Below are 57,671 nucleotides of genomic sequence, written 5' to 3'. Positions count from 1 at the left end.
GTATTGATATTATCATGCACGTAACCCCTTATTCTATGTATAAATTGAGAAACCCCCTGGTGGCAATATTTAAAGATTTTTACTAAAAGGTTCTATCCACAAGAGAATAAACCGAGTCCAATTAAGGAATAAGTCAGATGAATTTCCATCCGACCAACAAAGGAACATGCTCAAAATGGAATATAATGGAATACATTATATCTGAGCTTATCATTTGTTGGGAGGTAGTGGCATGACTGAAAATGAATCAAGTTGCTCCTGTAAATGCCAAAAGGAATCCAATAATACGCCAATTTTAATTGGTGGCATTATTGTTTACGAATTAGCAATTGCTATTATTTTGTTGATCTTTATCTTATGGGAGTTAGAAAAACCCTGTGGTTGTGAACCTTGCGGCAATGAATCATGTGACTGTAAATCAAACAGTGATGTGATCGAGCTGTCACCTTTGGAAGACTAAAATAGTTTGCCTTAGGGCCTGGAGAGAAAATAAAGGATTAAATACCAATTGAGCCTGAGTAGCTCCTGTTAAATCAGGGGCTTCTTTAGCATGATTAATGTGTGTGAATATTTGAGATGATAAGTGGAGGTAGGGAGAAGGAATTGGGGTGCCGACGCTGAATTATTTAAAGGAGAACTATAAACAATCAAACAAATAAAAAAATGTAAAACCTATCAAATCTAGTTTGGAGGTTAGTATGGATAAACTAGACTATAAGAAGGACTTTAAGGAATTATATCTGCCAAAGAAAACTCCGGTTATTGTTACGGTGCCCGACATGGAATTTATCATGCTTGATGGCAGCGGTGATCCGAACGGAGAGGAATTTGCTCTTGCTACTGCCGCTCTATATAGTCTCAGTTATGCGGTAAAAATGTCCTACAAGCGTGATCATGTGCCGTCAGGTTATTATGATTACACTGTTTTTCCCCTTGAGGGCGTATGGGATCTTGTGGATAAAACCTTACCTCCTACGGAAAAAAGTAACTTTAGGTATAAAATAATGATCCGCCAGCCAGACTTCTTGACGGTTGAGTTATTTGAGCAATTCAGAGAAGAGACAAACAGGAAAAAACCCAATCCTTATTTGAATAGCGCAGAATTCGGTACAATAGCAGAAGGACTGTGTTGTCAGATGCTTCATATAGGAAGCTATGATCAGGAGTCAGAAAGTTTCGCTAGGATGGATCAATATTGTAAGGAGCAAGGTTATCAGAGACGTTCTCTTAAACATCGGGAATTATACCTTTCAGATCCCCGCAAAACTGAACCTCATAAGCTTAAAACAGTGTTGCGATATCAAGTGGAAAATACCTAAAATTGTATACATAGCCAATAGAGTTGCAAAATCTCCAATGAATAAATATAATTTGTAACAACATAACGCGAAATTGATGAAGGAGTTTGGATACATGGCACTTGTAAATGAAAACTATTTGAAATTACCAGGAAGCTATCTTTTTTCTGAAATAGCCCGTAGAGTGAATCAATTTAAGGCAACTAATCCGGAGGCGGATATTATTCGACTGGGGATCGGTGATGTAACACGTCCTCTGCCCCCGGCAGTTATTGAGGCGATGCATCAAGGTGTCGAAGAGATGGGGAAGGCGGAAACCTTTCGGGGATATGGTCCAGAACAAGGCTACAAGTTTTTAACAGAAAAGATTATCGAACATGATTTTACCCCGCGTGGAGTGGAGATCTCTGACGATGAAGTCTTTATCAGTGATGGTGCAAAAAGCGATACAGCAAATTTCCAGGAGCTCTTTGGAGTCGATAACATCATGGCAGTGACCGACCCCGTGTATCCGGTTTATGTTGACAGCAATGTCATGGCAGGGCGAACTGGGACCTTCGACCATGAAAAGGGGCAGTATGGGAAGATTGTATACCTTCCCTGCACAGAAGAGAACGGCATGAAGCCTTCTCTTCCAAAGACGCGCGTTGATATGATTTATCTCTGTTTTCCCAATAATCCCACTGGGATGACGCTTTCGAAAGAGGAACTGAAGCAATGGGTGGATTATGCTCAAGAGAACCGCTCGATCCTTTTATTCGATGCGGCTTATGAAGCCTACATTCAGGAAGAAGGCGTTCCCCACAGCATTTTCGAGATTGAAGGTGCTCGAGAGGTTGCCGTTGAGTTCCGTAGTTTCTCGAAGACGGCGGGTTTTACCGGAACTCGCTGTGCCTATACGATTGTGCCGAAAGAAGTCAAAGTCTATGACTCTAAAGGTGAGGCTTATAGTCTCAACCAGCTTTGGCTAAGAAGACAAACTACGAAATTCAATGGGGTTTCTTATCCGGTACAAGCGGCAGCAGTGGCAATATTCTCGGAAGAAGGCCAGCAACAGGTTAAGGAAACCATCAATTACTATATGGAAAATGCCCGCATCATTCGTGAAGGCTTACAAGAGGCTGGTTATACAGTTTTTGGCGGAGTCAATGCACCCTATATCTGGATGAAGACACCGAATACTATGGGCTCATGGGAGTTCTTCGATAAATTGATGACGAATGCCCATGTTGTAGGTACACCGGGAGCTGGCTTCGGTGCGAATGGTGAAGGATATTTCCGCCTAACTGCTTTTGGTACTCGGGAAAATACACTTCGGGCGATTGAACGAATTAAGACAAGAATGTAGTTGATAAGTATCCTCTAAACATTGTTTATTAGATGTTTTTTTACAAACAAATTTTATAAACAAATAGGTTATTAACAAAAAACAAGGGGTGAAAACAAACGATTCATCCTTTGTTTTTTCTGCATTTTTCTATATTATTGTTGATAATTCTTAATGGTTTATGTATAATTTGCATTGCTGCAAAAGTGATTAAGGGAGGTTGCTGATAATGGGAAAAGCTTTGATTATTGGGGCTGGTGGAGTTGCCAGTGTTGCTATTCATAAATGCTGCCAGAATCCAGATGTATTTGAAGAAATTTGTATCGCCAGCAGAACTTTAGAAAAGTGTGAAGCTATCAAAAATAAACTTTCAGGAAGTCGCACTAAAATTCATACTGCTCAGCTCGATGCTGATTATACCGAAGAGGTCATTGACTTGATCAAGAGCTTTAAGCCTGACATTGTTATGAACCTTGCGCTCCCTTATCAGGACCTGACAATCATGGATGCCTGCCTAGCCGCTGGGGTTGATTATCTGGATACTGCAAATTATGAACCACCCGATATTGCTAAATTCGAATACAAATGGCAGTGGGCCTATCAGGAAAAATTTGCTCAGGCAGGGTTAACCGCGTTGCTTGGAAGTGGTTTTGATCCTGGAGTTACAGGTGTCTTTTGCGCCTATGCTCAGAAACATTATTTCGATGAAATTCATTCCATCGATATTGTGGACGCGAATGCCGGCGATCATGGTTATCCTTTCGCGACGAATTTTAATCCTGAGATCAATATTCGTGAAATTACAGCGAATGGAAGGTATTTCGAAAACGGTTCCTGGGTGGAGACTGCGCCACTTTCCGTGAAAAAAGTCTATGATCTCCCGGAGATCGGTCCTAAAAACATTTACCTTATGTACCATGAAGAGCTTGAGTCCTTGGCAATTCATATAAAAGGCATCAAACGAATAAGATTTTGGATGACCTTCTCGGATAATTATCTCAACCATTTACATGTCTTGGAAAATGTTGGCATGACCTCGATTGAACCTATTGAATTTGAGGGGCGGCAGATCATTCCATTACAATTCTTAAAGGCCATCCTTCCTGACCCAGCCTCCCTAGGGCCGAGAACGAAAGGGAAAACGAATATCGGTTGTATTATACAGGGGATTAAGGACGGAAAACCCAGAACCTATTACGTCTACAATGTTTGTGATCACCAAGAATGTTACGCAGAAGTTGGCTCTCAGGCTATTTCCTATACAACGGGGGTTCCGGCCATGATTGGAGCTATGCTGATGCTCAAAGGTCTTTGGAAAAAACCTGGCGTATTTAATGTAGAAGAATTTGATCCGGATCCATTTATGGAAGCGTTAAATAAATGCGGTCTACCGTGGCAGGAAAGTTTCTTGCCAACTCTCCTTGATTGAGGTGTATAAATGGACATTGATGTCAGTGCCCTGCCTTCTCCTTGTTATATTGTGGATGAACGACTAATTCTAAGAAATCTTGAAATCCTGCATTCCGTACAACAGCGTACGGGATGCAGAATTCTTCTTGCTTTAAAGGGTTTTTCGATGTATTCCGTATTTCCTCTGGTAGGCAAATATCTTAAAGGTGTCACAGCAAGCTCCTTGTTTGAGGCTAAGCTGGGTTATGAAGAAATGGGAAAAGAAGTTCATATTTACGCACCTGCTTATGTTGAGGAGGACTTCGAGGATATCCTCACGTATTGTGATCATGTTACCTTCAATTCTTTTGCTCAGTGGAATAGATTTAAAGACAGAGTAAAACATCATCAGACGAAAAAGATAAGCTGCGGCATCCGCATCAATCCGGAATATTCCGAGATTGAGACACCTATTTATAATCCTTGCTATAAGCATTCCAGACTGGGTGTGACATTGTCTAATTTCCAACCTGAAGAGCTTGAGGGCATTGAGGGCCTTCATTTTCATACCATGTGTGAGCAGAATTCGGATACCCTTGAACGTACGATTAAAGTAGTTGATCAAAAGTTTGGTCAATTTATTAAAACTATGAAATGGCTCAATTTAGGTGGCGGGCATCATATTACCAGGCCTGATTATGATATTGAAACCTTGGTCCGTTCAATCCAGTTTCTGCAGGATAAATATGGGGTAACTATTTACCTGGAACCGGGTGAAGCTGTGGCTTTGAACACAGGCTTTTTAGTGGCTAGTGTTCTTGACATTGTAGACAACGGCATGAAAATTGCCATTCTAGATACTTCAGCAGCATGTCATATGCCGGATGTGCTCGAAATGCCTTACAGACCTAACATTATTGACGCAGGAAAACCGGGCGAATACCCTAATACCTATCGACTTGGCGGCCCTACTTGTCTTGCGGGGGATGTTATTGGTGACTATTCTTTCAAAAAACCATTAAAAATTGGCGAAAGACTTGTATTCTGTGACATGGCCCACTATACTATGGTCAAGAACAATATGTTTAATGGAGTCAATCTTCCATCTATCGCACTTTTTAACGAAGAACAAGGCATTAAAATCATCAGACAGTTCGGCTATGGAGATTTTAAAACCCGTCTATCCTGAGAATTTGGTTGATATGATATGCAACCAGCTGGCGAGGTATTTTATGTATGATTTAGCGGATTATAGAAAAATGAAAAAGAAGTATGTACAGGATTTTCCAGAAGGAATTTTAGACGTGATTGAGTCGGATTATCCTAGTAAATATTTCTTGATATTAGAGGATCAATCCCTGATGACAACCTTGTTTTCCAATGAGGAATGGATAGACATCTTGACGAAGTCGAGAAATTCTTACAGAGACCATATTCAACGTATGAATTTATCGAGAAAAAAATGGGCTCAAGGAATTTGAATTCAGCAGACCAGATTATAGATACCTTAAAGCATGTTCTACAAAGAAAGCTAGGGTCATTCCTGATGGAATCCCTAGCTTTTGATTTAACCGGTTATAAAATATCCTAAACCATTAATAGTTGACATAAGTTGAGAAACTATTAAACTAAATGAAAAGGAAGCATACCGTTACATACAATCCAAAAATGGACTAATGAGCTGATCTAAAATTATAACTTATAGAAAGGTTGAAGGCCATGATATCCAATAAAATGCAAGAGCAAGTTCAAAGCAGTTCGATTATTCGAGCAATGTTTGAGGAAGGAAAACGGTTGGCGGGAATTCACGGGGCGGAAAATGTTTTTGATTTTAGCTTAGGGAATCCAAATGTCGAACCACCAGAGGAGGTTAAACGGGCAATTCTGGAGATCCTTAACACTGAAAATTCCACCAGTATTCATGGATATATGAATAACTCGGGGTTTGAAGAGGTAAGAGCGGCCATAGCCCAATCGATCAATGATAAATTTGGTACCGACTTTTCGCAAAAGAACATACTTATGACAGTTGGCGCGGCAGGCGGGTTGAATGTCATCTTCAAAACATTACTTAATCCTGGAGATGAAGTGATTACCTTTGCTCCCTTTTTCGGTGAATATCGCAGCTATGTTAAAAATTATGAGGGCGAATTAGTTATAATCTCCCCCAATACTCTGGATTTTCAACCAAACCTGGGGGAATTTAAGCAAAAAATCACTCCAAGAACCAAAGCCGTGATCATCAATTCCCCGAATAACCCAACAGGTGTCATTTATTCGGAAGAAACAATTATTAAGCTTGCGGAAATATTAAGTGAGAAGCAAAAGGAATTTGGGACGGATATTTATCTTGTTTCCGATGAACCATACCGAGAACTTGCGTATGATCATGCTGAAGTACCCTATCTGTCAAAATACTATACGAATACAATTATCGGCTACTCCTTTAGTAAATCCCTTTCCTTGCCCGGCGAAAGGATCGGTTATCTGGTGATTCCGGATCAGGCAGCGGATTTCGAAAATATCATGGTCGCAGCGAATATCGCCAATCGTATCTTAGGTTATGTCAATGCCCCGTCCTTATTCCAACGCGTCGTTGCTAAGTGTTTAGATGCTAAAGTAGATATCGAGACCTATAACAGGAACCGCGAACTTCTGTATAATGGGCTTGTATCTTACGGCTACCAATGTATTAAACCTGAAGGGGCCTTTTACCTGTTTGTCAAAACTCCTATTGAGAGTGATGTGGAATTTTGCAATCTGGCTAAGGAAAAAAATATTCTTATTGTTCCCGGTACAGCGTTTGGATGCCCTGGTTATGTGAGAATTGCCTATTGTGTCGCCTATAAAACCATTGAGAAAGCGCTGCCGGGCTTTAAGGCTATCATTGAAGAGCTTAAATAGATATTAGGAATTTGGAGAATTTATGAGTTAGCGGTTTCAAGAAACAAACGAAAATCAAGATTAAAAGCATCTGCTTGTTGAGCAGGTGCTTTTGCGCTTTAATCGATTAATTTTACTGAGGCGGCACTTGGTACCCAAGAAATTGATAGATCGCATTCAACATGAGGGTTAGGAGTTTCACGGGGCTGAATATTGGCCAATTAAGTGCGTAAGAAATAGCGGTAAATAAGGACAACAGATAGATGACGCTGTAAACTTTAAAATCTCCCCACCATTTTTTTTGCAATAAAGGTGGCACTTGAATGAAGGCCATAAGCCCAAATCCAAAGAGAACCAAGATTACCGCCATGTTTAAAGAGACCACCTTTCAGGTCATTTAGAAGGTTCGATTATTTTAAGATTTAGAGCTGCGTTGTTTCAGGAGAGAAAAAAGGTAGAGGAGAAGGGGGATGCCCACTTCAAACGTCGGAACAGCGTACTGAGACCAAACGGACTTGCCATAGTAGCTCATTTCCCTAATGTTATCCATACCAGGGTAGGCGGAGATGCTAAGCAGGATAATTAGTGGTGCAACCAAGCTGCGACGACTATGAAGCTGAAAAATGTCCCCAAGGAGAATAATGCCTGCATAAATCCATACTGCGGCCTTTACACTAACGGCTGTTACCCAAACTGTCATGACAAGGGCATCGTACCCACGAATACTTCCGCTCACAGTAGCTATCCGCGCAAGTTCCAAAGTAGGAAATTCGTAGAAGGTTGGTAAGGTTGAGCCCATAGTAAGTAAAAGGATGATCACGAGATACTCTAACGCCACAATGTTGATAATCACGGTCCAAAGGAGGGTCCGTTTGCTAGTATGCCGAACCTCTGGAGCAAGGATCAAGGCTAAAATGATCTGGTCGAACCAACCAATGGGTGTTATCATGCCCGTTAAGATAGGGGTTATTCCATGCTCTAAAGGAGGAAGCAGCTGGTCAACGTTAAAATTCTTGGTATTAGTGATACCAAGAACGAGAAAGGTCAAGATCATCAGAGGAATGACAAAGGTATTAAAACGAGCTAATGGTTCCAAGCCTAGGTAGGCAGCATACCCTGCCAGGCAAGTCAAAAGAAAGACTAAAACAAACATTGGCGTTTCAGGCATGAAAGCACTCTTAATCATTTCTCCTCCCGGAACGATTATCGTAAGAACCGTAATATTAAAAAAAACAACGTAACCGAAAGCGATCAGATTTCCCAACGGTTTGCCTAATATTTGGGTAAAAATTGTTAACGCTCTTTCTTGCGGGTTTTTTTTACAAATGTTTCCGATTAGCCAAACTGCAGGAAGACTGAGAATTGTGCTGACAAGAAGCGTAAGATAAGCATCCCGCCCAGAGTTGGCCAGTAAGGCTGAAGGAATGTAAACGAGGCCAGTCGCTAATACCTCAACGACAATTAGGCCGATAAGTTGGCGCTCAGAGATTTTTCCCGATTCCAGCTCAATAACACCTCCATGGTATTAAGGATCTTATTCTTTTAAACCTGGATATTTGAGCATAACGCTTGAATTACGGAAATGGCTGTTAACGATAATCTCGATTGGCAGACCGGCATAGACATCCGGCCAACGATCTTTGACTTCCTGCCAAGTTTGAAGATGATAGGCATGAACTTTTTCTGCAATGTCAAAAACGTCTGCTTTATTTTCCTGAAGATGATTCAGAAGCTGATCAAAGCGTTGACTTAAAACGTCATCGAGCCTATCCTCCAAAGCTTTGATATCTGCCGGACTGCTAAGATGGCCTGTTGAAGTTTCAGTGACGTAAAAGTCGCAAGTTACTTCGAGCCGAGCACTGAGTTTCGGCGAAGTAATAACATGAAATTCTGCTGGGCTGCCGGAAAGCACTACGCTTAAAAGAGGGGCGCCGGCATCTGTTTTTTGAGTAAAGGTAAAACGAGAGTTTTGCAGGCCGTTTTTCAGCCAATCATAAGCTTGTCCGTCAAGGTCATCAAGATAGCCCGTAAGTTTATCTTTCTGAAAGACAGCACTTGATCTGAGGAGAAGCTGGTCAATCTGGTAGCCTGATGGAGCTGATGTATTCTTAAGATCAATGGCATTAACGAGAATTTGAGAGCCGCTTTCTCCGTGATAGTTAAGCAGAAATTTGAAGAATGTGGGAAACTGAGTTTGATGTTTACGCACCATTTCTTCCAATCCCATCGCCGGATATCGGGCTAAAAGGTTGGAAGTCGTCAATAATTTTTGTCCGGTTCCTCCCTTGGCTATGATAATCCAAGCAGATTCCTGCCCCCATTGGTTACGAGCGAAAAAATCCAGGTAGGGCATCAGGCCTTTTTTAGCGAGATCTTCTCCAATAAAGAAAACTGCATTGTGTCCAAAATAGAGAAAGCGCGGAGTAATTTGATCAATTTTTTGCATTGCTTCCTGAACTGAATCCCCATCGGCTGAAAGAAGAGAAAACGTGGATTGATTATTCCCAATCGATGGAGAGGTTGCCGACATCGACGAGATAAAGGATTCCGGGTGAATCCCCTGAAGTGTAAGTCGGATTTTCCCATCGACGCTATCCAAGCTGATGCCTAGGACAATTAAACGGTCGGTTAATTCATGACCACTCCAACAGCCGGGAATGAGCAAAAGCACGACCATGAAAATTATAATCCAGGTACGGCGATGTAACGTAAAAAACAAGGGCGATTTCTCCCTTCTGTAATGGTTACTTCTTGCTGGCTCCATCCTGATCTTGTGGTCGAATGGATTGTTGTTTTCCTCTAAGAATCAGCCAGGGTGACCGAATAAATACATCGGACCATTCCTTTAAGTGTAAAGAGGAGACTGGCGAAAAGTAGGGGACACCTAAACTTTCTAAGGATGAAGCATGGAGCAAGATGGTACATCCCCCCAATAAAAATCCATAGAGGCCAAGAATTGACGAGAGCAGAACGAGAAGATAGGAAAAAAGGCGTACGGTTGAACGCAGGTCCTCAGTAGGGACTGCAAAGGTGGAAATAGCCGTTAATGCAACCACTATGACCATGATAGGGGATATAATCCCGGCAGATACAGCGGCTTCACCTAAAACCAGAGCGCCAACGATACCGATGGCTGGTCCAATAGTGCGAGGAAGGCGCAAGGCGGCTTCGCGAAAAATATCTAATGCTGCGAGCATAATTATGATTTCCACTACCGTTGGTACAGGGACGTTTATTCGGGATGCAGATAAGGAAAAAAGAAATCGCAGAGGTACCATATCGGGTTGGAAAACTGTAAATGCCAAATACAGGGCTGGCAGCGTTGCCGCTAAAATGTAAGAGATATAGCGAATCCAGCGGATGATGCTGCCGACCATAAAGTGTTGAAAATAGTCATCAGGAGATTGAAAATAGTTCCAAAAAGTAGTTGGCATTAAAAGAGCAAAAGGGCTGCCCTCAGCGAAAACAGCGGCACGCCCTTCCATAATGGCGGCAACAACTTTGTCAGGTCGTTCTGTCGATTGAATTAAGGGGAAAGGAGTATAAGTTTTTTGGGCTAGAAATTCCGTCAAAAAGCCAGATTCTTGAACACTAGGAAGCTTAATATTGGTTAACCGATTCCTGACTTCATTGAGGAGGGAGGGTTGGATTTTTCCCTCAAGATATATGAGCGCAACGTCAGTCCTGGATTCTTCACCTAATTTATAGATTCTAATTTTCAAGTTCGGATTTTTCATACGAGCTCTAATAATGGCCAGATTAGGAAATAACGGCTCGGTAAATGCTTCCTGTGGTCCACGGATTACGGGTTCTGTTTCAGACCGTTCGATAGCCCGGTGTTGGATTTGTGCCGTCATGACAAGAAACGTTTCGGCAACTCCATCAATGAGAATGAGTGTATTGCCACTCATCAGTGGAACTAGGATCTCTGACCAAAGAGTAAAGGATTTTTCGGGTAAAAAGGGCAGCGACAGGCGAGTGGCCTTAGGGAATAAACCTCTTTGAGCCCCAACTTCCAGTTGATATAAAGAAGGTAAAATCGTTTGACTGATAAAATCCAAATCTGCGGCAAGTGAGGAATAGACGAGCATACCTGAGGACTCGGCTGCAGTGGTAAAGGGTCGAAACACAAAATCATCACAATCTTCCAAGACTTCGTGAAGGTAGGTAAGATTTTCCTTGAGAGAAGGAGAAACGGAGGCTCCCATCTGGATTGAGGATTGAGATCTTTGAGACATGTTGTACCCTCTTTCGGTTAAAAGGTGTTAATTTATATAAAGATTACTCTTAAATCGTTTTTTGGATCAGAGTTATTCTTCCTAGAAATGGAATATTTATGATAAGCTTCAGAATCAAAAAATAGCACCACCCCGATATGGACGGGGGGTGCTTTGACAGCCTTTTATAAAAAATAGACATTCAGGAAACAAATTTCATCATTTTGCTATAAACATCTTTAGCATCGTTGTAACCGTTATGAAGCAGTCCATAGAGTTTTCTTGGATCTTTTTCCAGTCGCCCAACGTCTAATTCTTTTGATGGCCTTATGATAATTGCTTTACCATCTTCTTCAAGCTGCTCAATAAGGTCTAAGGTTTTGTTGTAAACCTTGTAACGATTTAACATGGTTTCAACTAACGAAGGGTAATGCCGATAAGTTAGCTTTAAAAGTTTGTTGAATTTACCCGGTTTTTTTCGATAGCCTTTGTTTCTAGTTAAAACAATGATATTTTTTATGTTACCATCCTGAATAGATTTTCTTATGGGTATGGAGTCGGAAATTCCGCCATCTAACAATTTGTAGCCTTTATACGTCACAATAGGGGATAGCATGGGAAGAGAAGCAGAAGCCCTTAAGGCTTCAAATTTATCCCCCATCTCTTCCTTCGATAAATAGATGGGCTTCCCGGTCTGGCAATCTGTTGCACCTACGAGAAAATTACAAGGTGAGTTATGAAACGTCTCAAAATCAAAAAAGACATGCTTGTTAGGAATTTCATCGAAAATGAAATCCATCCCAAAATAGGATTTGTTCAGGAATAGACTCCTTAAACTCATGTAACGCCAATTCTTAACGTAATTGATGATGACCTCTTCATTTCTGCCTGGTTGCTTGGAAATGTAGGAAACAGCATTACATGCCCCGGCAGATACTCCAATAATATACTTGAAGTATAAGTCATTTTCCATAAACCATTCCAAAACTCCGCAGGTGTAGAGTCCCCTCATGCCCCCGCCTTCTAATACAAGTCCGATTTTCTCCATAATGAACACCTCATTTTAAAAAGACAAATATTTTTGCAAATAGGCCTTAGAAGAATTCCCTATATTGTAATATAATCATTCTATACTATTTAATAAAATAAAGCACATTTAGAAAGGGATTTAAATGGCACATAGAACGTTAAAATCCGGGTATCAGCAGTTGAACGAACGAATCAATCGATTTCCTCAAGGGGCGCCCCCTACGGAGTATTTATTTAAGATACTCAAGGTCTTGATGAGCGAAAAAGAAGCAACGATTTTGTCAAAGCTGCCTATAAAACCTTTTACAATCCAGACTGCCAGTGAAGTTTTAAGGTTAAATCCTAAAGATACGGGAAAGGTCCTTACAGAACTGGCGTCTCGAGCTCTATTGTTGGATGTTGAGGACCTGAATGGAGATAGAACCTTTGTCTTACCCCCGCCTATGGCTGGTTTTTTTGAGTTTTCCCTGATGCGTCTCAGAGGAGATATTGACCAGAAATTACTATCCGAACTTTTCTATCAATATTTAAATGTTGAAGAGGATTTTGTCCGTGATTTATTTGTCACTGACACGAAACTTGGCCGGATCTTTGTCAATGAACCGGCGTTGAGTACTGTTAACAATTTGCACATACTGGATTATGAACGAACAAGCGAAATCATCAAGCATTCATCTCACCTAGCAGTAGGTCTCTGTTATTGTCGGCACAAGATGAGTCATATGGGTAAAGCGTGTGATGCACCTTTAGAGATCTGCATGACTTTAGGAGGTACTGCGTCTAGTCTGATAAAATATGGCTATGCCAGAGAAGTTGGCATTTCAGAATGTATGAGTTTACTCGAAAAGGCTTATGACCATAACCTTGTGCAAATCGGTGAAAACGAGCAAGAGGGGCTGCCCTTTATCTGTAATTGCTGTGGTTGCTGCTGTGAAGCTCTATTGGCCATCAAAAGGTTTGGAACATTAAACGCCATCAATACAACGAATTTTCTGCCTGAGATTGAGGAAGCTAAATGCAGTGGTTGTGGAAGGTGTGTTCTAGCCTGCCCGGTAGGGGCTTTATCAATCAGCACTCAAACACTGGATAATGGAACAGTGGTGAAAAAAGCTATATTGGATGAAACTATTTGTTTAGGATGCGGTGTTTGTGTTAGGTCCTGCAATCGTAGCTCGCTTAAACTTAAGCACAGGGATAAGAGAGTAATAACGCCTGTAAATTCCGTTCATCGCATCGTAAGGCAAAGTATTGAAACGGGGAAACTTCATAATCTCATTTTTGATAACCAGGCATTATATAGTCATAGGGCTATGGCAGCAATACTGGGGGCAATCTTAAAAATGCCTCCGTTAAAACAAATTATGGCTAGTGAACAGATGAAATCAAACTATCTCTTGGCTCTGATCAAAAATTATAAGTAAATCATTCACGATGAAATTAGCGTTTACTTGAACTAAGCTTAAGAATCTATGGTTTGATGGAATGGATGTCATACATGAGAGAACGGTGTCTGTATTGATAAAAAGAGATCAAAAATTATATCGGCTTGCTAATGGGACGCTAAATAAAGCGTCTTTTTCCGTTTTAATTTTTCAAATCTATGTTATATTAGAAATGGAGAAAAATTTATAGAAATATGGAGAAATGATGGTTGTTAAGTTTCAGGAGAATTGCTCTAGGGCCAAGACTCGTTAAAGAATTTAGGCGTAATTACGAGGTACTTCTCGTTAACTCTTTATTAGTGCTTAAAATACTTTATCTTAGCTTCCTCATTGGAGTTCCATCCTCTTTGAGCATGGCAGTTAGCTCTTTCGTAGTTTTGCTAGCCTTTTCTATCTGGACTAACTTATTAACTCCAGTGGGCAGAAAAGTGACTTTGCTAATATTTGCAGGGTTGATGAGCACATTATTATGGATCGATTTATTATTTTATCGAATCTACAACTCAGTTTTATCAATCCCAGTGCTATACGAAGCCGGACAGGTCGAGGGAGTATCAGGCAGTATCATGACACTTATTAAACAAGGGGACATACTCTTCTTCGTGGATCTTCTGGCACTGGCTTATCTATTCTTTCTAAGAAAAAACAACAAGCACGCCTCTCCAATAGGGATTATCCGGAGGGCTGTTCAAGTCGTTTTGATATTCGTGATATGTGGCTTGATGTTTGGAATACGTTTAGAGACGGTTACTAAATCTTTCGATAAGGATGCTTATATAGGATTGAACTGGAATAATACAGTTCTCGAGCAAATGGGCATCATCAATTACCACCTCTTGGATCTCTATCAATTTTTAAATGTTAAGGATGCTAAAACTAATTTTGACAGCAAAGTAGGACTGCTAAAAACCTGGATGGAGCACCATCAAAGTCTCGAAGGTTCTAATTTAAAGGGAGTTGCCAAAGGGAAAAACCTGATTGTGATTCAATTAGAGGCTATGCAAGGTTTCTTGATTAATCATTCGATAAACGGTCAGGAAGTCACCCCCAACCTTAACAAATTAATTAAAAGCAGTATGTATTTTGACAATTATTTCACCCAGATTGCCGAGGGTACTACGTCTGATGCTGAGTTTATGTCGTTAAATTCTCTTTATCCGGCTGCTGAAGGTTCGTATTACATACTTAAGCCATTAAACACGTATTACTCTCTGCCCACTGCACTTAAAAATACAGGCTTTACAGGAAGCTTTGCTTTCCATGGATACAAACCTGAATTTTGGAACAGGAATATCATGTATCCTTCGGAGGGCTTTGATAAATTTTATAATGAAAATGACTTTAAGATTGATGAAACGATGGGAATGGGCCTGTCTGATGAGTCAATGTTTAAACAGACACTCTCAATCCTTGAACAAAAGAAGCAACCTTATTTCTCTTTTATCGTTACGCTGACTGCTCATTATCCCTGGGATGGTATTCCCGATGATAAAAAGGGACTAAATATCCCTCAAGGGGAGTTTAGCGATATGTTTACTAACTATCTCCAAGCACAGAATTATGCTGATAAATCCCTTGGGGAATTCATGGATAATTTACAGCAACAAGGAATTCTTGACAACTCGGTTGTCGTAGTTTACGGTGATCATTTCGGACAATACTTAGAAGATCAGGATATCAGGAAATTTCTAAACTCTCCTACGCCAATTAATGATTATACATCTCTTGAATTACATAAGGTTCCGTTACTTATTAGAATGCCCGGCGGAAAGTATTCCGGTGTACGTCACATTTCCGGGGGGGAGATGGACTTATATCCCACGTTAGCGAATTTATTTGATTTGGATAAGCGCAAATTATTTTATTTCGGCCAAGATCTTTTGAATATCAAAGAGGGCTTTAGTGCCTTTAGAGTTTATGCGCCGGATGGCTCTTTTGCGACGGATACTTTATTTTACATTGCCAATAAAGACGGCGTTTTTGAGCACGGTACAGCCTATGATCGACAAACCGGGCAACAGGTTGATCTAGAGAAGGCCAGAAGCGGGTATCAACGGGCCTTGTGGCATCTAACGATGTCTGACCTTATCTTAAAAGTGAATGGGTTGCCCAAGCTGCTTAGGAAATAAACACAAGTATAGTCTAAGCGAAATCCCTAAGTGCCTTAACGATAAATGCTGCTAAAAAGGATATTGTTAAAATGCTAAAAAAATTCTTTATTCCAGGTAGATTTAAGAACTCGGTATTTATTAAAGATAGTAACGGCATTAAAATCAATAAGACAGTCATTATTGTCGGGATATCTTTGATTCTCTCCATAATCGGTCTGCTTTTTATATCGAATAATGAAAGCTATTATAATAAAACGATCGCTAAAATTACATCGATAACAGAGCAAAATAGCGCCGACAAGCAAATGAATACACAGTATATTCGAGCGGTGATTTTGAACGGTCATTATAAAGGCCAGGAAATAACCCTGGAAAATAAAACAACAAATTCTCAAGCTTTGGATTTGAAGTTTGGGGTTAATGATGAGGTTTTTGTAAAAATTCAAGGGAATCCGGACAAAAAGATCGTTTCATCGGATATAATTGGTTTTAAAAGAGATAACTATATTGCCTATGTCACATTTATATTCGTCTTATTAATTTTGAGTATAGCCGGCTCTAAGGGTTTAAAGTCTCTAACCAGCCTGGTTGTTAATGTTCTTATTATTTCTGTTGTATTTAATTTGTATTTGCATGGATTTAATCTTATTTTAGTCGCCTCAATTGCTAGCTTTTTATTTATTTTCACCTCGCTCATCATTGTAAGCGGAGTGAATAAAAAAACGTTTTCAGCGATCATTGGTACAATTTTAGGAACTCTTTCGGCAATGCTGGTAGCAATTGTCATCTTTAAAGTGACAGATGCTAATGGAATTCACTATGAGGAAATGGAATTTCTGACAACCCCTCCGGAGCCAATTTTTGTTTCGGAGATTTTAATAGGTACTTTAGGTGCGATAATGGATATAGCAATTACCATTTCATCATCAATTCAAGAAATGTATAGTAAGAATCCAACTATTGAAAAGAAACTTTTGCTGAACTCGGCCAGGGAAATCGGAAACGATATTATGGGTACCATGACAAATACTTTAGTGTTTGCTTATTTTAGCGGCAGCATTCCAATGATCTTGCTTTGGCTTAAAAATGGCTATCCATTATACGAGATCATTAATATTAATATTTCATTGGAGATTATAAGAATGCTTACTGGAAGTATAGGGATTGTGGTCAGCATTCCAATTACCATGTATATTTCTATGGTCCTTCTTAAAAACCATAAGATTGGGTTGAGATCATGAGTGTGCAATTTTTATTATTGAGTATCTTATTTGTTTTAATGGCTATGATTGGAGGGAAAAGAGGCATAAAGGCCTTTTTCTCTTTATGGTTGAACTTTATAATTTTATTTATAATGCTGATTTTAATCTCACTGAATATTGATCCTCTTAAGATAACGATAGTTGGTTCAATTATTATTGGCTCAGTCACTTTATTTTACATTAATGGAGTTAATAAAAAGACTGTTTCATCATTTTTATCTGTAACCTTAGTTATAGTGTTAACAATGCTGCTGGTTTATAAAATAGCGGCAGATGCCAAAATACAAGGATTCAGCAGCGAGCAATCGGAAACTATTTCGTATTTATCTCTGGATATTCAACTTGATTTCACAAAGATCGTCGTCTGTGAGTTTTTAATTGGCTTATTGGGGGCAATTATTGATATCGCAATTTCCATCTCTTCATCAATGAATGAGATATATGTGAATAAGCTATTTACCACTCCCAAAAGTTTATTAATATCGGGAATTAATATTGGAAGAGATATTTTAGGGACGATGACAAACACTTTACTTTTTGCCTTTATTGGTGGATTTATGACCTTAGTAATTTGGTTTAATAAATTCAACTACTCGATCTCAGATATTCTAAACAATAAAGTGTTCGGATCGGAAATTCTTCAGGTTTTGTGCAGCGGAATAGGCATTATCTTAATCATACCTGTTACGGCCTTCATTACTTCGAGAATTTTGCTTATTAATAAACCATAGAAGTCCCTGCAGGGACAGCTGCAAGAGTCATTCATACTAAGCGTAGGGAGCATTCCATGACTATTAATAATAAAGAAATGCTTAAGCAACTTCCCCAAAGCCCTGGCGTCTATCTGATGTTCGATTCACTGGGGAATATAATCTATGTGGGGAAGGCCAAAAATCTAAAGAATAGAGTGTCTCAATATTTCAGAAAGCAAAAGGATCGAGTCCCCAAAGTCGAAGAGATGATTCGCAATATTCAGTCGTTCGAATATCAGCTTACAGATACTGAATTAGATGCTTTTATCGAAGAATGCCGTCTCATCAAAGAAATAAAGCCTAAATATAACAAACAGATGAAAAATTCCGGTAATTACCTATATATTAAAATACCACTTGAACAATATCCCAAAGTTACTATTGCAAAGGAAAAATATAACGACGGTGCAATATATTTTGGTCCGTTTACCAGCCGTCATCGGGTGGAGGCTACAATAGGATGCTTGAATGATGTTTATCCTATTCGAAAATGTACTAGTCCAAGACTTGTTAAAAAGGCGAATGGTTGTTTATTTCAGCAATTAGGTTCTTGCCTGGGTGTTTGTACCGGGCAGATAAGCCCAGAAGATTATAGCGTATATATCAAAAAAATCTGGCTTCTTTTAACTGGAAAGGATATGGCAGTTGTTCAAGACCTCAATAAACGCATTGCTTCGGCGATTGAAAATCTGCAATTTGAAAAGGCGGCCCAATATAGGAATTATTATTTAGGGCTTAGGCATGTTATTGGGAAACAGCGTTTGGTTCAAGCTTCTAGCAGAAATCGAAATGTTATCGCAGTTGAATCTATTAATCCTGGACTTGCGAAGTTTTTCCTAATCAAAGGAAATAAGCTTATTTTTCGTGAAGTCATTAACGTCGTAACGGAAAATAGCTCAGAATTACAGCAGCACATAAAACAGATCATCCGGGATCATTTTGGAACAGAAATTAGGCAATCATGTGGAGTATCCCAAAATGATATTGATGAAGCGCAGATTATCTATTCCTATCTAAAAAACAATAGGAGGATCATTTGTTTTTCGATTCCTAACACTTGTTTGAATAAGAACTCATCAAGTATGGACGCCAAGGTTAAAAAGATTGTAGAGCGAATTTTATACCAAGGAAGATTTTCTCATTGATATCTGAAGAGAATATGGCTATAATAAGAACATAAGTTCGGCTAAAGACAAATGTATGTACTAAGAGGTGAACTGAATGAGAGATATATGTGCTGAATGCGGCCAAAAAAAATATTGCATGGAGCCCTGTGAAGCCTGGTTAATTGCTCATAACCAATGTCCTGTATGTCGAAATAAACTTATACATATAGGAGGATGTACGGAATGCATCACAGGTGATTGGGCGAAGTGTGGTTGAGATGAAAGTAGTTATGGCTCCCATCGAAATGATAGCGTGGTTCGATATTCCCGGTATGCTTCGGCCTATCCGCTTCCGGCATGATGGAAATGTCGTTAAGGTGGAGCAGATTATCAGAATGTCTGAAGAAAAACTTGCAGGTAATCGGATGAAGGTGTATGAGTGCCAGAGTGAGATTAACGGTCAAATGAAACGCTTTGAACTTAAGTTTGAATTGGGTACCTGTAAATGGTTTCTGTTTAAAATTTGATACTGTATATTATTTGCCTTCCTCGCAAAAGCAGGGGAAGGCTTAGTTCTGCCAACACTTTTGCTCAGGGAAGGTAATAATATATCGGATAAAGACATTTAGATATAGGCAAAAGTCACTATATCTATTTATTATTATCGGATTATTTTTTATTATCGGACTATTCCATGTTATCATGGAAGGAAAAGTATTACAAATGTTGAATGTATAAAAGATATTGAATTGGGGGGGTCGGATCATTCTCTCTTTCGAGATATGAAGTTCAGCTTCAGAGGAAGGGTGAAAAATTTATGGGGGGTGCTTTTGGTGACTAAAAACATTAAAATTATTGGTTTTACTGGAAGCCTACGTGAAAAGTCCTACAACAAGGCAGCTTTGCGCGCAACTGCAGAGTTACTTCCTGAAAGTGCAACGATGGAAATCATGGACCTATCTCCGTTCCCGTTCTTTAATGAAGATGTTGAGGCTCAAGGGGTGCCTCAAGTTATTCTTGACTTTAAAGAAAAACTTGCAGCAGCTGATGCTTTCATAATATCTACACCGGAGTATAATTATTCTATACCTCCAGTATTGAAAAATGCTTTGGACTGGGCATCGCGAGGGGCCGAATTACCTTTAAGCGCTAAACCGCTGGCAATCATGACTGCGACGTCGGGCGCCTTGGGGGGAGCGCATGTACAGTACCATCTTCGGCAAGTCTGTGGTAGGGTGGGCTTGAAAACCTTAATTAATCCTAAAGTTTTAATAACTAATGCTCATAAGAAATTTGATCAAGACGGAAAGTTGATCGATGATTTAACCAAAAAATCTATCGCCAAACTTTTGCAAGTATTGATTGATAAAACGCAAGAAGGAGATAAAACGCAAGAAGGAAACATAACTCACAATACGACAAATGAGTTGTATTACGCGCGTTAAACAATTATTTACTTAAGTACGATTGAGCATGTTTGAGCATGTTAAGCACGAAGGAATAACGAACCTTCGTGCTTTTGTTATTGAATAGGCGTATCGAATTAAAGTTTGATACGCTTATTTTGAACATTATCCATCTTATTTAGCTAAAATCAGAACAAATTCTATAGAAACTTTCTTTTCCGTTCATATTCAGTTCATAAAAATAGAGTATAGCTCATCTCGTTGAAAAAAACTTATTTCTTACGAACTATCTCAAAAGAAAAGGAGAGAGCTGAATGTCTCACGAAAGATTAGCAGTTGAAACGACTTCCTATAATCCGAAAAAAACTGGGGATTGGCGTTCGTTTATTAACCTTCTTAGACAAACTAAGCCGCCTAAACTGCTGTTAAGTATCGCAATTTTAATGAGTGTCGCCACAACTTGCGCTGGACTCGTCGTTCCGTTGTTTACGAAAAACCTAGTGGACAGTTTTTCCCTGAATTCCCTAAACCGAACGCAAATCGTTACTTTGGTCATCGTCTTTATCACTCAAGCAATCGCCGGCGGGCTTTCAATCTATTTATTAAATTATGCAGGGCAAAATGTCGTTGCTTCGTTAAGAGATCGTCTGTGGAAAAAACTATTAATTTTACCGGTATCCTATTATGATAACAGTTTAACTGGGGAGACGATCAGCCGAATGACGAATGATACTGGGGTACTTTGTCTTTACCTTCATCCTAGAGAATCGTTTTCTCTTATTTTCCTTTTATAAAAAGAAATTTGGTCACATGGCACCCCATATGACTTGACGACTAGTGAATGTTCTGAGTCATATATTCTCTAAGACACAAAAACAGTGCTATTATGGAAATCGGAAGGAGCATGCTCCAGATATAGGGTATGGAAGTTCCTCAACCTATAGCATTTATCGAAATCCCGATTCAGGAGCTGAGATCTTGACTTAATTTCACAAATAGTTTAGTCTTAAGAAGTATTGGATTATGAAAGGGTGACTTAAAGGAACATGCGCTACTAATTCTTGTTACTTATAATTCTTGTTTAATAAGCAAGCAATTTTTCGGACGGGATTAGTATGAGCATTTTTATGGATATGGGTTTGCCTTAGTACAAAGTCTACGCTTTTGTTATCTAAAAGGCTTTGGTGACTCGTGTTTTTTGTTAAGATTGTTCTGCCTCCTGTCCTCAAATGGATAGGAGGTTTTTATGTTAGATTTACTTCGTAATCGACTTGTGCAAGCAATCTTAGGGTCTGCATTATTTTTGCAAACCGGAATCTGGGTACGCAATTTTGCTGTACTGCTTTATGTCATGGAACGAACCCATGGTAATGCCTTTGCCATCTCCATGATTTCAGTCGCAGAGTATGCGCCCATCTTTATTTTTTCCTTCATTGGTGGAACCTTTGCCGACCGCTGGCGTCCGAAACGGACGATGATTAGCTGTGATGTCCTCAGTGCCGTGTCTGTGTTTGCAGTCTTGATCACCTTGGTATTGGGTACCTGGAAAGCTGTGTTTTTCACGACCATCATATCGGCTGTCTTATCCCAATTCTCTCAACCGTCAGGCATGAAGCTGATTAAGGAACATTTGCCGGCAGAACAAATGCAAGCTGTTATGTCGATTTATCAGACGATCTTTACAGCCTTTATGATATTTGGACCGATCCTTGGAACCTTCGTCTTTCAGAGGTTTGGAATTCTTGTTTCAATTTCAGTGATGGGATTAGCATTTCTGCTCTCGGCAGGTTCCTTAACCTTCCTTCCTGCGGATCGCATTAATATTCAAGAAAAGACAAGAACTACACTTCGTCAGGAAATGGCGGCCGGTGTTCGATATGTTCTCGCGAAAAAGGTTTTAACACTTTTAGGTTTATGTTTTTTGGCGGCGGGCTTAGGAGGAGGCCTCATCCAACCCTTAGGAATCTTTCTGGTCACAGAACGGCTGGGTCTGCCCAAAGAAAGTTTGCAATGGCTGATGACTCTTAATGGCATTGGAATGCTGTTAGGTGGAGTCGTTGTAATGACCTCCGCTAAGACTATTACGCCGCAAAGGCTCTTGACTTTTGGGATGTTCATTTCGGCCCTCGGCTTGATAGTCAGTGGGTTTTCCACGATTCCGTGGTTAACTTATCTCGTAAATTTAATCATGGGGTTATTTTTCCCTTGCATCATGATCGGCATAAACATGATGATCTTACAAAATTCGGACAGTCAGTTCATAGGTCGGGTTAATGGAATTCTCATGCCGATGTATACCGGAGCAATGGTTATTACGATGAGTCTTTCAGGAGTGCTGAAAGAAACCTTCTCTTTAGTTGCTATGTATGAGGCGTCAGGAGTTATGTACATTATTGGCTTATTGTTTCTGATACCGTTGTTTCACATGCCGAAAAGCACGGTGGTTCAGTGAAAAGGATAGGGTACTTTTAAAACTAAATTGAGTAAGCAGCAGGGAATTTTTGAGACGGAGTAGAATAGAGGAACATAGTGTAAAGGGGGAGAAACATGGGGACACTGATTGCCGCACTCGGTTTGAAAAATATTTTGATTGTCGGTCTAGGGATTATTGCTGTCGGCTTTGTTCTTAAAAAGTTATTCAAATTGGCTATTTCCATAGCCGTGATTGCAGCGCTTATTCATTTTGGATTACCAATACTCCAGACTGTCATGGTCAAGTAAAATAGATGACTTAATCATCTGCCAGAGGTATTAAACTCTGCATAGATTCCCCTTCAGCGCGGGATATTAAAAAATAGCCTACGTTGAAAGGGGACTCCTAAATGCATGGAACCGTCTGGTCGTTATTACCGTTTCTTGTTGTAATTCCGCTTGCCTTATTTACAAGACAGGTTCTGCCGGGTTTAGTTGTCGGTTTGGTGGTCGGAGCGTATATGCTCAGTCCTACGCCTTTTGGCGGCATCGATACCGCCTTACAGTATATCTTGAAAGAACTGGCGATTCCCGATAATCTACGCCTGATTGTCTTTATGTACGGTTTTGGAGCTTTTGTTGGCTTAGTGCGGATTACCGGGGGAGTCAGTGGTTTTGCCCATCTTATGGAAGAGAAAATCCGCTCGGGGCGAGGAGCTTTTATCGTAACTTGGCTATCTTCCTTACTCACCTTTATGGCCCCTGATTTCCGGATCATTACAGTGGGTCCGGTGATGAAACAGGTGTTTTCACGACTTGAAGTACCTGTCAATAAAGTTGCCTTTGTTATTGATGCCACAGCGACACCTTTATGTGCGATCATGCCCCTTGGCACAGTGTTTATTGGCTATTCCATTGGTCTTTTGAGCACAGTGAGCCGTCATCAAGGGGTTGTCACGCCTCCTTATAATCTGTTTTTGTTGAGTATTCCCTTTAACTTTTTTTCTTTAGCGATGCTGGCCTTTGCTTTATTCTATTCCTTTCGTAAAAGCGATAAAGTTCAAGCAAAAGAGCCAATCTCCCAGCCTATGGAATCCCTCGCTAAAATAAGGGCCTTAGGTTCTGCTCAATTGGCCTATGCTGAAACCTCTATGGAACTGGCGATACATCCGCCAATGTACAAACGAAAAAGAAACATGAACCGTGAGTCTGAGGCTTATCCGGATCCCATTGAACTGGTTGCCCAGAAGGTCACTCCTAACGCGCTTAATCTTATTGTCCCGCTCGTGCTTTTATTGAGCTTAACGTTATTTTATACCTGGTGGGACGGTCACTTGCATTCTTCCAGTTTGCTGGGAGCTTTAATCCAGGCTAATGCAGCCAAAGCGATGCTGGAAGCACTGTTAACCACGTTAATGATTTCTTTTATCTGGTATGCCTTTCAAGAACAGCCGCTCCAGCGTACTCTTTTCGGTTTTCTGCAAGGCGGTAATGAGATGATGGCAGTGAACGTTCTCTTGGTATTTGTTTGGGCAGTTTCGGCAATTTCTACGGATCTCGGTTTTGTAACTTATACGGAACAGACTGTAGGAAGATTAGTACCGGCAGCTTTTATAGCGCCAGCATTTTTTGTCCTGGGTTGTCTGCTTTCTTATGTCATTGGCTCATCATTTGGCACCTGGGGTATCTTGCTGCCCTTAGGCTTTTCTCTGGCGACTACCGAACATGCTGCCTTGCCTCTAATCGCAGGAGCAGTGTTTGCCAGTGGTACCTTTGGAGGATTTGTCTCTCCTCTAAGCGACAATACTGTTGCTATGGCAACGGTGATGAAAATTCCGGTTATGGATTATGCTAAGTTGAAGCTGCGCTTGGGACTCATGGTTGCGGCTGCTTGTACAGTGCTATATGGCCTGGTCGGCTGGTTTTACCGGGGAGTTTAAGGCGTTTTTGACTTCCAGACGAGTATTTACAGTGACGTTTACTTACATGGCAAAAAATCAGAAAGAATTATATTAATAAAGAAAAGTGGAGGTTTGTGAGGAGGATCCTCTGGTGGATCACCTGAACATTAGAGATGAAATTATTCCCTATGAAGAACGTCGAAGTCGGCATTATCGAAGAATTACACTGAGCATTTTAGACGATCGTGTTCGAATTTCAGCACCTAAGAATGTCTCGGCCAAACAACTTAAGGACTTATTGCATGCCAAACAAGAATGGATCTTGACTCATTGGCTGGAAAACCTCGAAAAACAAGTTCATTCGTTAAGACAATATGTCAATGGGGAACATTTCCCTTATCGGGGGCAAGGTTTAGAGCTTTGTCTCAAGAGACACGCACAGCAATCGATTCGGGTAAGTTTAGAAGGTCAGGTACTTATGGTGCACGTGCCTCATGATTTGCCGGAATTTCAAGGTTCGGCCAACATTCAGGATTCAGTCATAGCCTGGTATAAAGCTCAAGCGCGCAAGGTCCTCAAGAGTAAGCTTGATGAACAAGCGAAACAAATGCAGGTCACTTATCAAGACTTTCGGCTGAAAGATCAGAAGACAAGGTGGGGGAGTTGCTCCACTCGGGGAAACTTGAATTTAAATTGGCGAATTATTATGGCACCTGAAGAAGTGATCGATTACCTCATTATTCATGAACTGGCGCATCTGACGCATCCCAATCATTCCGAACGGTTCTGGCAGCGGGTAGGAGCCTTTATGCCGGAATATCTGTTTTGGAAAAAGTGGCTAAAGGACCATGGGCAAGAATTAGTGCTTTGAACACGTTCATTATTCAACGACTTAGGGACGTTAAAACAGTCCTGAAATTTCTATACAACGAAGGCGACTGCCAGCCCTTGAAGGTTTGGCGGTCGCCTTGATTTTCTTATACTTTCAGAACTATTTTAAGTTAGAAGGTTTTTATAAGGCTGCTCATTGTCAGTAAAATAATTCTCGGCAAATTCTAACCATAAACGCGCGGCGTGGGACATCGAACGACCTCTCTTCCAAATAATTGACATGCTGTGGATGATTTGAGGTTCTGTTAACGGAACAGAGACAATACGTTTAGCATCTAATTCCCTGCATACGGCACTGGGGAGGAAGGCAATCCCTAAATTGGCAGCCACCATCTGTGTCATAAGTTCAAGCTGAGAAGTTTCAAAAATAACATTCGGGGAAAACCCCACATTTCTGCATTGATTTATAATCTCATCATGCAGACTAAAATCTTTACTGTATAACACAAACGATTCGTTCGATAGGGATGCCAGTTCAATGGAGGGAAGCTGACTCAAGGGATTTTGTGAGGAGACGATAACGAAAAGAGGGTCCTTGGAAAAAGTGAGAGAGTCATAATATTGATTATCTGGTACTATGCAGACGACTCCAGCATCTAAAGTTCCGTCATTGATTGCCAGCGCTACTTTTTTTGATCCGTATTCAGATAGACTAATTTCAATCAGCGGGTATTTCTTTTTAAATTCCCCCAGCAATTCTGCAAAGATGGTGGAGCTGGTAATTGGCAGCAACCCAATAGAAATTTTCCCCTTTTCCATTTTAATCTTGGTTTCAAATTCCGTTGTAAGATTCAGAAACATGTCTACGACTTGCTGTGCCTGTTCAAAGAAGATCACCCCCGTGTCCGTCAATTGCACATATTTTGAGTTTCGATTAAATAAGGAAGTGCCTAGTTCTGATTCCAAATCCTTTATCATCTTGCTAATTGCCGATTGGGACACATGGCTTATAAGAGCAGCTTTACTGAAACTTTTCTGGCGAGCCACCTCTACGAAATATTCTAAATGGCGAATATCCATCATAAACACCTCCAATTCCAGTTTAATATCTATTTGAGTCATAGTAAAGATTACAATTATATGTTTTACTTATGGAGAAATCAGATTTAGAATTAAGACAGTGAAAGGGCAGGAATGGGGTATTCCAGATTAAGGAGATGTTTGCTATGATTCACCAACAAGTAAGACGCCCAAACTATATCGAAAAGGTTGTGAAGTTCATGAAAAAAGAAAAACCAGTTGTTGTCAAAATCGTTGAAGTAAAGAAAACAGCCAATGTTGACATTACCCAAACCAAGGAATTTTGGTCTACTTTAGCAGTAATCAGTTAATTATTGCGAGGTTCTTTAGTCGCAATTAATTCAGAAGAAAGAGGGTGCAGATCATTCGTTTTTTACAAGATTTGCTTAAAAATAAAAACTGAGCAGCCCAGCCTCGACAAAGGAATTAGGCGCTCAGTTTCAGTAAAAGAGGATGTTATTTGTAACTCAAAACTGGAGTGTTTGCGGCACTTCAGTTTTTTATTAGAGTTAACTGCTTATTTGATGATTTCATGATGTTTCAAATTATATAGGACAAGTTTGAATTAGGCAATGTTTGACCCTATAAATTTAAATATTCTCTACCCTTGGAAGCATAGATCTTCCTGTTAGTGAAAGTTTAACAAACTGAGGAGGAATATTCCAACACTTTGTAGAAAACTGAAGTGATTTATAATAAGCAACTCATTTTTTCAGCCCCCCAAAGGGAGACTGCTAATTGCTGAGGCAAAAGAGATCTCAAATACTAAGAAAATCTTGAACTATAATGTAGATATCTTTGATGAATCAATGACCTTAATAGCCCGATTTACCGGTATAGCCTACAGGAAAAAAGATACGCTTGATTTTTAAAACAGAATCCAGATGGTCAAACTTATTCGAACAATATGCAGTATATAGTGGATAATATTTAGTCATTGTGACTAAATATTATCCACTTTTTTATTTAGCAAGGTGGCCTTCCGGAATGTTAAATTATTCACATATATCAGAACATTCCGATAAATGGCTCCCTGAAGGTAAACTAAATGATTAAAAGAGCAGGCGCTAAAGATGGCACGATTCTTGCTTAATTAAATTCTAACTATTCTAAACATTGAGCCCGAAAGGAGGATAGAGCGTTAAACGAGGAACGAGATTATCATCGAAAGGAGTTGGGTTGACAAATGAACAGGAATAATTATCGGCATTTTATTATGAGTATGATCGTCTTTATGACAGTAGTAAACTACATCGACCGCGGTGCCATATCTTACGCTCAAAAAGATATTATTACAACGTTTGGTTTAAACGCAAAATCTTGGGGAGAAGTTCTTGGATATTTCGGCTATGGCTATATGTTCGGATCTTTATTTGGTGGTGCCTTATCAGATAAAAAAGGACCGAGATTTGTTTGGTTACTGGCAGGGACCGCTTGGTCAGTTTTTGAAATAGGAACAGCTTTTGCCGGAAATATTGGCTTAGTCGTTTTAGGTGGATCGGCTTTAGCGGGATTTGGCATGTTTCGCGTCTTATTTGGTCTTTCAGAAGGACCTTTGTTTTCTACGATGAATAAGACTATGGCCAATTGGGCTGCACCCCATGAAAAAGGCTTTGCCACTTCTTTAGGGTTACTTGGAGTGCCCGTTGGAGCAGCGATCACAGCTCCAGTAGCGGTAGGATTACTTTCTGTATTCAACTGGAAAATTACCTTTATTCTTTTAGGATGTTTAGGATTGATTTGGGTCACCATTTGGTCGAAAATATTTACGAACCTGCCGGAGAATCATCCCAATGTTACGAAAGATGAATTAGCTATTATACGTTCTAAGGCTACGCTATTGTCCAACGAAACAGGATTTGACCGTGATTCCCAGGTAAAATGGTATCATTTTTTTAATAACCCTACCTTGGTTTTTAATGCGATTGGATATTTTGCCTTTCAATACGTTAACTTTTTAATCTTGACGTGGACTCCAAAGTATTTACAAGACGTGTTTCATTATAACTTAGCTTCCTTATGGTATTTAGGGATGATTCCTTGGCTGGGAGCTATTCCTACCGTGGTATTAGGCGGCAAAATTTCCGATGCCCTCAGAAAGAAAACAGGCAGCCTTAGAATAGCTCGTTCCGGGTTGGCCGTTGTTTCTCTAATGATTACAGCCCTATGTTTCCTCCTTATTCCTACGGTCCACAGCGTTTATGCAGTTCTCGGTTTAATGGCCTTAGGGAATGCCTTTAACTTCTTGCCTAATTCCGTCTATTGGACAGTGATTCTGGATACCGAACCCAATCGAGCCGGAGTTTTCGGCGGGGTTACACACTTCTTTACAAATATAGCAACAGTGCTGGCCCCCACTTTAACAGGAGCCTTGGTAGCAAGCTACGGTTATCCTTCTATGTTCAAAGCGGCAATGGTGGCGGCTTTAGTTGGCATGGTGGCAATGATCTTTGTTAAACCTGGGAAAAAGGCTTCATCCTCAAGGACTTTAGGTACGGCAGCTTAACTATACCAATGGTACTTTATTTGCTTCGATAGACAACCAAAACACAAGCGTTCTCATTCCACTTTGACAGTGAAAAGAGGGCGCTTTTTGATCGTTGCAACCACTTAAAATTCCGGAGAATTTTTCATACAGTTTTAGTTTAAATTATTGAAATGTTGAAGGAATTTTGATAAATCAGACGAATTATACTTTAGAGACTTATGATGGGGGGAAAGCAATGAAGTTCCGAGCAAATCTGATTCTTTCAATTTTCTTGCTTGTCGTTACCCCCATTGTCATAACAGGTTTCGTTACGATGGAAGCCGCAGACAAAGCTCTACAATCTCAAGCTCAGCAAACTGGACATCTGCTAAGCTTCGAGCGGACGGAAATATCCCACTTGCGGGAAAACATCATTTATATTTTAATTATCGGTACAGTTGTTAGTTTATCAGGGGCGGGGATTTTTACAAGTGAACTCTCTGGCTCTGTGAACAAAATTAAGCAGGGGCTCGATGCCTTGAGCCATGATACGAATATTGTTATTCATCCTCAGCGAGGTATTCTCGGTGAAATAGTTGCTTCTATTAACCAATTGGCAGAGAAGCTCCGAGAAACCCGCAGCCATCGAGATGCTTTGTTAGAGAGCAGTCCTAATGGAATTATTACCGTGGATAGAACGGGCAAAATCATTCTTTTTAACCCTGCGGCCTCAGTTTTAACGGGCATCCCTCAAGAAAAGGCCCTGGGAACAAAGTATTCGGATCCGGAATTAGAATTACCCATTCGCCACTTAATCGCAACAACGTTAGCTAACCAAGAACCTGTTTTCGCCAAGGAAGAAATCCTATTAAGGTCCAATGGGAATTCAATGGCTGTGGCAGTTTCTACATCGCGGATGCACGATTTTCATGAGGAGTTAATAGGAGTACTTGCTATTATGATCGATCTGCGTGAAAAGCGCCTGCTGGAGGCCCAGGTATTACGTGCGAATCGTCTTGCAGGTTTAGGCGAATTAGCAGCGGGGATAGCCCACGAAATACGCAATCCTCTTACAGCGGTTAAAGGTTACTCTCAGGTATTAGAGGATGAGTTGGAGGTTGATGATCCCAAACGGGAGTATACGGGAGTTATCGTCAAAGAGGTAAATCGACTGGATAAGATCGTCCAAGGGCTTTTGGCTTTTGCCAGACCGTCTGCAAGCCACTTCGAATTAACGAATCTTAATGAGGTCATTGAAGAAACTTTGGGGTTAGTCGGAAAGTCATCGTTTAAACATCAAATCCTGTTAAAGAGAGAGTATGCCGATAATGTCCAGGCCGAAGTGGATAGAGAACAATTTAAACAGATCTTGCTGAACCTATTACTAAATGCCAGTCAAGCTATGTCTGGACAAGGGACGATCAAGATTATCACTCGGGAAGAAGAGCCGAATGTCTCCGTCAGTATCCTTGATTCTGGATTGGGGATTCCAGTGGAGACGCTTGATAAGCTCTTTGATCCTTTCTTTACAACTCGAGAAAATGGTACGGGCCTGGGGTTAGCCATTGCCCATCAATTGATGGAACTTCATGGCGGAACAATCGAAGTGCGCAGCGAAATCAACGTAGGAACAGAATTCAAACTCATTTTACCGATGAAGCAAGGGGGCGTCCTTGATGATTCAATCTAAGGGGTCTATTTTAATCGCTGACGATGAAGAGAGTGTCCGAAATTTAATTCGTCGAGTATTAATGAAAATGGACTATACTGTGGAAACTGCCTGTAACGGTGAGGAAGCCCTTGCTCAAATCCAAAACCATGGTTTCGACCTTTTGATCATGGACATACGAATGCCGAAACTGGACGGTATGGAAGCTTTTAAAGTGCTGCGAATTGACTATCCGAGTTTGCCTATTATCATGATGACCGCTTTCAGCACCGTCGAAACAACGTTGGAAACCATGCGTCTCGGGGCCTTTGACTATTTGACCAAACCTTTTGATGTGTCTGAAGTAAAAATGGCTGTGGAAAAAGTTTTTTCCTCACGCTTAGGAAACAATGATCTTCAAAATCCTCCTCAAAAGACAGCGAGTCGCCATATTAAGGCCTTTATCGGTTCCAGCCCTTTAATGCAGGAAGTATTTAAAGCGATTGGTCGAGTAAGTGCAAGTGATTCGTCTGTCTTAGTCCAGGGGGAGAGTGGTACAGGTAAAGAACTGGTGGCTCGAACCATTCATCAATACAGCAGCCGCAAAAACAAGCCTTTTGTTACTGTCAACTGTGGTGCTATCCCCGAAGGAATTTTGGAAAGTGAATTTTTTGGGCATGAAAGGGGAGCATTTACTGGGGCACATCAGCAAAAGACAGGAAAGTTCGAGCTGGCCAATGGGGGAACGATATTTCTCGATGAAATTGGGGAAATGAGTCCGCCGCTGCAAGTTAAGCTCCTCCGGGCTTTGCAGGAAAGGGAGTTTGAACGAGTCGGGGGCAATGAAAAGATAGTCGTTGATGTTCGTATCATCGCGGCAACGAATAAAAACCTGCGCCAAAGTATTCTGGATAAGACGTTTCGGGCAGACTTGTTCTATCGTTTGAACGTTGTTTCGATCATAATTCCTCCTTTACGCGAAAGGAAAGAAGATATCTTGCTCCTAGCAGCTTATTTCCGAGATAAGTTTTGCGGAAAATTAGGCGTGGAGCCCAAGATGATCTCTAAAGAAGTGTTGAACGTCTTGCAAGCTTATGATTGGCCGGGGAATGTACGCGAATTGGAAAATATGATGGAGCATGCCCTTGTTATGGGTAAAGGACAGGTTATCTTAGTCGAGGATCTGCCTGAGGAAGTACTCAATAGGCAGAAGGCTTGCTTAGCTGAAACAGGGACGAAACAAGAGACCCTGCGCTCCATGGTCAAATCTCTGGAGAAAGAAGTTATTGCCCAGACTTTGCAGAAGACCGGAGGAAATAAGCTCCAAACTGCCAAACTCTTAGATATTAGCAGACGTGCTTTACATTACAAAATCGAAGAATACGGCTTAGAGAATCGAGAGAATAGCTATGAACAAGAATAACGTGCATCATAATGGATACCTCCAGCTGAAGCCGCGATATTGGTTTGCTGAAGCGATTACTCGTCAACAAGGGTTAGTGCTTTTGGCTGCCTGGATCGGTTGGGTATTCGACTCCATGGATTCAACGATTTATGCCATGGTTATGCCTTCGTCTTTGCAAGATCTGTTAGGTTATTCAGCCTCGAAGGCTGATATAGCCTCTCGCGGGGGGATCATCTTAGCCATTTTTCTGGTAGGTTGGGCCTTGGGGGGACTCTTTTCGGTACCCTTGCTGATTATTTCGGCCGGAGCAGAACCTTGGCGATATCGATTCTCTTTTACGCTGTCTTTACCGGAGTAGCGGCTTTATCTCAAAGCTGGGAACAGCTGGCTTTGTTTCGATTTCTGACAGCTCTTGGCATCGGAGGAGAATGGGCCGCCGGTTCTGCCTTAGTTGCGGAATCCTTTTCAGATCAAGATCGCTCCAAAGTTCTGAGTCTTATGCAAAGCGCTTGGGGGCAGGCTTTTTTCTGGCAGCGATTGTTAACTTATTAATCGTCCCCTGGGCTACGGCCCATCAATTTACGCCCTGGCGTGCCGTGTTAATGATTGGGATTTTCCCCGCGTTGTTTGCAGCGTTTGTCCGTGAAAAGGTAAGCGAACCTGAAAAATGGCTGCTCATCCAGAAAGAGCGTGCAAATCTCAAATTTTTGGGTGATCATTCTGAGGGAGTCAGCAAAAATCTTACGGTATTGACGCTTAAACAAATATTTTGGCCGGAGCTGAGACGAGATACGATTGTAGGCACACTATTGGCGTTTTCGGCCACCTTTGGGCTCTGGGCTGTGACAAACTGGACTCCTACCTTTGTTGAGGAATTGCTGCGTGTACATCAGACTTCTGAAGACATTATCTCCAACTATAAGAGCTATGCTATTATGGCCCTTAATATCGGAGCTATCTTAGGCTATGTACTGTTTGGGCCGCTGGCAGACCGGATCGGACGCAAGCCAACGTTTTTGTTTTTTTCTCTGGGAAGTATTTTGATGGCACCGTATATTTTCTATAATGTTACAAACTATACAACGCTGCTTTTGCTTTTACCCGTGTTGGGATTTTTCAATAATGGGATCTTCTCAGGGTTTCCGATTTATCTGGCCGAACTCTACCCAACTCGGTTACGGGCAACGGGTCAAGGATTTTGCTTTAATTTTGGAAGAATTTTAGCCGCAACCGGACCACTCCTGACAGGCTTTTTGGTAAATAGTTTTGGTTCCTATGCTAAGGCAGTTGCAGCGGTGTCGTTGATTTATATTGTTGGAATCATCACGTTGATTTGGGCTAGAGAAACGAAGGGCAATCCTTTGCCAGATTAAATTGTTTGGTTAGCATTACTTTCCAGTATCTAAACCATCGTTAAGGGAATTCTTACTGGAAAGGAGTGATTGTTCATGAGAAAGATAAACGATAGAATTTATCTCGGTATAGCCTCCGGTGCCATTGGTTTTATAGCTCAGAATCTTATTGATATCTTGTCATCCAAAATGAAAATTTCCGAACGAACTTATTGGACAACTGCCGCAGGGGTATGGGTATCTTCGCGCAGGGAGTCTGAAAAATGGTCGGGGCAGCTTCTCGGTGCTTTAATGAACCTAGGCTTAAGTATGGTCGGGGGAGTATCCATCGTGGCAATCTTATCGAAATACGGGCGAGACAAACTAGCTCCGAAAGGAATCTTTTTTGGAGTTACTTTTGGCTCTATGATAACTGGTCTGCTCAGCGGTTTTGCTTCTAACAAAGTTAAGCCCAAAACTGCTAAAAGCAATCTCTCTTACATTTTAGCGAATGCTGTATTTGGTTTAACTTCAACCTTGGCCGCGGCAAAGTTAGGCGATGATTCCTTATTCGATGTTATACCCCAAAATAACTACTTAAAACCGACAAATCAAACAACGGAGCAAAGAACAAAAGACGTGGAGATTAATAACGTTCAACCAATCTATTCGGATATATCCTCTGACTTAGGAGAAACTCCTATGATGTAAGTGGTAAAACTCTTTGTGTGTGATCAAGGGATGGTCCTTTGAAAAATGTTATGAGGATCATCTCTAAATTTGATTGACCATATGGTCAATTGTGGTGTATAATTCAAACAACTTATACGTGAATTTTGTATCCAAGGGGGGAAGAAGGTGTACTCGAATTTCGAAACGATTAATGACGACAGAAAAAAACTCATTTTAGACGCCTGTATTCACGAGTTCGCTGAGCGTGGATATGAGCAAGCTTCGACTAACGTAATGATTAGAGAAGCTGGAATCTCCAAAGGAATCCTGTTTCATTACTTCAAGAGCAAGAAGGGTTTATTTCTCTACATAGTGGAGTATGCTCTCCGAACTTTGGTCGAAGAGTATAATAAGTACTCCTTTCAAACTACTGGAGATATTTTTCGGAGGTTAAGTGAACTGAGTATTATTAAGCTAAAGATTAACCAGACATACCCGAAACTTAGCAAACTGTTGGTGGATGCTCTGGCGAATTCTCCAGAGGATATTCATGCAGAGGTGGAGAGACGATATAATCAGATTTCTCAAGAATATCTGCCGCTGTTCTTTCAAGACATTGATTATACAAAGTTTCGCAGCGGTGTAGATCCTGCGAAGGCAATTGAAATCATAATGCTCTTCATAGAGGCTTTAGGTAATAAGTACATGAAAGAATGCCAAAGCATCAAAAACGATTGGCTGGAGAATTACGATCAACTTTTGGCTGAGTATAACAGCTATATGGAAATTTTGAAGTATGGAATGTACTCTAACTGATAAGTTGCGCGTAGGACCGTCCCCTAATAATGATTAATAGATCATGTTGTATTGTCTTGAAAGAATGCAGGAGGGGTATGGGATGGATATTCTCTTGGAAGGGAAAAATCTCCACAAAAGATATCGTACTGGAGAAGTTGAGCTTGAAGTCTTGAAAGGGATTGACTTTCAAATCTTAAAAGGTGAATTCATTGTTGTCTTAGGTCAAAGCGGTTCTGGTAAGACGACATTACTAAATATTATTGGAGGAATGACGAAAGCTTCAGACGGTGAGCTTTATTATAAAGGCCAGCCTCTGCACATGATTGATGATCAGCGCCTTACCCTCTATCGCCGAAACGAAGTGGGTTTTGTTTTTCAAAATTATAATTTAATGCCAAATCTCACAAGCTATGAGAATGTTAAATTGGCTGCGGAAATTGCTCAAAATCCGCTCTCTGTCCCAGACGTCCTGCGTGAAGTGGGTCTGGAAGACAGAGCGGATCATTTCCCATCTCAACTTTCCGGCGGACAGCAGCAGCGAGTTGCTATCGCTCGGGCAATCGTTAAAAACCCGGAGCTTCTGCTTTGTGATGAGCCGACTGGTGCTTTAGATATTCAAACTGGGATTCAGGTTCTAATATCGTTACAGAAATTAAATCGTGAATACCATAAGACAGTGATTATCATTACTCATAATGCAGAAATTGCCAAAATGGCCGACCGTGTTTTCTACTTAAAAGACGGTTTACTTGATTTTGTAAAGGTTAATGAGCGACCACTTCCACCGGAGGAAATAGCATGGTAATGCTCAGAAGAAAAACCTGGCGAGATCTTAAAGAAAATAAAGGGGTTTATCTCGCCTGTATTATAGTTATCGCCATCGGTTTAATGATTTACACTTCAATGTCGATTGTTGTAGAAAATATGGACAAGGCTCAACAAGCTTTTTATAGTGAAACACATTTTGCCGACGGTTTTATTAGTGTCACAGGTTATCCGGAAAACAACGTTAATATGCTTACATTTCTTCCGGGTGTTGATCTAGCAGAAGGCCGGATTGTTAAAGATGTTCGCCTGTTTGATCAACAGAAAGACTCGAATCGTTATCTGAGAATGGTCTCCATAAATATGACCAGTCCCCCAAAAATCAACCAACTCCATCTTTTGACAGGGCATCTCCCGGAGGATAATCAATCAGAAATCGTTGTTGATCCCCAGTTTTTTGCAGCGAATCACTTGACCCTAGGGGACAGCATCAAAGTTATTCTCGAAGGCAAAGAAGCGACATTCCGAATTACTGGAACTGCTCAAAACCCAGAGTTTATTTATATTATGAGGACAGCCCAAGATCTTTATCCGTCGCCTACTGATTTCGGAATAGCCTATGTTCCCTTAAGCTCCCTTAAAGGGCTTGTCAAAGAAAAGGGACAGGTTAATGATTTGGTGTTTACCCTGAAGAAGGGGGTAAGTTTTGAATCGGTTAAAGATAGTTTGCAAGCCAAGTTAAAGCCTTATGGTCTGCAAAGCATTATCCCCCGCAAAGATCAGACGAGCAATTCTATCTTGAATAGTGAAATAACCAATATCCGAAGCATGGCCAAAACCCTTCCCGTTGTATTTCTGGGGGTAGCTGCTATTATTTTGTACTCAATGCTGCGTCGTCTCATCGAACAGCAAAGGGTTTCCATAGGGACACTTAAGGCGTTTGGCTTTACTGATCGCGAGGTAATCTGGCATTATCTTACCTACCCCTTGCTTATTGGAACGATAGGCGGCTTACTCGGAGGAATAGCCGGGATTGCTCTCTCTTACCCTTTAACGACACTGTACAAACAGTATTTTGCTTTGCCTGGACTTAAAAGCGAGTTCTCAGTTAAGTATTTACTGATTGGATTGTCCCTGGCGCTTTCCTTCAGTATCATAAGCGGTATTAGAGGGAGCCTGGATATTCTGCGCTTGGAACCAGCTCAAGCTATGAGGCCGCCAGCTCCCGGAACTGCAAGAAAGACCCTTATCGAACGATTTACCTGGTTTTGGCGAAGTCTCTCGTCGCAAGCTCAGATGGGTATTCGCGGTGTCTTTCGTACTCCAACGAGAAGTGTTTTTAACGTGATTGGTATTGCAGTTGTTTTTAGCTTAATGACAGTATCGTGGTCAATGCAAAACATGACAAACTTGCTGACAGTTGTTCAATTGGAACAAGTTCAAACCTACGACGTCAAACTATCTTTGATTAATCCCGCCCCGACTGACGCAACAAAACTAGCTCTTACCCATGAAACAGGAGTTTCTCGAGTGGAACCCGTTCTGGAAGCGCCGGCTACCTTGAGAAATGGTTGGTTAAAGAAAGAAGTTTCACTCATGGGGCTTACCAAGGATTCAAGTCTCTATAATATTCTTGACAAAAACGGCCATCGTATTGAAGTTCCTGATCAAGGGATTTTGCTCTCCGAACGCTTGGCCCAGACTTTGAATGTCAAAGCAGGTGACTATATCTATGTTGAAAGCCCCTGGAGAGAAGAGACCGTTGAAGCTAAGGGAGAGAATCTAGTGGTGAAAGGTGTAGTTCCTCAGTACGTCGGACTCAATGCTTTTATGGAAGAAAAAGAACTGCAGCGATTTCTGCGGCAAGGAGAAATCAGTACATCGATGTTGGTAAAAATGGCTCCATCTGAGATCGGGAGTATTAAAAGTAAATATCGCGATGCCACTAATGTCACCTCGATTGAATCCCTTAAAGATACAGGGGACAAGATTCGTAAAATGATGGATTCTTATGGTTTTACGACTTGGTTGTTAGCCATTCTCGGCGGGATTACAGGCTTTGCCCTGATCTATAATTCGAGCATCATTTCTCTGTCGGAACGAAAGCGAGAATTAGCTTCCCTGCGTGTCTTAGGAATGACGCCAAGAGAAGTATTGCGGGTTATTACCTCAGAACAGTGGGCCTTATTTGTTTTTGGAATCATGTTGGGTATCCCTTTAGCCTATGGTTTAGAGATTAGTATGGCCCATGCTATGAGCAATGATCTCTACTCTCTTCCGGCAGAGCTTCCACCGATAGCTTTACTGGGTGCGGCAGCCGGAACAGCTTTTTCTGTTTTGGTGGCCCAAAGCAGGGTTTATTACAAGATAAAGTCACTTGCCTTTGTTGAGATTCTTTCTACTAGAGACTAATTTTGGAGGGTGAAACGATGGCCATTGAAAAGACGATGCTCAGTCCGGCAGCAAAAACACTAAAGACCAGTATTTGGAAAAAATTCAACTTTAAACATCACAAATTTATAATGATAGGGTTACTTGCCGCTCTCATCCTTTGCACAGTTATTATCTTACAGTCTATGCCTCTTTCCGTCGGAGTCCTGACACTTCATCCCGGTGATTTCAGCAAAGGGTTCACAGAAGAAGGGGAAATAATTGCCGCTCAAGAGTGGCCCATCTTCAATCCTGTGGAAGGCGAACTACAAGCCGTTAAGGTTAAAAATGGAGAAACGGTAAAAAAGGGTCAGGTATTATTCCAGATGAATACCAGTGACCTTAGCTATCAATTAGAAAACTTGAAAGCACAATATCAAAGCCTTGAAGGACAGCGCATCCAGAACTACAAGAGTCCTAATGATGCCCAAGCTGCTCAGCAAAAACTCATCATTGAGCAGGCAGAAAAGGATGCCCAAGAGGCGGACCAAAACTTAACCAGAATGAAGGCCTTATTTCAAGCTGGCTCAATCTCGGCTGTAGACTATGAAGGTGCCCAGACTGCTTCGGAGAAAGCAGAAAACTTCTTACAGCAGCAAAAAGAAGGGTTACAGCAGATTTACGAGCAATATCAGACTTCCCAGGGCGCAGAATTATACTATGTCAATCAGCAAAATGCTCTTCAAACGCAAATTGACCAGACGGAGGAAAAGATCGGCAAGGCTGTGGTTACGGCACTTCAAGACGGAATGGTCAAAGATCTTTCTCTAAAAGAAGGAACTTTTATTCCCCTTGGGCAGCAGATTATGAGCATCTATGAGAACAATGGCTATAAGATAGAAAGCTATGTTTTGGCCAGCGATGCCCTTGATATCAAAGTGGGGAGCTCAGTGCAGGTGACTCAAGCTACCAGCACCGGCAATAAATCGTTCAAAGGTCAGGTTGAAGCGGTTGATCCGTCAGCCGTTGAGAAGATCTCTCCCCTCGGGCTTAAGGAAAACCGTGTGAAAGTAACGATTCTGCTAACAGATCCTTCTCCTGCCGTCGTTCTGGGGAGCAGTGCGGATGTCAAATTTACTACCTTGGAAGTTCCCAATAAACTGCAAATCCCTAAAACAGCACTATTTCCTTATCAGCAAGGAGAGGCGGTTTGGATAATTCAGCAAGGCAGGGCCAAAATCCAGCCTGTGAAAAAAGGCGTAGAAAATGACAGCCAAGTGATCATTGAACAAGGTCTGTCGGATGGAGATATTGTTCTTCAAGACCCTAATTTGACGAACCTCAAGGAAGGTAAACGAGTTAAAGCTACCCTTTAAACACTCTTCAGCGAACGCTGGAGTCAACGATAGAATTGTTAAGGTTTGCGATTTTTCAAAACCCTTTTCATAAAGCAAAACAGGCTTCTACTTTTAACAGTAGAAGCGCGTTTTGAATGATTAAAGAATTGGAGAATTTGGAGACCAGTTATATTACCTTAACTAGAGTACTCGTTTTGCTCCAAGATATACGGATTGCCAGTACGGTCCCAAGGTATAGATGGTAACTCCTTTAGAGCTGGCTGCATTGATAAATTGATTACCGCCAACATAGATTCCCTCATGATCAACGATTCCGTTTTTAGCTAAAGAAAAGAAGACGATATCTCCTGGTTTTAGATTGTTATATGAGACAGAAGTTCCGATCATGTACTGGTCCCGGGAAACTCGGGGAAGATTAATGCCGTTTTTAGCAAAAACATACTGGACGAAAGCAGAACAGTCGAATCCGGCGGGCGTTGTCCCTCCATACAGATAGGGTACACCGATATAGCGCTTGGCAGTGGCTATAATGGCACTTGCTTGAGTTGACTGTGGAGACGCTATAGAGGAAGTGCTTCTCGATGTTGATGGATGGGTAGGGCTGCTGGTTTTAACGGGCTGAGCCTGCTTCGGTTTCGTTGGGGTTGAAGCAACAGTTTTTTGGGCCGCTGGAGCAGTTTCTTTAGAAGCAGAAAGAGTATTGGAACTTGCTGAAGTTTGAGGCACCGGCTTGTTCGATACTACGGGTGAGACTACTGCAGTTACAGGAATTGAATCTTGGCTTAGTGTCAAAGGTGCAGCTGTGACAATTGTAACAAATGAGACTATAGAAATGACAGGAACTGAGAGAAGTACCCATCGTTTATAATTAAAGCTTTTAATAGTCTTCAGAGTTATCATGTTCATCATCCTTTCATTGACCTGTAAGGTGTTACGACTAAATACTCTTACCGGCAACTGCAATATCCCTGCAAGGTTGTCTCCTAGTATAACGTAAACGATTGAACTTGTCCTTGGTACATTCTGTCAATATCGGTTTGTTATATAAAATGCCTCATCAATCACTTGGTGAGGCATTAATAATCTGTTCGAATTTTTTTAAACAATTGTCAATTCATAATAGCTTCGATAAATGGAGCGAACATTGATCTTACCGTAATTCACCAAGAAAAACTTTAATAAGTTGGAGTATTTTTGTAAACAATCATAAAGTAGTTTAGAATAGTACATAGAAGTTGAGTTGTATAAACGAGACATGGTTCCTTGTTCTGACTAAGGCGCTAGGATACTAAAAGGGGGAAAATAACACGATGAAAGATCTGATTAGAAAAGGGTTATCACTTGGTTTAGGATTAGCGGTTGTCAGCAGAGAACAGATTGAGAAGTTTGTAGATGAGATGGTTAAAAAAGGGGAAGTAACCTCCTCGGAATCAAAGGATTTAATTCGAGAACTGCTCGAAAAAGGCGAAGCAGAAAAGAAAGAAATGAACACTCGTATACATGATCAATTAGAAAAATTGCTTATGGAGTTTAATATCCCCACCAAGGCTGACTTGGAGCGCTTGGAAAAGCGTATTTTGGATTTAGAAAATACCGTAAAGAATTTAGAGAATCGCTAATTATTAATGTTTGACGGGCCTAATTTTCTTTAGGTCCGTTCTTTACCCCAGTGATGTCCTTATTCTTCTTAAGTTTATTTTGCTCAGAAATTATGTTACCTCTGAGAGAGCATGACAGAACAACTCTTAAGGTTCTGTTGTATCTGAAATACTCCTCAATGGATCAGTATCTCTCAGATCCCCATGTTGATTAACTCAGAAATAACATAATTTCTAGAACAGCAAGGATTCGTTAATTGAACGCCATTTAAAATATTTTCTTTGATTTTAGTCTAGCGGAGGGGACGTTACGATGATCGTAAAGAGAATTCGCCATTTAAAACGGTATCGAGATGTCGCTAAAGTCCTTGCTCGTCACGGATTTGGTTTTTTTGTGGAGGAGATCGGACTTATACATATGCTTTCCCTTCCCAAGCGACTTTTCACGGATTGGGAGGAAATAGATCCTTTGTCGATGGGCGAGCGGATACGTCAAGTCCTAGAGGAACTGGGTCCGACCTATGTTAAGATCGGTCAGATCGCTAGTACACGAGCGGATATAATTCCTGAGGAAATACTTTCAGAACTGGTAAAATTACAAGATAGTGTTGCGCCTTTTTCCTTTGAAGAAGTGCGCCGAATTGTTGAAGAAGAATTAGGATCTCCTCTTGAGGAGATTTTTACGATCTTTGAAGAAACGGTGGTTGCAGCGGCCTCCATCGGTCAGGTCCACCGCGCTCAGTTGCAGTCGGGAGAAAGAGTTGCCGTAAAAGTACAGCGCCCCAATATTAAAGCGTTAATTGAAACTGATTTAGAAATTCTCCTGGATCTGGCAACCTTGGCGGAGCATCGCATGGTGCGGATGGAACGCCTTCAATTACGAGAGGTTGTCGAAGAATTTGCCAAATCCTTGCGCAATGAACTTGATTACACCATTGAAGCCCGCAATGCCGAAAAAATTGCCAAGCAATTCAAAGAGGATTCAACAATACACATACCAGATATTTATTGGGATTACTCAACTCAAAAGGTTCTAACAATGGAGTACGTGGAGGGTATAAAGCTCAATCGGTTTGAAGAGATTGATAAAAAAGGTTATGACCGCAAAGGCATTGCTGAGCAGCTGGTGAGGGCGCTTTTTCACCAAGTATTAATTGAAGGGTTCTTCCATGGGGACCCACATCCGGGGAACATCTTACTTTTACCCGAAGGGGTGCTCTCCCTTATCGATTTTGGCATGGTCGGCAGACTAACTCAGGAAATGAAATACAATTTTGCCTCTATGGTCATTGCCATGATGCGCCAGAATACTGAGAGTATGATCCAAGCTATTTTGAGGATCGGGATTATTCCTGAGGATGTCAATTTACCTCTTCTGACGAAAGAAGTGGATGAGCTGCGGGAAAAGTATATGGATGTTCCCATGAGCCGGATTAGCTTAGGCGGCGCTGTTGGAGATCTGTTGGGGGTTGCCTTCCGGCATCAGATCAGAATTCCTGCGGATTTTACCTTATTAGCAAAATGTTTATTGCTCCTAGAGGGAATCGTGGAAAAACTTGATCCTCAGCTGAGTATTATGGACATGGCGAAGCCTTTCGGGCTTCGTCTGCTTAAGGAACGTTATTATCCAAGTACTATTGCGGGTCGGGTGTGGCATAACATCTCAGATTATAGTGAACTTTTGGTAGACCTCCCGAAACAAATGAAGGCCTTGATGCGAGATGTTTTACGCGGCAAAATTCATCTGGATGTGGGTGTTCCTGAATTAGATGTGTTTCTGCGCAAATTAGACCGCATATCAAATCAAATTTCTTTTAGTATTGTACTCTTGTCCTTTAGCATCGTAATGATGGGATTGATTATCGCCTCGGCTTTAGGTCGTCAGCCTATTATGCTTTGGCAAATCCCAGCGATTGAAATAGGATTTGGCGTAGCGATCTTGATGTTAATTTGGTTATTTATTTCAATTTTTAAATCTGGGAAATTTTAAGGCTGAAGAGTTTCCATTGGCCCAGGTTAGTGAACTTACCTAATCCTCCCGAAAATGACAAGTCTACCTCGTTTGTTTCAACTGAGGTAGACTTCTTTATGGTTACTCACTTACATTACTCAATTCCTTTGGAATCGTCGACAAGGAGAACATAGACTTCAATCGGTCCGTGTACCCCGATAGAGAGATCCATTTCTATGTCCGAGGTTCGGCTGGGACCTGTGATAAATTCCAAGGCAGCAGGCGGGTTTCCTGAGGCGGCAACTTCGGTCAAGACTTCACTAAGATTGTTTCTGAGTTTTGAGGTTTCCAGGATGGTCAGATGTCGTGGAGGAAGCAAACTGACGGCGCGGCCTCGTTGGGGGTTACTGCTCGTGACAATCGTGCCGGAGAGGGCAATGCCCAGTCTGCCCCGGTCACGCCAAGTTCAGCTTGAGCTGCTAACATATGGCGATCGTGTGGCGCAGGGGCAGACTGGGGATAACGAACAAGCGGCCAGTTTAAGCTGGAAAAGGCAGATTCTGCGAACGCGGGGAGCAAATTCCAGCTCACGATGGTCGGTTGTTTCGGCTGGTCCAGGAAAAGATTACCGAACCATTCTTGAAGGTGGCCTACGGCTTCATCTGGAGATTTGACGATTCCGCCTTTTCCGCCCAAGGCTTGCCAATTGTTCAAAAACGTAGTGGCTCGTTCTTGGTCAGGAACTTGATACGAAGGAACGTCGAAGACCACCAGGGCCGGGGTGGAGTTGGGAGTGGAACGTCCGAGCTTGGATGCCAGGAGACTGATAAAATCGTTAGTATTGGTCATTGCTCTCACCTCATTTTACTCTTTGGAGTCGGGGGTAGGGATCGTTCCTTTACGCTTGGCTTCTTCCCACAGGTACATAAACGATTTAGAGGCGACCATTGGCAAGGTCTTGCTTTTGGTCCAATTGGAGAGAGGAGGCGGGCCTCCGACAATACGATTATGCTGCACGAAGGGAAATTGGAACCGTGCACCGAGACGCAGTGCTTGACGTAAGGTTTTTTCGTGGGTAAACATAAAACGATAGGCTTGGAAAATTCGTTTTTCGATTTGGGGAGTATGTCCTGTAAGAGTTTTGCGTGCTCTTAATTTAACGAGAAGATCATGAAGAGGAATGCGAACTGGGCAGGCTTCAGAGCAGGCACCACAAAGAGAGGAGAAGTAGGGAAGGTGTCCCCATTTTTCCCAGTCTTTTTCTAAAAGAGGTGTGATGACAGAACCAATCGGGCCAGAATAGACTGATCCGTAAGCGTGTCCTCCAATTTGACGGTAAACTGGGCAGACATTAAAACAGGCACCGCAGCGAATACAATTTAGGGATTTGCGGAAGGTGGGGTCACCGAGGATTTCAGAGCGATTATGATCGAGAATGACAAGATGAAATTCTTCGGGTCCATCGGCATCTGTGGATTGCTTAGGGGGTGTGAGGATGGTGGTGTAGCTGGAAAGCCGTTGTCCTGTAGCACTCCGACCAAGGAGATTGAGTAAAACGCTAAGTTCACGGAAGGAGGGAACAATGCGTTCCATCCCCATAAGGGTGATCTGGACCCGAGGCAGTGTACTCACCATTCGTCCATTTCCTTCGTTGGTAACCATGACGATAGTGCCGGTATCCGCCACGGCAAAATTACAACCTGTGATGCCAATGTCTCCTTGTAAAAATTTCTGGCGCATTTGTTGGCGTACGAACCGGGTAAGAGTCGGGGTATCGGAACTTAAGGTTTGACCGGCCAGGGGTTCGAAGATATCGGCAACTTGTTGCCGGGTCTTATGCATGGCAGGGACGATGATATGAGAAGGAACTTCTCCGGCTACTTGAAGTATGTACTCTCCGAGGTCTGTTTCTACAACACTGATCCCATCTTGTTCCAAAGCATGGTTGAGATGGATTTCTTCTGAAACCATGGATTTGGATTTAATAATGGTTTTGGCACCATGGTCGCCGGCAATCTGGCGCACGATTTCTACCGCTTCGGAGGGAGTTTTAGCAAGATGGACATGACCACCGTTTTTTTCGACTTGGGTGATGAGCTGTTTAAGATAATAGTCCAGATTAGCGATGACGTGGGTGCGAATGGTATCTCCGGCCTGACGCCATTGTTCCCAATCCCCTAACTCTTCAGCTGCTTGATACTTATTGTGGCGCAAGCGGTCTGTGGCTCGCCGAGTGGCTTTGCGCAGAAAATCGTTGGTTAGGGCTAAATCCACTCTTTTTTCTACAATAGGTTTATAGGTAGACATTATTTCATCCCCTCCCCAAGTAACTGAATGATGTGCATGGTTTTAATAGGTTTATTAATCTTCTCCAGGTAGCCGGAAATGTTCATTAAGCAGCCCATATCCAGACCGAGAAGCAGCTCTGCTCCCGAGGCTAAGACATGCTCAGCTTTTTCGGCGACCATGGCTTCGGAGATTTTAGGCATCTTGACTGAGAAGGTACCTCCGAATCCACAGCATAATTGAGCCTCAGGCAAGGGGAGAAGTTCAAGACCTTGAACGTGTTCGATAAGAGTTAGGGGGGCGTCTTTTATACCCATCAGACGGGTAGCGTGACAGGAAGGATGATATGTGGCCTTGGCTTTATATTTGGCGCCTAAATCGGGCTTCTGCAGGACATCAACCAGAAATTGAGTAAACTCGTAGCTTTTATGAATCAGGTCATTAGCTTTGGCCAGATAAATAGGATCATTCTCAAAGAGAAAAGGGTAATAGTGATGGATCATGGCAAGGCAAGAACCGCTCGGTCCTACAACGACTTCGCTTCGTTCAAAAGCATCAATCAGCGTGCGGGCAACTTCCCGAGCGTCTGAGAAATAACCGGAATTGAAGGCAATTTGTCCACAACAGGCTTGCCCTTCGGGCACATCGACTGTGTGACCCAAGTATGTAAGGATTTTTGCCATCGTCAGATCTATGTCCGGATAAAGGGCATTCGCCAGACAAGTGGCAAAGAGGGAAATTTTCATAAACGACCATCCCTTCGTTAATGACGTTTCACCCATAGGCTATACGTTAGTATTTCCTAATTGCGTAGATTTTGATGCGGAGCATACGCTTTTGATTCTCAAAAGGAAAGGATAAATTTCCAAAGAAAAGCTCTAGGCGACAGTGTACGCCTAGAGCTTCTTTACAGATAGGTTCTAAAGAAGTTTGAGATTAACCAAGGATAGGGACATCAGGTTCACTATACCAAATAGAAATAACCGTCATGGCGCCCGTACTCTGAGTGAGGTTGAGTACTTTAAGCCAACTGTTTTCCTCCAGCCATTGATTGATTTTTTGCTCTAAGATTCGAGAATCGGGGGAACTGAAAATTTTAACCTTCATAATTACGACCTTGCCTTTCAATCCGCAGTCTATAGTTTTCCATTTAACCCTAAGGTCAATCATACGTAAGTTCGGTGGATTGTCAAGATTTAGGGTGTCTTCAAATTCAGGGATTTTTAAGGTGAAGTTGTTTTAAACGAGAGATTTTGCAATAATCCAAAAAATTGACAATAGTTCTGAAAAATCTATTTATTTTTAATTTAAGCTATGATATTATATGGCTAATGAATGAGCATTCATTCAAAGTCCTTAATTACTAAGGGGAGTGTTGATTCCATGAGCCTGCAGCGCGAGGGGAAATTCGATCGGATCCTTGATGCTGCTATAGAAGCTATTGCAGAATCGGGATTCCACCAATGCCAAGTCTCTAAAATTGCCCGTTTAGCGGGAGTTGCCGACGGTACGATTTACTTATATTTCAAAAGTAAGGAAGATATCCTAATTCGACTTTTCCAATCACGCATGGGCGAATTTATCGCCAGTATTCGGAGTGAATTAGCGCAGTGTCAGACAACCGAGGCGCGTTTAAGGACGATTGTTCGAACACATTTTTCTTACATGGAACATAATCGTTCTTTGGCTATCGTTACACAATTAGAGCTTAGACAACCAAATTTAAGTGTGCGCTTAGCTATTAACGGTCCTTTGTTAGATTATTTCAGGCTGATTGAGGAGGTGATCCAACAAGGTATAGACCATGAAGAAGTTCCCAAAATCGATGTCTGGGTGGCTCGTCAAATGATTTTTGGATCTTTAGATGAGGCCACAACTGATTGGGTGCTGGCTCGTAACCCACGAGCCTTAGAAAGTGGAGTTGAACCTATGTTAGCGTTATTCGAAGGAGCGCTTCGGTTAAGAAAAGACCACAAGAGATGAACCGAGTCACCCTGGAAGAGAAACGAGAGGAGGATGGAAATGCAAATTCGTAAAGTAGCGGTATTGGGATCCGGCGTGATGGGGAGCACCATCGCCGCCCATTTAGCCAATGCCGGAATCCCAAGCCTGTTGTTGGATATAGTCCCATCCAAACTGTCGGTCAAAGATGAAGCAGCCGGCTTGACCTTGGAGGACCGAAACATTCGCAACAGCATCGCAGAAACCAATAAGGCCAATTTGAAAAAATTAAATCCAGCACCTCTATTCGTTCCTGAGTTTGCAGATCGAATAGAAGTTGGGAACTTAAGCGACGATTTGAGCCGCTTAAGCGAAGTTGATTGGGTCATTGAAGTCGTCGTCGAACGCCTTGATATTAAGGTGGACCTTTTTAAGAAAGTGGCAGCATATGTTCGTCCGGGCACTATCGTTAGTTCTAATACCTCAGGGATCTCCTTAAAAGCTATGGTCGAAGGTCTCCCAGAGAGTTTTACACGGTACTTCCTGGGTACCCACTTCTTTAATCCCCCACGCTACATGAAACTCTTAGAAATAATTCCTGGTCCGAATACGGATCCGGAGATCGTAGCCTACTTAGCGGAATTTGGAGAGCGGGTTTTGGGTAAAGGTGTCATCCTAGCCAAAGACACTCCGAATTTTATCGCTAATCGTATCGGAGTCTATGGCTTGGCCGTCACTCTCCAAGAAATGCTGCGTTCCGGGTTATCCATCGACGAAGTTGATGCCTTAACAGGACCTGTCATGGGACGTCCCAAAAGCGCCTCCTTCCGTACGGTTGATCTCGTTGGTTTAGATACGTTTATGCATACGGCGAATACCGTCGCGGTTGGGGTGCCTTCAGAAAAAGAAAACTTCCGGTTACCAGAGTTTTTGCAAGTCATGCTGCAAAATGGCTGGCTGGGTGACAAAACGAAACAAGGTTTCTATAAGAAGTCCAAAGGACCTCAAGGCAAAGTCGTTGAAGTCCTCGATCCTCAAACAATGACCTATGTTGCGAAAAAGGACGTGAAGTTCGCTTCTCTGGAAAAAGCCAAGGCAGCCGGAAGTCTCAAGGATAAACTTCGTACGCTGGTCAGCGGCCAAGATGCAGGGGCGGAATTCTCCTGGAATGTCCTTAAACCCGTGCTGATTTATGCAGCGAATCTCCTCGGGGATATCGCCGACGACATCACTGCCATAGATGAAGGCATGCGTTGGGGCTTTAACTGGGAGATGGGGCCTTTCGAAATTTGGGATGCGCTTGGTGTTAAAGCAACTGCTGAGCGAATTATTGCTGAGGGAGGCAGCCTGCCGCCCGTTGTTCAAGAACTGCTTGCCAAGGGGGATGGAAGTTTCTATCGGAAAAATGAGATCGGACAGACAGCATTCTTCAACGCTGGAGAGTATCAACAAAAACCTGTCAGTCCGCATGCTTTCTCCTTTAAACAGGCTCACAAAGCGGGAAAAGCTATCCTCAACAATTCTGGTGCCAGCTTGATCGACTTGGGAGACGGAGTAGCCTGCTTGGAATTCCACTCACCCAACAATTCCATCGGAGCCGACATCGTCACCATGATCCAAAAGTCTCTTGTTGAAGTCGAGAAAAACTATCTGGGTATGGTCATCGGCAACCAAGGCAAGAACTTCTGCGTGGGTGCAAATCTTATGCTGATTCTTTTAGAAGCTGAAGAAGAAAACTGGGATGAAATCGATCTGATGATTCGTGCTTTACAAAATGAAACGATGGCTATGAAATACGCTAAAAAGCCCATCGTAGCAGCACCCTTTGGCATGACACTTGGCGGCGGTGCGGAAATATGTCTGCATTCCCATGCTATACAAGCTTCTTCGGAAACTTATATGGGCCTTGTGGAAGTTGGTGTGGGTCTCATTCCGGGCGGCGGCGGAACAAAGGAAATGGCTGTTCGAGCGATGGAAGGAGTCCTGCCGGGAATTCAAGTTGCCCCAGACTACTTTTTCGGCAAACGTTTTGAAACCGTTGCCATGGCTCAAGTCTCCACAAGTGCAGAAAAGGCTCGCCAACTTGGTTTCCTGCGCGATCACGACCGTTATAGTATGAACTCGGACCATGTCATCATGGATGCTAAAGCACGTGTTATCGATTTAGCGAACAACTTCAGGCCGAATTTACCCACTAAAATTAAAGTAGGCGGGCCAGGAGTAAGGGCCACCCTGGAATTGGCTCTCTATGGAATGCGGCAAGGCAACTATATTTCAGACTACGACCAACACCTCGGCAAGAAACTTGCTTATGCCATGACCGGAGGAGATCGTCCGGCTGGAATGCTTGTCGATGAACAAGTTCTTTTGGACTTAGAACGAGAAGCCTTTTTGAGTTTACTTGGTGAACCAAAAACCCAAGATCGGATCCGCCATATGCTCGCCAAAGGCAAGCCTTTACGGAATTAGGGGGGAAAAGCATGCAAGAAGCCTTTATTATCGAAGCCAAGCGTACTGCCATCGGTAAATCATCTCGAGGTTCACTGGCCCAAGTTCGACCCGACGATCTCGGAGCTTACGTCATCCAGGACGTTCTTAAACAAGTGCCTGCCTTACAGCCAGAAGAGATTGAAGATTGTGTCATCGGATGCTCCTTCCCTGAAGCGGAACAAGGCATGAACATGGCCAGAATCATGGCCCTGCGCGCAGGGCTTCCTTTAGATGTCCCCGGAGTCACCATTAATCGCTTTTGCTCATCCGGACTTCAAGCTATTTCCATGGCAGCCGATCGAATACGTTTGAGTGAAGCCGAAGTTATGCTCGCCGGTGGAACGGAAAGCATGTCTATAGTCCCTATGGGCGGAGGGAAACCTGCACCGAATCCCTTTATGATCGCCAACGCTCCTGAAGTTTACCTTTCCATGGGGATCACAGCAGAAAATGTAGCCAAGAAATATGAAATCACGCGGGGTCAACAAGACGCTTTCGCTGTTCTCAGCCATCAAAAAGCTTACACCGCGCAAACCAGCGGACGTTTTGATGATGAAATTGTACCAATTCCTCTCCCGACTTGGGGAAAACCTGGGCAGAAATGGTTCACTAAAGATGAAGGTATTCGTCCAGAAGCTACCCAGGAATCCTTAGCTAAACTTAAACCTGCTTTCATGAACGGAGGCACGGTCACGGCAGGGAACTCATCCCAGACCAGTGATGGAGCAGCTATCACCCTGCTCACCTCTGAACGCAAAGCATTAGCACTGGGCGTAAAACCCAAGGCTGTATGGCGCGGATTTGCTGTGGCGGGTGTAGAACCAGAGCTGATGGGTATCGGACCAATTAAGGCCATCCCTAAAGTCCTGAAACAAGTTGGGTTAACCTTAGACCAAATCGACCTCTTCGAATTAAACGAAGCCTTTGCCTCACAATCGCTGGCGATCATCAAGACGCTGGACATAGATATGGCTAAAGTAAATGTCAATGGGGGAGCAATCGCCTTCGGCCATCCCCTCGGTTGTACTGGTGCTAAGCTAACGGCTACGTTATTGCATGAACTTGGAAAGCGTAAGCTGAGATATGGCATGGTTACCATGTGCATTGGCGGCGGGATGGGTGCAGCCGGGGTATACGAGTTACTGTAGTATTTGCTTAGGATACAAGAAGAATCCTACCTTCTTACGACCTGAAGATCGTGTAGGAGATAATGTCCGAAGTATGATGTTCTGAGTTTGGAGAGCTGGAACTTGAGAATGTCTTCGTCAACTTCGAACATCAGACATACACGACCCAAAAGAGAGGAGAAGGTCGGTTTTTACTTGAAGTAGGTCACTTATTAGAGTTACATCAGAACTGTCCCCTTAACTCACATTAGAGGAGGATATGGCAATGGAGTTAGAATTGCGTGGCGGAGGATTTTTATTAGCGGAGGTTAAACCAGAGCAGGTATATGTTCGTGAGGAATTAAATGAAGATCATAGGCAGCTTAAACGGATGGCACACAATTTCATGGTTAAAGAAGTTGCACCTAAGATCGAAGAAATCGAAGAACAGGTTGAAGGAGTCGTTCGGGAATATATGCGTCAAGCCGGGGAATTGGGCCTCCTTGGCCTGGAAGTCCCTGAGGAATTCGGCGGTTTGAGCCTGGATAAGGCTTCGACCGTCGTAGTGGGTGAAGAAGTTCCCCGTGGCGGTTCCTTCGCCGTTTCCTATGCTGCCCATACGGGAATTGGCACTTTGCCTATTGTTTATTTTGGAACACCTGAACAGAAAGCTAAGTACCTTCCAGGTCTTGCGACAGGGCAAACAATCGCTGCTTACTGCTTAACGGAACCAGGTTCGGGGTCCGATGCTTTAGGTGCTAAAACCACGGCTGTGCTCAATGCAGAGGGTACACACTATAGTCTTAATGGAACGAAACAGTTCATTACGAACGCAGGATTTGCTGATGTATTTTTGGTCTATGCCAAAGTTGACGGCAAATTAACCAATTTCATTGTCGAGCGCACCTATCCCGGATTGTCCTTAGGCCCTGAAGAGAAAAAAATGGGGATAAAAGGGTCATCCACTCGCCAAGTTATCTTGCAAGACGTTTTAGTGCCGGTGGAAAATGTCGTTGGAGAAGTTGGACGTGGTCACGTTGTGGCCTTTAACATTTTAAATGTCGGTCGCTTCAAATTGGCCGCGGGAGCCATTGGGAGTGCCGCCCTGGTCTTAGAGACAGCTTTAAAATATGCTTCCGAACGCAAACAATTTGGCGTTCCCCTTAATGCCTTTGGGGCAATTCAAACCAAGATTGCTGAAATCGCTGCTAAAACCTACATGGCGGAAAGTGTTGTGTATCGTACAGCAGGGCTTATGGAAAACGGATTTCATGGACTCGATTTAACGGGAGATTGCCGTAAGGAAGCAGGCAAAGTGCTGGAAGAATATGCTATCGAATGCTCTCTCAATAAAGTCTTAGCCTCAGAAGTGTTGGATTATGCCGCAGATGAAGGAGTTCAGATTCATGGAGGATATGGATTTATTCAGGAATATCCGATTGAGCGCATGTATCGCGATTCCCGCATCAATCGCCTCTTTGAAGGGACCAATGAGATAAACCGTTTGCTGGTTCCCGGGACCTTGCTGAAACGGGCGATGACAGGAGAACTTCCTTTACTTCAAGCAGCTAAGTCGGTGAGCAAAGACCTCATGACAAGTGGCTTGAGTAATGAAGCTGAAGGACTTGAGGGGCTTCATCAGTTGGTTCAAAAAGCTAAAAAATTATGCTTAATGGTTGCCGGATTGGCGGCCCAAAATTTAGGGGTTGGGTTAAAGGACAACCAATTTGTTTTAATAGGTATGGCAGAAATGGTCCTTCAAGTATATTCCATGGAGAGTGCTGTTTTACGGGCCCTTAAAGTTCGAGAGCTAGAAGTTCCCGATGGGCATAAAGCCTTCGTCGAGAAAGCTGCAACCCTGGGAACGTTTGAAGCGTTCAACCTTCTTGAACAACACGCTAAAGAAGTGCTTTGCGCCGTTGAAAAAGGAGATTCACTGAGTACAGTGATGGCCGGTATGCGTAAACTCCTTCGCCGCCCAACGATCGATATGATTGAATTGCGTCAAGAAATTGCTCGTTATGTCATTGATAAAGAAAGTTACCCGACTCTCTAATTGTAGGGTAAAGGTTAAAGCTTTTCCTCCCTCGCAAAGAAAATAGGCCATTGTCGAGTATGACATGGCCTATTCGCGTACTTTAATTTAAGTAATGTTTATGGTAAAAGTTTCCTTATAATTTCTTGAATAGTTAAAATCGTCTTTATCATTTCCCGAAGTATAGCTATTAGTAATAGAAGGGAGAAAGGTAACATGAAAGGCCGTAAAGACGGTTCAACTCAAGGTACCAATAATATTAGTTAAACTCAGATAAGAATTCCCAAGAGGGCCTTACTAAGCTGTCCGATATCGTGACGTCCATGGAGGAAACTAACGATTCGGTCAATAAATCAATGAGAAGAATAGAGGAGTTGGCCGAACAATCGAATCGGATCGGGTCGATCGCTTCGGCAGGAAGTTGAGCGCTTTAATGTTTAACTATGTACCGTAAAATAAGTTATGAAAACTCAAAGATTTGATCCCCTGGAAAGGAATCAAGTCTTTTGTTTTAGATAGAACGTTTCGAGACAGTTTCTTGTGCGCATGTCAAGAAAGCAGATAAAATTTTAACGTTAAATTCACAAATAACACACCTATTAGTTTAGTGGATTCTGTATAATACATTTACATAGGATCAAAGTGTCTTGAACTTAAGTCATTTCCAAATAGGTAGAAAGAGAGGAAGCTATATGTTAGGATTCCTGTTCGTGTTGCTATGTATCGGTGTCTTTTTTCATTATCATAAAGGTGGTTGTCATTTTTATCAAACGGTTGACACTCGTCGAGATGCTCTTGACATCGTTCGCGAACGATATGCCCGCGGTGAGATTAATTCTGAAGAATTCAACGAGCGCAAGAAGACATTAGAGGAAGGGGCCATTAAAAAATGATGCACGGCGGCGGTAATATAATGCGTGGATATGGTCAGGGGATGGTATTTAATGCCCATAGCGGTTGGCTAGCATTCATCCCGCTGGCAGCCCATCTTATTTTTCTGATTGTTTTAATTCTCTTAGGAGTTATCTTCTTACGTCGTCATGGTGCTAGGGTTCGTCTGTATCGAAAACAAAATGATCCAGCTTTGAAAATCCTGCGTGAGCGCTATGCTTTAGGTGAAATTGATACTGAGGAGTTTCAACGTCGGAACCAAGATCTTAAGAATTAAAGTCTCGATTTAATTTTGAGGAGATAACATTAAGGGAGTGTCGCAAAACTACTATTTTGAAGTAGCAAGCGATGCTCCCCATTTCTTTTTACTGTGGAAAATATTAAGTGGTTTGATTGCAATGCTCAATCTCTATTTTCTACTTAAATTTGTGTATAGCAAAATAAGCCTTCTAGATGAGACTGTTTTTTCGACCCCTTTTTAAGCCGTTTTTAATGGATGAAGGGGTTTACCAATTCGTTCATTCTGTATTTTAGCGTGAAGTTTATTCACGTTATACCCAAAACACAGCAGCATAAATTCAGTTTTTACACTGTTTTTACCTCGTGTCAAAAAGCGATTAAAGTTATAGTCATTTTTGAGTACCCCAAAGGCTCCTTCGACCTGTATGGATCGATTTACTCTGAGTAGTCTCCCTTTTTCGGTGGTAATGTTTCCGTACGATACCTGGCGTTTGGCCACAAACGTTTTAGATACTTGCATTCTTCGATTGCCTTTAGCTTTTGTACATTGACTTTTACAAGGACAATCACGGCAGTCTTCACATTCATAGATCGTGATTTCAGATCGGTAGCCCGTTGCCGATGTTCGATGGGTAATTCCCACTAGTTTGAGTTGTTTTCCGTTATGACAGGTGTATTCATCCATTTCTGCATTGTAAACCATGTTTTCTCGCTTGCTGATATCCTTTTTGAAGCGTTTCTTTTTCCATTGTTCATAGGTTTGCGGCTTTATGTAGCAGGTCTGCTTTTTCCCTTCGAGATAAAGATAATTCTCCTCACTCTCATAACCAGAGTCTGCAGTAACATTTTCATAATGGGCCTGTAGTTTAGATTCCAGCGTGTTTAAGAAAGGGATGAGTGTGGCTATGTCGTTACGATCCTGGAAAATCCCAACCCCTGTTACATATTCACTTTCCACGCCAATCTGAACATTGTAAGCCGGCTTTAACTGAGCGTTGCGCATATGGTCATCTTTCATATGCATGAAGGTCGCATCAGGATCGGTTTTGGAGTAGCTATTTCTTCCTTCGAAGAATTGGTGATGTCTGTTGTACTTTTCTTGACGGGTATAGAATTCCTTCAGGTCTTCTGTAAACTTTTGTAGCTCTGATTTCCGTTTTCCAATACCATGGACAAATTCAATCTGCTCTTGCTGACGTTTTTCTTCTAGGTAGGAGAGGGCCGCCTTAAGGTCCTTAAGTAACGTTTCTTTGGTTGCCTTGAAGTCCTTTAGATAGGTCAAATTGATCTCCTCAAGACAGGATTGAATTTTCAAGAACATTTTGGTCTCATTCTTAGTAACGACTTTCTTCCAGACAAACGTATAACGGTTAGCATTGGCTTCAATTTTTGTTCCATCGACAAAAAGGTTCTTAAACTCTACTTCCCCAAGCTTGTGTAAATACGTCACCATTTAGAAAAAGAGGTCTTCTATGGATTCCTTTAAATAGTTCTTCCGAAATCGAGCAAGGGTGCTGTGGTCTGGTGCCTTGCATCCTTCCAACAACCACATGAAGTTAATGTCTCTTTTACAAGCAACTTCAATCTTGCGGCTTGAGTAAATGTTGTTCATATAGGCATAGGCTACTACTTTGAACAGGATTTTGGGTTCGACTACAGGTTTTCTTCCAGTGGAAGAGTAGGCCTGATACAACGCTTCGTAATTCAATCCCTCCAAAATGTGGCTTAGCAGTCGAACTGAGTCATCCTCCGGTATTAACACATCAAAATTAAATGGTAGAACTAATTGATAGTGTCCACTTAATTCAGTATAATTTTTAGAGTGTAATTTGGTTGTTAGCATAACTCAAATTATACGACAACTGCGGGTTCTTTGGGACCTGCAGTTTTGTTTCTAGTAGGAAAAAAGGGGCGTTGCTTACGAACTATTTTAGTTCGTTTTGCAACGCCCCCTTTTCAATTAGTTTTTAGGTCATTTATTTAAGTTGTTTTGAAAGATCTGCTTTGCCAAGAACGCTGTGATGAATGCCATAACCAAAATAAATACCAAAGCCTATGATTAACCATACAAAGAAGCGGATCCAGGTTATCAAAGGAAGTTGAAACATCAGAAATAAGCAGAACACTGCAGCTAAAATCGGAATCAAGGGAACCCAGGGGACACGGAATGAACGAGGAAGATCCGGCTGAGTTTTCCGCAAAATAATAACCCCAATGGAAACGAGTACAAAAGCAGAAAGGGTACCGATATTCACTAATTCCGCAACAGTATTGATGGGTGTAATCCCTGCGATGACAGCAACCACAATCCCAGTCAGCCAGGTGCTTACAAAAGGAGTTTTATGCTTTGGGTGTACGTTGGAAAAAATCTTAGGCAGCAAGCCATCCCGACTCATAGCGAAAAAAACACGAGTTTGTCCATAAAGCATAACGAGTAGGACGGTGGTAATTCCTCCGATGGCACCTAAGGAAATGATACCGGCGGCCCAGTCTTGATGAATAAAAGAAAGAGCAAAGGCAACCGGCGCAGCAACATCAAGAAGCTGATAAGGAACAATGCCTGTCAAGATGAGAGAAACGACAATGTATAAAACAGTACAGACAATTAAAGAAGCAATAATCCCAATTGGCATATCACGATTAGGATTTTTAACCTCCTCCGCAGCGGTGGAGACTGCATCAAAGCCAATATAAGCGAAGAATACAACAGCTGCTCCGCCCAACACTCCTTTGACACCAAAAGGAAGGAAAGGACTCCAATTAGCAGGTTTGACATACCAGACAGCGACAAGAATAAAGAGTAAAACGGCGCCCAGTTTAACGAAGACAATAATGTTGTTGAAACGGGCTGCTTCTTTCACGCCTAAAGATAATAAGAGGGTAATGATTAAAGCTATAGCTACTGCAGGAAGATTGAAAACAGCACCTGGAGCAGTACCTAAGGCTCCTGAAGCCCATACCGGCAGATGAATTCCGAACCCATTAAGCAGCATCTGGAAGTAGCCTGACCAACCGATGGAGACGGTACTGGCTGCAAGCAAGTACTCGAGCATTAAATCCCATCCGATAATCCAAGCCATAAATTCACCGAGAGAAACGTAGCTGTAAGTATAAGCACTTCCTGCAACCGGAACGGACGAGGCAAACTCAGCATAAACCAAGGCAGCAAAAGCACAAGCTATACCTGAAATAATAAATGAGAGAATAAGGCCTGGACCAGCGTATTTGGCAGCTGCTACTCCTGTAAGCACAAAAATACCAGTACCGATGATGGCACCAATTCCTAGCATTGTGAGATCCAAAGCACCAAGGGTCTTTTTAAGTCCATCTCTGCCTTGTGTTTCGGACAAAAGCTGTGAAATAGACTTTTTGCGAGAGAGACTGTTAATAACTGACCACTCCATTCTGTATTAGTATTATAGATTTGTTTGAGGCAGTATTAAGCTATAATTCGACACAATACGCATAATTCCTTTTGAATTCTGTGAAATAAATCAAGTTGATTCTAGAAAATGTAGCGTGCTATAGAGCACTATATAATACCATGTCCGAAAATTGATATTCTATACTTTGTCGGGATGATGATTTGAGTCTCATAATAAATACCCCAAGGTTAGTCTTAAAGAAAACCTAAACGAAAATTATTCCTAAATTGATATTGTAGGCGGTCCGTTTCTCGGCTATGATAAGAGTAGGGTTAGCTGATCGGATTTAGAGAAAATTCTAATGACTTCGGCTAATATAGCTGAAAGATTGAATCTAAATTGAGTTTGGAGAGCGTGTCAGAGTTTATGATAGAGCAATGTTCATCCTTGGGGAAAATAGCCTTATTAATAGCCATGGCTGAAGGAGACCTCATTGAGGCCTACGTCA

53 protein-coding genes and 1 pseudogene (1 of these 54 cut by a window edge) are annotated in these 57,671 nt (G+C 42.0%); 41 read left to right on the top strand and 13 right to left on the bottom strand.

Features of this window, described 5'->3' with window-relative positions:
- Positions 1 to 232 precede the first annotated feature (232 nt).
- From VZF35_RS01355 to VZF35_RS01325, 7 genes are all read left to right on the top strand, one after another.
- Positions 233 to 460, top strand: a complete 228-nt coding sequence (locus VZF35_RS01355) for a hypothetical protein (RefSeq protein WP_407310275.1) — start codon at positions 233 to 235, stop codon at positions 458 to 460.
- Positions 461 to 698: 238 nt separating this feature from the next.
- The gene (locus tag VZF35_RS01350) at positions 699 to 1,319 is read left to right on the top strand and encodes a GyrI-like domain-containing protein (protein WP_407310273.1); all 621 of its coding nucleotides are present in this window, start codon (positions 699 to 701) and stop codon (positions 1,317 to 1,319) included.
- A gap of 94 nt (positions 1,320 to 1,413) precedes the next feature.
- The gene (locus VZF35_RS01345) at positions 1,414 to 2,646 is read left to right on the top strand and encodes an LL-diaminopimelate aminotransferase (RefSeq protein WP_407310271.1); all 1,233 of its coding nucleotides are present in this window, start codon (positions 1,414 to 1,416) and stop codon (positions 2,644 to 2,646) included.
- A gap of 208 nt (positions 2,647 to 2,854) precedes the next feature.
- Positions 2,855 to 4,054: a saccharopine dehydrogenase C-terminal domain-containing protein gene (locus VZF35_RS01340; RefSeq protein WP_407310269.1), complete on the top strand. Its 1,200-nt coding sequence runs from the start codon at positions 2,855 to 2,857 to the stop codon at positions 4,052 to 4,054.
- 9 nt (positions 4,055 to 4,063) lie between these two features.
- On the top strand, positions 4,064 to 5,203 hold the full coding sequence (gene nspC, locus VZF35_RS01335; protein ID WP_407310267.1) for a carboxynorspermidine decarboxylase: 1,140 nt from the start codon (positions 4,064 to 4,066) through the stop codon (positions 5,201 to 5,203).
- On the top strand, positions 5,175 to 5,495 hold the full coding sequence (locus VZF35_RS01330; RefSeq protein ID WP_407310265.1) for a hypothetical protein: 321 nt from the start codon (positions 5,175 to 5,177) through the stop codon (positions 5,493 to 5,495). The genes nspC and VZF35_RS01330 overlap by 29 nt, the downstream gene beginning before the upstream one ends.
- 238 nt (positions 5,496 to 5,733) lie before the next feature.
- Positions 5,734 to 6,918 carry a pyridoxal phosphate-dependent aminotransferase gene (locus tag VZF35_RS01325; protein ID WP_407310263.1) on the top strand — a complete coding sequence of 395 codons (1,185 nt, stop codon included), beginning with the start codon at positions 5,734 to 5,736 and terminating at the stop codon, positions 6,916 to 6,918.
- Between the two features lie 112 nt (positions 6,919 to 7,030).
- Here the strand turns inward: VZF35_RS01325 and VZF35_RS01320 are convergent, their stop codons facing one another.
- The 5 genes from VZF35_RS01320 to VZF35_RS01300 all read right to left on the bottom strand — a co-directional run bounded on the left by VZF35_RS01320 (position 7,031) and on the right by VZF35_RS01300 (position 12,162).
- Positions 7,031 to 7,267, bottom strand: a complete 237-nt coding sequence (locus tag VZF35_RS01320; protein ID WP_407310261.1) for a hypothetical protein — start codon at positions 7,265 to 7,267, stop codon at positions 7,031 to 7,033.
- Between the two features lie 45 nt (positions 7,268 to 7,312).
- A complete protein-coding gene (locus VZF35_RS01315; protein ID WP_407314881.1) occupies positions 7,313 to 8,386 on the bottom strand; it encodes an endospore germination permease in 1,074 nt (357 codons plus the stop codon).
- 45 nt (positions 8,387 to 8,431) lie between these two features.
- On the bottom strand, positions 8,432 to 9,616 hold the full coding sequence (locus VZF35_RS01310; protein WP_407310259.1) for a Ger(x)C family spore germination protein: 1,185 nt from the start codon (positions 9,614 to 9,616) through the stop codon (positions 8,432 to 8,434).
- A gap of 25 nt (positions 9,617 to 9,641) precedes the next feature.
- Positions 9,642 to 11,135, bottom strand: coding sequence for a spore germination protein (locus VZF35_RS01305; RefSeq protein ID WP_407310257.1), 1,494 nt, complete (start codon positions 11,133 to 11,135; stop codon positions 9,642 to 9,644).
- A 181-nt stretch (positions 11,136 to 11,316) separates the two neighbouring features.
- Positions 11,317 to 12,162, bottom strand: a complete 846-nt coding sequence (locus VZF35_RS01300; protein ID WP_407310255.1) for a patatin family protein — start codon at positions 12,160 to 12,162, stop codon at positions 11,317 to 11,319.
- Positions 12,163 to 12,286: 124 nt separating this feature from the next.
- Here VZF35_RS01300 and VZF35_RS01295 point away from each other — a divergent pair, with 124 nt between their 5' ends.
- The 12 genes from VZF35_RS01295 to VZF35_RS01240 all read left to right on the top strand — a co-directional run bounded on the left by VZF35_RS01295 (position 12,287) and on the right by VZF35_RS01240 (position 25,406).
- On the top strand, positions 12,287 to 13,564 hold the full coding sequence (locus VZF35_RS01295; protein ID WP_407310253.1) for a 4Fe-4S dicluster domain-containing protein: 1,278 nt from the start codon (positions 12,287 to 12,289) through the stop codon (positions 13,562 to 13,564).
- A gap of 476 nt (positions 13,565 to 14,040) precedes the next feature.
- The gene (locus VZF35_RS01290) at positions 14,041 to 15,714 is read left to right on the top strand and encodes an LTA synthase family protein (RefSeq protein WP_407310251.1); all 1,674 of its coding nucleotides are present in this window, start codon (positions 14,041 to 14,043) and stop codon (positions 15,712 to 15,714) included.
- Positions 15,715 to 15,785: 71 nt separating this feature from the next.
- Positions 15,786 to 16,937, top strand: a complete 1,152-nt coding sequence (locus tag VZF35_RS01285; RefSeq protein ID WP_407310249.1) for a YibE/F family protein — start codon at positions 15,786 to 15,788, stop codon at positions 16,935 to 16,937.
- The gene (locus VZF35_RS01280) at positions 16,934 to 17,689 is read left to right on the top strand and encodes a YibE/F family protein (RefSeq protein WP_407310247.1); all 756 of its coding nucleotides are present in this window, start codon (positions 16,934 to 16,936) and stop codon (positions 17,687 to 17,689) included. Before VZF35_RS01285 ends, VZF35_RS01280 begins: the two co-directional genes overlap by 4 nt.
- Before the next feature lie 56 nt (positions 17,690 to 17,745).
- Complete coding sequence (locus VZF35_RS01275; protein ID WP_407310245.1) at positions 17,746 to 18,855, top strand: GIY-YIG nuclease family protein; 1,110 nt, start codon at positions 17,746 to 17,748, stop codon at positions 18,853 to 18,855.
- 239 nt (positions 18,856 to 19,094) lie between these two features.
- Entirely contained in the window at positions 19,095 to 19,343 is a 249-nt protein-coding gene (locus VZF35_RS01270; RefSeq protein WP_407314879.1) for a hypothetical protein, read from the top strand.
- 306 nt (positions 19,344 to 19,649) lie between these two features.
- Positions 19,650 to 20,261 carry an NADPH-dependent FMN reductase gene (locus tag VZF35_RS01265; protein WP_407310243.1) on the top strand — a complete coding sequence of 204 codons (612 nt, stop codon included), beginning with the start codon at positions 19,650 to 19,652 and terminating at the stop codon, positions 20,259 to 20,261.
- Positions 20,262 to 20,536: 275 nt separating this feature from the next.
- The gene (locus VZF35_RS01260) at positions 20,537 to 21,016 is read left to right on the top strand and encodes an ABC transporter transmembrane domain-containing protein (protein ID WP_407310241.1); all 480 of its coding nucleotides are present in this window, start codon (positions 20,537 to 20,539) and stop codon (positions 21,014 to 21,016) included.
- A gap of 452 nt (positions 21,017 to 21,468) precedes the next feature.
- Entirely contained in the window at positions 21,469 to 22,674 is a 1,206-nt protein-coding gene (locus VZF35_RS01255; protein WP_407310239.1) for an MFS transporter, read from the top strand.
- A gap of 95 nt (positions 22,675 to 22,769) precedes the next feature.
- Positions 22,770 to 22,943 (top strand): hypothetical protein, encoded by a 174-nt coding sequence (locus tag VZF35_RS01250; RefSeq protein WP_407310237.1) that lies wholly within the window; start codon positions 22,770 to 22,772, stop codon positions 22,941 to 22,943.
- A gap of 101 nt (positions 22,944 to 23,044) precedes the next feature.
- Positions 23,045 to 24,574, top strand: a complete 1,530-nt coding sequence (locus tag VZF35_RS01245) for a Na+/H+ antiporter NhaC family protein (protein ID WP_407310235.1) — start codon at positions 23,045 to 23,047, stop codon at positions 24,572 to 24,574.
- Positions 24,575 to 24,686: 112 nt separating this feature from the next.
- Positions 24,687 to 25,406: a M48 family metallopeptidase gene (locus VZF35_RS01240; protein WP_407310234.1), complete on the top strand. Its 720-nt coding sequence runs from the start codon at positions 24,687 to 24,689 to the stop codon at positions 25,404 to 25,406.
- Positions 25,407 to 25,531: 125 nt separating this feature from the next.
- Here VZF35_RS01240 and VZF35_RS01235 read toward each other — a convergent pair whose 3' ends face one another.
- Positions 25,532 to 26,446: a LysR family transcriptional regulator gene (locus tag VZF35_RS01235; protein ID WP_407314877.1), complete on the bottom strand. Its 915-nt coding sequence runs from the start codon at positions 26,444 to 26,446 to the stop codon at positions 25,532 to 25,534.
- Positions 26,447 to 26,592: 146 nt separating this feature from the next.
- Here VZF35_RS01235 and VZF35_RS01230 point away from each other — a divergent pair, with 146 nt between their 5' ends.
- The 12 genes from VZF35_RS01230 to VZF35_RS01175 all read left to right on the top strand — a co-directional run bounded on the left by VZF35_RS01230 (position 26,593) and on the right by VZF35_RS01175 (position 39,278).
- Positions 26,593 to 26,757, top strand: coding sequence for a hypothetical protein (locus tag VZF35_RS01230; RefSeq protein ID WP_407310232.1), 165 nt, complete (start codon positions 26,593 to 26,595; stop codon positions 26,755 to 26,757).
- A gap of 875 nt (positions 26,758 to 27,632) precedes the next feature.
- On the top strand, positions 27,633 to 28,952 hold the full coding sequence (locus tag VZF35_RS01225) for an MFS transporter (RefSeq protein ID WP_407310230.1): 1,320 nt from the start codon (positions 27,633 to 27,635) through the stop codon (positions 28,950 to 28,952).
- 217 nt (positions 28,953 to 29,169) lie between these two features.
- The gene (locus VZF35_RS01220) at positions 29,170 to 30,603 is read left to right on the top strand and encodes an ATP-binding protein (protein ID WP_407310228.1); all 1,434 of its coding nucleotides are present in this window, start codon (positions 29,170 to 29,172) and stop codon (positions 30,601 to 30,603) included.
- Positions 30,590 to 31,984 (top strand): sigma-54-dependent transcriptional regulator, encoded by a 1,395-nt coding sequence (locus VZF35_RS01215; RefSeq protein ID WP_407310226.1) that lies wholly within the window; start codon positions 30,590 to 30,592, stop codon positions 31,982 to 31,984. Before VZF35_RS01220 ends, VZF35_RS01215 begins: the two co-directional genes overlap by 14 nt.
- Positions 31,971 to 32,324, top strand: coding sequence for a hypothetical protein (locus VZF35_RS01210; protein ID WP_407310224.1), 354 nt, complete (start codon positions 31,971 to 31,973; stop codon positions 32,322 to 32,324). The genes VZF35_RS01215 and VZF35_RS01210 overlap by 14 nt, the downstream gene beginning before the upstream one ends.
- Positions 32,282 to 32,518 (top strand): MFS transporter, encoded by a 237-nt coding sequence (locus tag VZF35_RS01205; protein WP_407310222.1) that lies wholly within the window; start codon positions 32,282 to 32,284, stop codon positions 32,516 to 32,518. The genes VZF35_RS01210 and VZF35_RS01205 overlap by 43 nt, the downstream gene beginning before the upstream one ends.
- Positions 32,476 to 33,339 (top strand): MFS transporter, encoded by an 864-nt coding sequence (locus VZF35_RS01200; RefSeq protein WP_407310220.1) that lies wholly within the window; start codon positions 32,476 to 32,478, stop codon positions 33,337 to 33,339. Before VZF35_RS01205 ends, VZF35_RS01200 begins: the two co-directional genes overlap by 43 nt.
- A gap of 75 nt (positions 33,340 to 33,414) precedes the next feature.
- Positions 33,415 to 34,008 (top strand): hypothetical protein, encoded by a 594-nt coding sequence (locus VZF35_RS01195; RefSeq protein ID WP_407310218.1) that lies wholly within the window; start codon positions 33,415 to 33,417, stop codon positions 34,006 to 34,008.
- Positions 34,009 to 34,155: 147 nt separating this feature from the next.
- Positions 34,156 to 34,785: a TetR/AcrR family transcriptional regulator gene (locus tag VZF35_RS01190; protein WP_407310216.1), complete on the top strand. Its 630-nt coding sequence runs from the start codon at positions 34,156 to 34,158 to the stop codon at positions 34,783 to 34,785.
- Between the two features lie 82 nt (positions 34,786 to 34,867).
- Positions 34,868 to 35,572, top strand: a complete 705-nt coding sequence (locus VZF35_RS01185; protein WP_407310214.1) for an ABC transporter ATP-binding protein — start codon at positions 34,868 to 34,870, stop codon at positions 35,570 to 35,572.
- Positions 35,566 to 37,944, top strand: a complete 2,379-nt coding sequence (locus VZF35_RS01180) for an ABC transporter permease (RefSeq protein WP_407310212.1) — start codon at positions 35,566 to 35,568, stop codon at positions 37,942 to 37,944. The genes VZF35_RS01185 and VZF35_RS01180 overlap by 7 nt, the downstream gene beginning before the upstream one ends.
- Before the next feature lie 17 nt (positions 37,945 to 37,961).
- Positions 37,962 to 39,278 carry an efflux RND transporter periplasmic adaptor subunit gene (locus tag VZF35_RS01175; RefSeq protein WP_407310210.1) on the top strand — a complete coding sequence of 439 codons (1,317 nt, stop codon included), beginning with the start codon at positions 37,962 to 37,964 and terminating at the stop codon, positions 39,276 to 39,278.
- Between the two features lie 162 nt (positions 39,279 to 39,440).
- Here the strand turns inward: VZF35_RS01175 and VZF35_RS01170 are convergent, their stop codons facing one another.
- Complete coding sequence (locus VZF35_RS01170) at positions 39,441 to 40,160, bottom strand: C40 family peptidase (RefSeq protein WP_407310208.1); 720 nt, start codon at positions 40,158 to 40,160, stop codon at positions 39,441 to 39,443.
- Positions 40,161 to 40,570: 410 nt separating this feature from the next.
- Between VZF35_RS01170 and VZF35_RS01165 the strand changes: the two genes are divergently transcribed.
- Entirely contained in the window at positions 40,571 to 40,879 is a 309-nt protein-coding gene (locus tag VZF35_RS01165; RefSeq protein WP_407310206.1) for a phasin family protein, read from the top strand.
- Positions 40,880 to 41,171: 292 nt separating this feature from the next.
- On the top strand, positions 41,172 to 42,848 hold the full coding sequence (locus VZF35_RS01160) for an ABC1 kinase family protein (RefSeq protein WP_407310204.1): 1,677 nt from the start codon (positions 41,172 to 41,174) through the stop codon (positions 42,846 to 42,848).
- Between the two features lie 115 nt (positions 42,849 to 42,963).
- Here the strand turns inward: VZF35_RS01160 and VZF35_RS01155 are convergent, their stop codons facing one another.
- Positions 42,964 to 43,230, bottom strand: coding sequence for a lactate utilization protein C (locus VZF35_RS01155; RefSeq protein WP_407314875.1), 267 nt, complete (start codon positions 43,228 to 43,230; stop codon positions 42,964 to 42,966).
- Here VZF35_RS01155 and VZF35_RS01150 point away from each other — a divergent pair.
- Positions 43,163 to 43,483, top strand: a complete 321-nt coding sequence (locus VZF35_RS01150) for a hypothetical protein (RefSeq protein ID WP_407310202.1) — start codon at positions 43,163 to 43,165, stop codon at positions 43,481 to 43,483. The genes VZF35_RS01155 and VZF35_RS01150 overlap by 68 nt on opposite strands.
- A 190-nt stretch (positions 43,484 to 43,673) precedes the next feature.
- Here the strand turns inward: VZF35_RS01150 and VZF35_RS01145 are convergent, their stop codons facing one another.
- From VZF35_RS01145 to VZF35_RS01135, 3 genes are all read right to left on the bottom strand, one after another.
- Positions 43,674 to 45,116 (bottom strand): LutB/LldF family L-lactate oxidation iron-sulfur protein, encoded by a 1,443-nt coding sequence (locus VZF35_RS01145; RefSeq protein WP_407310200.1) that lies wholly within the window; start codon positions 45,114 to 45,116, stop codon positions 43,674 to 43,676.
- Positions 45,116 to 45,841: a (Fe-S)-binding protein gene (locus tag VZF35_RS01140; protein ID WP_407314873.1), complete on the bottom strand. Its 726-nt coding sequence runs from the start codon at positions 45,839 to 45,841 to the stop codon at positions 45,116 to 45,118. Before VZF35_RS01140 ends, VZF35_RS01145 begins: the two co-directional genes overlap by 1 nt.
- A 190-nt stretch (positions 45,842 to 46,031) precedes the next feature.
- A complete protein-coding gene (locus VZF35_RS01135; protein ID WP_407310198.1) occupies positions 46,032 to 46,202 on the bottom strand; it encodes a hypothetical protein in 171 nt (56 codons plus the stop codon).
- 276 nt (positions 46,203 to 46,478) lie between these two features.
- Between VZF35_RS01135 and VZF35_RS01130 the strand changes: the two genes are divergently transcribed.
- From VZF35_RS01130 to VZF35_RS01105, 6 genes are all read left to right on the top strand, one after another.
- Positions 46,479 to 47,078, top strand: coding sequence for a TetR/AcrR family transcriptional regulator (locus tag VZF35_RS01130; RefSeq protein WP_407310196.1), 600 nt, complete (start codon positions 46,479 to 46,481; stop codon positions 47,076 to 47,078).
- 39 nt (positions 47,079 to 47,117) lie between these two features.
- Positions 47,118 to 49,505: a 3-hydroxyacyl-CoA dehydrogenase/enoyl-CoA hydratase family protein gene (locus tag VZF35_RS01125; protein ID WP_407310194.1), complete on the top strand. Its 2,388-nt coding sequence runs from the start codon at positions 47,118 to 47,120 to the stop codon at positions 49,503 to 49,505.
- An 11-nt stretch (positions 49,506 to 49,516) separates the two neighbouring features.
- Complete coding sequence (locus VZF35_RS01120) at positions 49,517 to 50,674, top strand: thiolase family protein (RefSeq protein WP_407310192.1); 1,158 nt, start codon at positions 49,517 to 49,519, stop codon at positions 50,672 to 50,674.
- 238 nt (positions 50,675 to 50,912) lie between these two features.
- Positions 50,913 to 52,688 carry an acyl-CoA dehydrogenase family protein gene (locus tag VZF35_RS01115; RefSeq protein WP_407310190.1) on the top strand — a complete coding sequence of 592 codons (1,776 nt, stop codon included), beginning with the start codon at positions 50,913 to 50,915 and terminating at the stop codon, positions 52,686 to 52,688.
- A 689-nt stretch (positions 52,689 to 53,377) separates the two neighbouring features.
- Positions 53,378 to 53,560, top strand: coding sequence for an SHOCT domain-containing protein (locus VZF35_RS01110; protein WP_407310188.1), 183 nt, complete (start codon positions 53,378 to 53,380; stop codon positions 53,558 to 53,560).
- The gene (locus VZF35_RS01105; RefSeq protein ID WP_407310186.1) at positions 53,557 to 53,835 is read left to right on the top strand and encodes an SHOCT domain-containing protein; all 279 of its coding nucleotides are present in this window, start codon (positions 53,557 to 53,559) and stop codon (positions 53,833 to 53,835) included. The genes VZF35_RS01110 and VZF35_RS01105 overlap by 4 nt, the downstream gene beginning before the upstream one ends.
- Positions 53,836 to 54,036: 201 nt before the next feature.
- Here the strand turns inward: VZF35_RS01105 and VZF35_RS01100 are convergent.
- Together VZF35_RS01100 and VZF35_RS01095 are read right to left on the bottom strand one after the other, a co-directional pair.
- Positions 54,037 to 55,641 (bottom strand): annotated as a pseudogene (locus tag VZF35_RS01100) (IS1182 family transposase).
- Between the two features lie 133 nt (positions 55,642 to 55,774).
- Complete coding sequence (locus VZF35_RS01095) at positions 55,775 to 57,202, bottom strand: amino acid permease (protein ID WP_407310185.1); 1,428 nt, start codon at positions 57,200 to 57,202, stop codon at positions 55,775 to 55,777.
- Positions 57,203 to 57,610: 408 nt separating this feature from the next.
- Here VZF35_RS01095 and VZF35_RS01090 point away from each other — a divergent pair, with 408 nt between their 5' ends.
- Positions 57,611 to 57,671, top strand: partial view of a HutP family protein gene (locus tag VZF35_RS01090; protein ID WP_407310183.1) — the beginning only. It continues 362 nt past the right edge of the window; the window shows 61 of its 423 coding nt (coding positions 1-61); its start codon is at positions 57,611 to 57,613; its stop codon lies off the right edge, out of view.

The sequence above is a fragment of the Desulfosporosinus paludis genome (assembly GCF_045689965.1).
Taxonomy (GTDB): Bacteria; Bacillota; Desulfitobacteriia; order Desulfitobacteriales; family Desulfitobacteriaceae; genus Desulfosporosinus; species Desulfosporosinus paludis.
The sequence above is the reverse complement of the archived record's forward strand: the minus strand, read 5'-3'. Positions and strand labels throughout refer to the sequence as shown.

Bases quoted from the DNA above. Each gene is read 5' to 3' on its own strand.
- VZF35_RS01355 (WP_407310275.1), top strand. From the start codon at position 233: ATGACTGAAAATGAATCAAGTTGCTCCTGTAAATGCCAAAAGGAATCC.
- VZF35_RS01350 (WP_407310273.1), top strand. From the start codon at position 699: ATGGATAAACTAGACTATAAGAAGGACTTTAAGGAATTATATCTGCCA.
- VZF35_RS01345 (WP_407310271.1), top strand. From the start codon at position 1,414: ATGGCACTTGTAAATGAAAACTATTTGAAATTACCAGGAAGCTATCTT.
- VZF35_RS01340 (WP_407310269.1), top strand. From the start codon at position 2,855: ATGGGAAAAGCTTTGATTATTGGGGCTGGTGGAGTTGCCAGTGTTGCT.
- nspC (WP_407310267.1), top strand. From the start codon at position 4,064: ATGGACATTGATGTCAGTGCCCTGCCTTCTCCTTGTTATATTGTGGAT.
- VZF35_RS01330 (WP_407310265.1), top strand. From the start codon at position 5,175: ATGGAGATTTTAAAACCCGTCTATCCTGAGAATTTGGTTGATATGATA.
- VZF35_RS01325 (WP_407310263.1), top strand. From the start codon at position 5,734: ATGATATCCAATAAAATGCAAGAGCAAGTTCAAAGCAGTTCGATTATT.
- VZF35_RS01320 (WP_407310261.1), bottom strand. From the start codon at position 7,267: ATGGCGGTAATCTTGGTTCTCTTTGGATTTGGGCTTATGGCCTTCATT.
- VZF35_RS01305 (WP_407310257.1), bottom strand. From the start codon at position 11,135: ATGTCTCAAAGATCTCAATCCTCAATCCAGATGGGAGCCTCCGTTTCT.
- VZF35_RS01300 (WP_407310255.1), bottom strand. From the start codon at position 12,162: ATGGAGAAAATCGGACTTGTATTAGAAGGCGGGGGCATGAGGGGACTC.
- VZF35_RS01295 (WP_407310253.1), top strand. From the start codon at position 12,287: ATGGCACATAGAACGTTAAAATCCGGGTATCAGCAGTTGAACGAACGA.
- VZF35_RS01290 (WP_407310251.1), top strand. From the start codon at position 14,041: ATGAGCACATTATTATGGATCGATTTATTATTTTATCGAATCTACAAC.
- VZF35_RS01285 (WP_407310249.1), top strand. From the start codon at position 15,786: ATGCTAAAAAAATTCTTTATTCCAGGTAGATTTAAGAACTCGGTATTT.
- VZF35_RS01280 (WP_407310247.1), top strand. From the start codon at position 16,934: ATGAGTGTGCAATTTTTATTATTGAGTATCTTATTTGTTTTAATGGCT.
- VZF35_RS01275 (WP_407310245.1), top strand. From the start codon at position 17,746: ATGACTATTAATAATAAAGAAATGCTTAAGCAACTTCCCCAAAGCCCT.
- VZF35_RS01270 (WP_407314879.1), top strand. From the start codon at position 19,095: ATGAAAGTAGTTATGGCTCCCATCGAAATGATAGCGTGGTTCGATATT.
- VZF35_RS01260 (WP_407310241.1), top strand. From the start codon at position 20,537: ATGTCTCACGAAAGATTAGCAGTTGAAACGACTTCCTATAATCCGAAA.
- VZF35_RS01255 (WP_407310239.1), top strand. From the start codon at position 21,469: ATGTTAGATTTACTTCGTAATCGACTTGTGCAAGCAATCTTAGGGTCT.
- VZF35_RS01250 (WP_407310237.1), top strand. From the start codon at position 22,770: ATGGGGACACTGATTGCCGCACTCGGTTTGAAAAATATTTTGATTGTC.
- VZF35_RS01245 (WP_407310235.1), top strand. From the start codon at position 23,045: ATGCATGGAACCGTCTGGTCGTTATTACCGTTTCTTGTTGTAATTCCG.
- VZF35_RS01235 (WP_407314877.1), bottom strand. From the start codon at position 26,446: ATGGATATTCGCCATTTAGAATATTTCGTAGAGGTGGCTCGCCAGAAA.
- VZF35_RS01230 (WP_407310232.1), top strand. From the start codon at position 26,593: ATGATTCACCAACAAGTAAGACGCCCAAACTATATCGAAAAGGTTGTG.
- VZF35_RS01225 (WP_407310230.1), top strand. From the start codon at position 27,633: ATGAACAGGAATAATTATCGGCATTTTATTATGAGTATGATCGTCTTT.
- VZF35_RS01220 (WP_407310228.1), top strand. From the start codon at position 29,170: ATGAAGTTCCGAGCAAATCTGATTCTTTCAATTTTCTTGCTTGTCGTT.
- VZF35_RS01215 (WP_407310226.1), top strand. From the start codon at position 30,590: ATGATTCAATCTAAGGGGTCTATTTTAATCGCTGACGATGAAGAGAGT.
- VZF35_RS01210 (WP_407310224.1), top strand. From the start codon at position 31,971: ATGAACAAGAATAACGTGCATCATAATGGATACCTCCAGCTGAAGCCG.
- VZF35_RS01195 (WP_407310218.1), top strand. From the start codon at position 33,415: ATGAGAAAGATAAACGATAGAATTTATCTCGGTATAGCCTCCGGTGCC.
- VZF35_RS01185 (WP_407310214.1), top strand. From the start codon at position 34,868: ATGGATATTCTCTTGGAAGGGAAAAATCTCCACAAAAGATATCGTACT.
- VZF35_RS01180 (WP_407310212.1), top strand. From the start codon at position 35,566: ATGGTAATGCTCAGAAGAAAAACCTGGCGAGATCTTAAAGAAAATAAA.
- VZF35_RS01175 (WP_407310210.1), top strand. From the start codon at position 37,962: ATGGCCATTGAAAAGACGATGCTCAGTCCGGCAGCAAAAACACTAAAG.
- VZF35_RS01170 (WP_407310208.1), bottom strand. From the start codon at position 40,160: ATGATAACTCTGAAGACTATTAAAAGCTTTAATTATAAACGATGGGTA.
- VZF35_RS01165 (WP_407310206.1), top strand. From the start codon at position 40,571: ATGAAAGATCTGATTAGAAAAGGGTTATCACTTGGTTTAGGATTAGCG.
- VZF35_RS01160 (WP_407310204.1), top strand. From the start codon at position 41,172: ATGATCGTAAAGAGAATTCGCCATTTAAAACGGTATCGAGATGTCGCT.
- VZF35_RS01150 (WP_407310202.1), top strand. From the start codon at position 43,163: ATGGTCAGATGTCGTGGAGGAAGCAAACTGACGGCGCGGCCTCGTTGG.
- VZF35_RS01145 (WP_407310200.1), bottom strand. From the start codon at position 45,116: ATGTCTACCTATAAACCTATTGTAGAAAAAAGAGTGGATTTAGCCCTA.
- VZF35_RS01140 (WP_407314873.1), bottom strand. From the start codon at position 45,841: ATGAAAATTTCCCTCTTTGCCACTTGTCTGGCGAATGCCCTTTATCCG.
- VZF35_RS01135 (WP_407310198.1), bottom strand. From the start codon at position 46,202: ATGAAGGTTAAAATTTTCAGTTCCCCCGATTCTCGAATCTTAGAGCAA.
- VZF35_RS01130 (WP_407310196.1), top strand. From the start codon at position 46,479: ATGAGCCTGCAGCGCGAGGGGAAATTCGATCGGATCCTTGATGCTGCT.
- VZF35_RS01125 (WP_407310194.1), top strand. From the start codon at position 47,118: ATGCAAATTCGTAAAGTAGCGGTATTGGGATCCGGCGTGATGGGGAGC.
- VZF35_RS01120 (WP_407310192.1), top strand. From the start codon at position 49,517: ATGCAAGAAGCCTTTATTATCGAAGCCAAGCGTACTGCCATCGGTAAA.
- VZF35_RS01115 (WP_407310190.1), top strand. From the start codon at position 50,913: ATGGCAATGGAGTTAGAATTGCGTGGCGGAGGATTTTTATTAGCGGAG.
- VZF35_RS01105 (WP_407310186.1), top strand. From the start codon at position 53,557: ATGATGCACGGCGGCGGTAATATAATGCGTGGATATGGTCAGGGGATG.
- VZF35_RS01095 (WP_407310185.1), bottom strand. From the start codon at position 57,202: ATGGAGTGGTCAGTTATTAACAGTCTCTCTCGCAAAAAGTCTATTTCA.